51 protein-coding genes, 1 tRNA gene and 1 pseudogene are annotated in these 52,098 nt (G+C 43.8%); 41 read left to right on the forward strand and 12 right to left on the reverse strand.

Annotation, left to right across the window (positions count from 1 at the left end):
• The 17 genes from B3014_RS03410 to B3014_RS03490 form a co-directional block, all read left to right on the forward strand.
• Positions 1 to 571: acetamidase/formamidase family protein (locus B3014_RS03410; protein WP_289286908.1), on the forward strand; the 571-nt coding region annotated here is incomplete at its 5' end.
• Positions 572 to 591: 20 nt separating this feature from the next.
• Positions 592 to 942 carry an FmdB family zinc ribbon protein gene (locus B3014_RS03415; protein ID WP_286304840.1) on the forward strand — a complete coding sequence of 117 codons (351 nt, stop codon included), beginning with the start codon at positions 592 to 594 and terminating at the stop codon, positions 940 to 942.
• A gap of 36 nt (positions 943 to 978) precedes the next feature.
• On the forward strand, positions 979 to 2,232 hold the full coding sequence (gene urtA, locus B3014_RS03420; RefSeq protein ID WP_289244866.1) for an urea ABC transporter substrate-binding protein: 1,254 nt from the start codon (positions 979 to 981) through the stop codon (positions 2,230 to 2,232).
• A 94-nt stretch (positions 2,233 to 2,326) separates the two neighbouring features.
• The gene (gene urtB / locus B3014_RS03425) at positions 2,327 to 3,250 is read left to right on the forward strand and encodes an urea ABC transporter permease subunit UrtB (protein ID WP_286304838.1); all 924 of its coding nucleotides are present in this window, start codon (positions 2,327 to 2,329) and stop codon (positions 3,248 to 3,250) included.
• Positions 3,251 to 3,265: 15 nt separating this feature from the next.
• On the forward strand, positions 3,266 to 4,423 hold the full coding sequence (gene urtC, locus B3014_RS03430; protein ID WP_289244867.1) for an urea ABC transporter permease subunit UrtC: 1,158 nt from the start codon (positions 3,266 to 3,268) through the stop codon (positions 4,421 to 4,423).
• On the forward strand, positions 4,423 to 5,169 hold the full coding sequence (urtD, locus tag B3014_RS03435; RefSeq protein WP_289244868.1) for an urea ABC transporter ATP-binding protein UrtD: 747 nt from the start codon (positions 4,423 to 4,425) through the stop codon (positions 5,167 to 5,169). The genes urtC and urtD overlap by 1 nt, the downstream gene beginning before the upstream one ends.
• Before the next feature lie 23 nt (positions 5,170 to 5,192).
• Positions 5,193 to 5,882 (forward strand): urea ABC transporter ATP-binding subunit UrtE, encoded by a 690-nt coding sequence (gene urtE, locus B3014_RS03440; protein ID WP_286304835.1) that lies wholly within the window; start codon positions 5,193 to 5,195, stop codon positions 5,880 to 5,882.
• An 86-nt stretch (positions 5,883 to 5,968) separates the two neighbouring features.
• On the forward strand, positions 5,969 to 6,829 hold the full coding sequence (locus tag B3014_RS03445; RefSeq protein ID WP_289244869.1) for an urease accessory protein UreD: 861 nt from the start codon (positions 5,969 to 5,971) through the stop codon (positions 6,827 to 6,829).
• 19 nt (positions 6,830 to 6,848) lie between these two features.
• Complete coding sequence (locus B3014_RS03450; protein WP_284451955.1) at positions 6,849 to 7,151, forward strand: urease subunit gamma; 303 nt, start codon at positions 6,849 to 6,851, stop codon at positions 7,149 to 7,151.
• A gap of 10 nt (positions 7,152 to 7,161) precedes the next feature.
• Positions 7,162 to 7,470, forward strand: coding sequence for an urease subunit beta (locus B3014_RS03455; RefSeq protein WP_289244870.1), 309 nt, complete (start codon positions 7,162 to 7,164; stop codon positions 7,468 to 7,470).
• Complete coding sequence (gene ureC / locus B3014_RS03460) at positions 7,467 to 9,185, forward strand: urease subunit alpha (RefSeq protein WP_289244871.1); 1,719 nt, start codon at positions 7,467 to 7,469, stop codon at positions 9,183 to 9,185. The genes B3014_RS03455 and ureC overlap by 4 nt, the downstream gene beginning before the upstream one ends.
• Before the next feature lie 9 nt (positions 9,186 to 9,194).
• Positions 9,195 to 9,686, forward strand: a complete 492-nt coding sequence (gene ureE, locus B3014_RS03465; RefSeq protein WP_289244872.1) for an urease accessory protein UreE — start codon at positions 9,195 to 9,197, stop codon at positions 9,684 to 9,686.
• A gap of 2 nt (positions 9,687 to 9,688) precedes the next feature.
• Complete coding sequence (locus B3014_RS03470) at positions 9,689 to 10,372, forward strand: urease accessory protein UreF (RefSeq protein ID WP_289244873.1); 684 nt, start codon at positions 9,689 to 9,691, stop codon at positions 10,370 to 10,372.
• Between the two features lie 12 nt (positions 10,373 to 10,384).
• A complete protein-coding gene (gene ureG, locus B3014_RS03475; protein ID WP_286304828.1) occupies positions 10,385 to 10,993 on the forward strand; it encodes an urease accessory protein UreG in 609 nt (202 codons plus the stop codon).
• Between the two features lie 21 nt (positions 10,994 to 11,014).
• The gene (locus B3014_RS03480; protein ID WP_289244874.1) at positions 11,015 to 11,584 is read left to right on the forward strand and encodes a HupE/UreJ family protein; all 570 of its coding nucleotides are present in this window, start codon (positions 11,015 to 11,017) and stop codon (positions 11,582 to 11,584) included.
• Between the two features lie 178 nt (positions 11,585 to 11,762).
• The gene (locus tag B3014_RS03485; RefSeq protein WP_289244907.1) at positions 11,763 to 15,182 is read left to right on the forward strand and encodes a hybrid sensor histidine kinase/response regulator; all 3,420 of its coding nucleotides are present in this window, start codon (positions 11,763 to 11,765) and stop codon (positions 15,180 to 15,182) included.
• The gene (locus tag B3014_RS03490) at positions 15,175 to 16,116 is read left to right on the forward strand and encodes a DNA-binding response regulator (RefSeq protein WP_289244875.1); all 942 of its coding nucleotides are present in this window, start codon (positions 15,175 to 15,177) and stop codon (positions 16,114 to 16,116) included. The genes B3014_RS03485 and B3014_RS03490 overlap by 8 nt, the downstream gene beginning before the upstream one ends.
• Positions 16,117 to 16,210: 94 nt before the next feature.
• On the opposite strand, the gene B3014_RS03495 is transcribed toward B3014_RS03490, so the two are convergent.
• Positions 16,211 to 16,396, reverse strand: a complete 186-nt coding sequence (locus tag B3014_RS03495) for a hypothetical protein (protein WP_289244876.1) — start codon at positions 16,394 to 16,396, stop codon at positions 16,211 to 16,213.
• Positions 16,397 to 16,774: 378 nt separating this feature from the next.
• Between B3014_RS03495 and B3014_RS03500 the strand changes: the two genes are divergently transcribed.
• The gene (locus B3014_RS03500) at positions 16,775 to 17,851 is read left to right on the forward strand and encodes an NAD(P)-dependent alcohol dehydrogenase (RefSeq protein WP_289244877.1); all 1,077 of its coding nucleotides are present in this window, start codon (positions 16,775 to 16,777) and stop codon (positions 17,849 to 17,851) included.
• Between the two features lie 85 nt (positions 17,852 to 17,936).
• Positions 17,937 to 18,716 carry an RMD1 family protein gene (locus tag B3014_RS03505; protein WP_289244878.1) on the forward strand — a complete coding sequence of 260 codons (780 nt, stop codon included), beginning with the start codon at positions 17,937 to 17,939 and terminating at the stop codon, positions 18,714 to 18,716.
• Between the two features lie 43 nt (positions 18,717 to 18,759).
• On the opposite strand, the gene B3014_RS03510 is transcribed toward B3014_RS03505, so the two are convergent.
• Entirely contained in the window at positions 18,760 to 20,376 is a 1,617-nt protein-coding gene (locus tag B3014_RS03510; RefSeq protein ID WP_289244879.1) for a methyl-accepting chemotaxis protein, read from the reverse strand.
• A 156-nt stretch (positions 20,377 to 20,532) separates the two neighbouring features.
• On the opposite strand from B3014_RS03510, the gene ahr reads away from it, so the two are divergent.
• From ahr to fae, 3 genes and pseudogenes are all read left to right on the forward strand, one after another.
• Positions 20,533 to 21,558 carry an NADPH-dependent aldehyde reductase Ahr gene (gene ahr / locus B3014_RS03515; protein ID WP_289244880.1) on the forward strand — a complete coding sequence of 342 codons (1,026 nt, stop codon included), beginning with the start codon at positions 20,533 to 20,535 and terminating at the stop codon, positions 21,556 to 21,558.
• Positions 21,559 to 21,632: 74 nt separating this feature from the next.
• A pseudogene (locus B3014_RS15075) lies at positions 21,633 to 21,683 on the forward strand (AgrD family cyclic lactone autoinducer peptide); the annotation flags it as partial.
• 32 nt (positions 21,684 to 21,715) lie between these two features.
• Complete coding sequence (gene fae, locus B3014_RS03520) at positions 21,716 to 22,267, forward strand: formaldehyde-activating enzyme (protein ID WP_091714631.1); 552 nt, start codon at positions 21,716 to 21,718, stop codon at positions 22,265 to 22,267.
• Between the two features lie 67 nt (positions 22,268 to 22,334).
• Here fae and B3014_RS03525 read toward each other — a convergent pair whose 3' ends face one another.
• A complete protein-coding gene (locus B3014_RS03525) occupies positions 22,335 to 23,348 on the reverse strand; it encodes a catalase family peroxidase (protein WP_289244881.1) in 1,014 nt (337 codons plus the stop codon).
• A 146-nt stretch (positions 23,349 to 23,494) separates the two neighbouring features.
• Between B3014_RS03525 and B3014_RS03530 the strand changes: the two genes are divergently transcribed.
• The gene (locus B3014_RS03530; protein ID WP_289244882.1) at positions 23,495 to 24,802 is read left to right on the forward strand and encodes a PAS domain S-box protein; all 1,308 of its coding nucleotides are present in this window, start codon (positions 23,495 to 23,497) and stop codon (positions 24,800 to 24,802) included.
• 152 nt (positions 24,803 to 24,954) lie between these two features.
• Positions 24,955 to 25,917 carry a hypothetical protein gene (locus B3014_RS03535; protein WP_289244883.1) on the forward strand — a complete coding sequence of 321 codons (963 nt, stop codon included), beginning with the start codon at positions 24,955 to 24,957 and terminating at the stop codon, positions 25,915 to 25,917.
• A 31-nt stretch (positions 25,918 to 25,948) separates the two neighbouring features.
• Here B3014_RS03535 and B3014_RS03540 read toward each other — a convergent pair whose 3' ends face one another.
• Complete coding sequence (locus B3014_RS03540; protein WP_289244884.1) at positions 25,949 to 26,830, reverse strand: alpha/beta hydrolase; 882 nt, start codon at positions 26,828 to 26,830, stop codon at positions 25,949 to 25,951.
• Positions 26,831 to 26,898: 68 nt separating this feature from the next.
• On the opposite strand from B3014_RS03540, the gene B3014_RS03545 reads away from it, so the two are divergent.
• The 7 genes from B3014_RS03545 (at position 26,899) to fldB (ending at position 34,762) form a co-directional block, all read left to right on the forward strand.
• The gene (locus tag B3014_RS03545) at positions 26,899 to 27,237 is read left to right on the forward strand and encodes a hypothetical protein (protein WP_289244885.1); all 339 of its coding nucleotides are present in this window, start codon (positions 26,899 to 26,901) and stop codon (positions 27,235 to 27,237) included.
• Positions 27,238 to 27,293: 56 nt separating this feature from the next.
• The gene (locus tag B3014_RS03550; RefSeq protein WP_289244886.1) at positions 27,294 to 28,601 is read left to right on the forward strand and encodes a TolC family protein; all 1,308 of its coding nucleotides are present in this window, start codon (positions 27,294 to 27,296) and stop codon (positions 28,599 to 28,601) included.
• Entirely contained in the window at positions 28,594 to 29,532 is a 939-nt protein-coding gene (locus B3014_RS03555; protein WP_289244887.1) for an efflux RND transporter periplasmic adaptor subunit, read from the forward strand. Before B3014_RS03550 ends, B3014_RS03555 begins: the two co-directional genes overlap by 8 nt.
• Before the next feature lie 15 nt (positions 29,533 to 29,547).
• Positions 29,548 to 32,655 (forward strand): efflux RND transporter permease subunit, encoded by a 3,108-nt coding sequence (locus B3014_RS03560; protein WP_289244888.1) that lies wholly within the window; start codon positions 29,548 to 29,550, stop codon positions 32,653 to 32,655.
• A gap of 152 nt (positions 32,656 to 32,807) precedes the next feature.
• The gene (locus tag B3014_RS03565; RefSeq protein ID WP_289244889.1) at positions 32,808 to 33,254 is read left to right on the forward strand and encodes a cupin domain-containing protein; all 447 of its coding nucleotides are present in this window, start codon (positions 32,808 to 32,810) and stop codon (positions 33,252 to 33,254) included.
• 105 nt (positions 33,255 to 33,359) lie between these two features.
• The gene (locus B3014_RS03570) at positions 33,360 to 34,142 is read left to right on the forward strand and encodes a hypothetical protein (protein ID WP_289244890.1); all 783 of its coding nucleotides are present in this window, start codon (positions 33,360 to 33,362) and stop codon (positions 34,140 to 34,142) included.
• 104 nt (positions 34,143 to 34,246) lie between these two features.
• On the forward strand, positions 34,247 to 34,762 hold the full coding sequence (gene fldB / locus B3014_RS03575; protein WP_286304807.1) for a flavodoxin FldB: 516 nt from the start codon (positions 34,247 to 34,249) through the stop codon (positions 34,760 to 34,762).
• A gap of 47 nt (positions 34,763 to 34,809) precedes the next feature.
• Here the strand turns inward: fldB and B3014_RS03580 are convergent, their stop codons facing one another.
• On the reverse strand, positions 34,810 to 35,724 hold the full coding sequence (locus B3014_RS03580) for a LysR family transcriptional regulator (RefSeq protein ID WP_289244891.1): 915 nt from the start codon (positions 35,722 to 35,724) through the stop codon (positions 34,810 to 34,812).
• Between the two features lie 119 nt (positions 35,725 to 35,843).
• On the opposite strand from B3014_RS03580, the gene B3014_RS03585 reads away from it, so the two are divergent.
• From B3014_RS03585 to B3014_RS03600, 4 genes are read left to right on the forward strand one after another with little or no spacing between them, the layout of a single operon-like run.
• Positions 35,844 to 37,316 carry an efflux transporter outer membrane subunit gene (locus tag B3014_RS03585; RefSeq protein WP_289244892.1) on the forward strand — a complete coding sequence of 491 codons (1,473 nt, stop codon included), beginning with the start codon at positions 35,844 to 35,846 and terminating at the stop codon, positions 37,314 to 37,316.
• The gene (locus tag B3014_RS03590; protein WP_289244893.1) at positions 37,317 to 39,458 is read left to right on the forward strand and encodes an FUSC family protein; all 2,142 of its coding nucleotides are present in this window, start codon (positions 37,317 to 37,319) and stop codon (positions 39,456 to 39,458) included.
• Positions 39,455 to 39,664, forward strand: a complete 210-nt coding sequence (locus B3014_RS03595; protein ID WP_289244894.1) for a DUF1656 domain-containing protein — start codon at positions 39,455 to 39,457, stop codon at positions 39,662 to 39,664. Before B3014_RS03590 ends, B3014_RS03595 begins: the two co-directional genes overlap by 4 nt.
• Before the next feature lies 1 nt (position 39,665).
• Positions 39,666 to 40,565 (forward strand): HlyD family secretion protein, encoded by a 900-nt coding sequence (locus tag B3014_RS03600; RefSeq protein WP_289244895.1) that lies wholly within the window; start codon positions 39,666 to 39,668, stop codon positions 40,563 to 40,565.
• Position 40,566: 1 nt separating this feature from the next.
• On the opposite strand, the gene B3014_RS03605 is transcribed toward B3014_RS03600, so the two are convergent.
• Positions 40,567 to 40,842, reverse strand: coding sequence for an Lrp/AsnC family transcriptional regulator (locus B3014_RS03605; RefSeq protein ID WP_289244896.1), 276 nt, complete (start codon positions 40,840 to 40,842; stop codon positions 40,567 to 40,569).
• A 33-nt stretch (positions 40,843 to 40,875) separates the two neighbouring features.
• Entirely contained in the window at positions 40,876 to 42,285 is a 1,410-nt protein-coding gene (locus tag B3014_RS03610) for a phospholipase D-like domain-containing protein (RefSeq protein WP_289244897.1), read from the reverse strand.
• A gap of 210 nt (positions 42,286 to 42,495) precedes the next feature.
• Between B3014_RS03610 and B3014_RS03615 the strand changes: the two genes are divergently transcribed.
• From B3014_RS03615 to B3014_RS03640, 6 genes are all read left to right on the forward strand, one after another.
• Entirely contained in the window at positions 42,496 to 44,178 is a 1,683-nt protein-coding gene (locus tag B3014_RS03615) for a GAF domain-containing hybrid sensor histidine kinase/response regulator (protein ID WP_289244898.1), read from the forward strand.
• Positions 44,179 to 44,427: 249 nt separating this feature from the next.
• Complete coding sequence (locus tag B3014_RS03620) at positions 44,428 to 44,883, forward strand: hypothetical protein (RefSeq protein WP_286304801.1); 456 nt, start codon at positions 44,428 to 44,430, stop codon at positions 44,881 to 44,883.
• Positions 44,884 to 44,936: 53 nt separating this feature from the next.
• Complete coding sequence (locus B3014_RS03625) at positions 44,937 to 45,530, forward strand: TetR/AcrR family transcriptional regulator (protein ID WP_289244899.1); 594 nt, start codon at positions 44,937 to 44,939, stop codon at positions 45,528 to 45,530.
• Between the two features lie 62 nt (positions 45,531 to 45,592).
• Entirely contained in the window at positions 45,593 to 45,856 is a 264-nt protein-coding gene (locus B3014_RS03630) for a DUF4242 domain-containing protein (RefSeq protein ID WP_289244900.1), read from the forward strand.
• Between the two features lie 42 nt (positions 45,857 to 45,898).
• The gene (locus tag B3014_RS03635) at positions 45,899 to 46,840 is read left to right on the forward strand and encodes a quinoprotein relay system zinc metallohydrolase 2 (protein ID WP_289244901.1); all 942 of its coding nucleotides are present in this window, start codon (positions 45,899 to 45,901) and stop codon (positions 46,838 to 46,840) included.
• A 4-nt stretch (positions 46,841 to 46,844) separates the two neighbouring features.
• On the forward strand, positions 46,845 to 47,651 hold the full coding sequence (locus B3014_RS03640; RefSeq protein ID WP_289244902.1) for a quinoprotein dehydrogenase-associated SoxYZ-like carrier: 807 nt from the start codon (positions 46,845 to 46,847) through the stop codon (positions 47,649 to 47,651).
• Positions 47,652 to 47,678: 27 nt separating this feature from the next.
• On the opposite strand, the gene B3014_RS03645 is transcribed toward B3014_RS03640, so the two are convergent.
• From B3014_RS03645 to B3014_RS03665, 5 genes are all read right to left on the reverse strand, one after another.
• Positions 47,679 to 48,014: a hypothetical protein gene (locus B3014_RS03645; protein WP_289244903.1), complete on the reverse strand. Its 336-nt coding sequence runs from the start codon at positions 48,012 to 48,014 to the stop codon at positions 47,679 to 47,681.
• On the reverse strand, positions 48,015 to 50,090 hold the full coding sequence (locus tag B3014_RS03650) for an EAL domain-containing protein (RefSeq protein ID WP_289244904.1): 2,076 nt from the start codon (positions 50,088 to 50,090) through the stop codon (positions 48,015 to 48,017). It lies immediately after the preceding gene.
• Between the two features lie 130 nt (positions 50,091 to 50,220).
• Positions 50,221 to 51,123: a KPN_02809 family neutral zinc metallopeptidase gene (locus B3014_RS03655; RefSeq protein ID WP_289244905.1), complete on the reverse strand. Its 903-nt coding sequence runs from the start codon at positions 51,121 to 51,123 to the stop codon at positions 50,221 to 50,223.
• A 27-nt stretch (positions 51,124 to 51,150) separates the two neighbouring features.
• Positions 51,151 to 51,924: a nuclease-related domain-containing protein gene (locus tag B3014_RS03660; protein WP_289244906.1), complete on the reverse strand. Its 774-nt coding sequence runs from the start codon at positions 51,922 to 51,924 to the stop codon at positions 51,151 to 51,153.
• Positions 51,925 to 52,015: 91 nt separating this feature from the next.
• Positions 52,016 to 52,091: transfer RNA gene (locus B3014_RS03665), tRNA-Val, on the reverse strand.
• Positions 52,092 to 52,098: the final 7 nt, after the last annotated feature.

The following is a 52,098-nucleotide window of genomic DNA, read 5'->3' on the forward strand; positions in this document are numbered from 1 at the left end:
TGAGCACGGTGGTAACTGTGATATCAAAAACCTGACTAAAGGTTCACGTATTTATTTCCCTGTGTATGTGAAAGACGGTGGTCTTTCAATGGGTGACCTTCACTTCTCTCAAGGTGATGGTGAAATCACTTTCTGTGGTGCGATTGAGATGGCGGGTTACTTAGATATCCGTGTCAACTTAATCAAAGGCGGCGTTAAGAAATACGGCATCAAAAACCCACTGTTCAAACCAAGTGTGGTTGAGCCTAAGTACCGTGATTACCTGATTTTCGAAGGTATCTCAGTTGATGAACAAGGTAAACAACATTACCTGGACGTTAATGTGGCCTACAAACAAGCTTGTTTGAACGCCATTGAGTACATGAAGAAGTTTGGTTACAGCGGTCAGCAGGCCGTCTCCATTCTTGGTACAGCACCGGTTGAAGGTCATATCAGCGGTATTGTTGATGTACCAAATGCTTGTGCGACCTTGTGGTTACCCACCGAGATATTTGACTTCGACATCATGCCTAATCCAGACGGCCCGTTAGAGCTGGTGACCCCAGGCATTGATACTGCAAAAACATCTTAATTGACTAGAGGAAGAGTGCGATGCCTGTTTATGACTACCGATGTGCGCAATGTGGCGAATTTTCAGCACTACGCAAAATGAGCGAATCCAGCTTGCCCTGCACTTGTGAAAACTGTGGTGAGTTAGCGCCACGTATCATCACGGCCCCAAATCTGGCCCTGATGGATGGTGGCAGAAAGAAAGCGTTTGAGCGTAACGAAAAATCGGCACACGACCCCAGACAGGCTCGACGTTCCAGCTGTGGTTGTTCTGGCACGCACACTTGCTCGACATCAAACAAAGACACGTCATCTTCTAACGAAAATAAACAAGGAAACGGCCTATTGATGCAAACGAAGAAAACTGCAAGACCTTGGATGCTCGGTCACTGAGTAACCAAACATTGTTTTAAAACTGGAGATTAATCAATGAAACATTTTAGTCGAAGAAAATTCTTAGGTAAAACAGGCGCTTTGCTTGGCGCAATGATAGCCGCTGGCTTCATTAGTACATCAGCAATGGCAGAAGACTACCCAACAGCTGAAGTGAATACTACAGGTTTGGCTGTAACGGATGACACCGTGAAAGTGGGTATCCTGCATTCATTGACTGGCACCATGGCCATCAGTGAGACCGGTGCTCAGGAAGCAGAAAAACTGGCTATCAAACAAATCAATGAGTCTGGCGGTATCTTAGGTCGTCAAATCGAAATAATTCAGGAAGATGGCGCGAGTGACTGGCCAACCTTTGCTGAAAAGTCACGTAAATTATTGGTGAACGATAATGTAGCTGCTGTTTTCGGTTGCTGGACTTCTGCATCACGTAAAGCGGCGCTGCCTGTATTCGAACAGCAAAATGGTTTGCTTTACTACCCAACGTTCTATGAAGGTTTGGAACAATCACATAATGTGATTTACACCGGTCAAGAAGCGACTCAACAAATCCTGGCTGGTCTGGATTGGGTTGCGAAAGAAAAAGGTGCAAAAACGTATTATTTGATTGGCTCTGACTATATCTGGCCACGTACATCAATGAAAATTGCCCGTAAACATATCGAAAATGTTTTAGGAGGCAAAGTCGTAGGTGAAGAATACAAACCATTAGGTGACACTCAGTTTGGTTCAGTCATCAACAAAATCCGTCTGAAAAAACCTGACGTTATTTTCGCCGCTGTTGTAGGTGGTTCTAACGTTGCCTGGTTCAAGCAGTTAAATGCGGCTGGTATTACTGGTGCGAAACAAACATTGGTCACTATCTCGGTTACTGAAGACGAAGTCTTGGGTATTGGTGGTGAAAACCTGGTCGGTTTCTACTCAGTGATGAAGTATTTCCAAAGTCTGGATAATGACAATAACAAAGAATTCGTCAAAGCATTTAAAGAAATGCATGGTGATGACAGTGTTATTGGTGACGTAACTCAAGCCGCTTACCTTGGCCCTTGGTTATGGAAAGCCGCCGTCGAAAAAGCAGGCAGCTTTGATGTTGATAAAGTGGTTGCCGCTTCAGAAGAAGGTGACATTGAGTTAACAACTGCACCTGAAGGTTATGTGAAGCTTCATCCTAACCACCATCTGTGGAGCTACACTCGCGTAGCTGAATGGCAAAAAGACGGTCAAGCGAAAGTGATTTATCAATCACCTGAATTGATCGAACCAAATCCATTCCCAGAAGGTTATCAATAGACCGCAGTATCAAGATGGGCAGGCTGCATAAGCAGCTTGCCCTCTTTCAACCACGTTTCAATCACTCTTTTTAGATCACCTTCGGAGTAGCGTTATGGGCGATTATTCAATACAAGAATTGACATCAATTCTGGCCATGCAAGGGTTTGCAGGTTTGAGTTTATTCAGTGTGCTGCTGTTAATGGCACTGGGCCTTGCAATTATTTTCGGACAGATGGGCGTCATTAACATGGCCCATGGCGAGTTTATGGCAATCGGTGCGTATACCACCTATATGTTGTCAGTCATGACAGAAACTTATTTTCCTGAGTTTCTGAGTTATTACTTTTTCTTTGCCATCATTGCCTCATTCATCGTTGCAGGTGTGGTGGGCTATTTTATTGAATGGCTGCTGATCAGGCATCTCTATAAACGTCCTCTGGATACACTGTTAGCGACGTGGGGATTGAGTTTGATCATGCAACAGATTTTCCGTTCTCTGTTTGGCGCACGTGAAGTTAGTCCGACATTACCAGATTGGTTAATGGGCTCTTATATGCCGACAGATACGATTTTTATACCCATTAACGGTATGTTCGTTTTGGGATTAACCACCCTGGTTACCATTGGTGTGTTTATCCTGATGTATCGTTCTTCTTGGGGATTAAATGTGCGTGCAACCACACAAAACCGCGTGATGAGTGGTGCCGTCGGTATTAATACAACACGCGTTGATCGCATGACCTTTGCTTTAGGTTGCGGTATTGCCGGTGTGGCAGGCGCGGCTTTTACAACCATCGCCTCAACAGGCCCAACCTCAGGTTCTTTGTACATCGTAGATACCTTCATGGTCGTTGTCTTTGGTGGTGCTGCCAGCTTATTCGGCACGATCGCTTCCGCCTTCAGTATCGCTCAGGCTCAATCTATTCTTGAGTTCTTTATCAGCGGTTCCATGGCAAAAGTACTGACCTTGCTGACACTGGTCATCATTCTGATGATGCGTCCAGAAGGTTTGTTCTCTAGTAAAGTTCGTAAATAAGGCGAGGGGGTCATAATGAATTTCTTTGTAGAACGTTTTCTGGGTGGTAAGAATGGGGCTATTGGCTTAGCCATCCTTGCTACCTTAATTCTGATTATCCTGCCTTTATCATTGGATTTATTCCGCTTGAATCTGGTAGGTAAATATCTGACGTATGCGTTTGCCGCTGTTAGTCTGGTATTGCTGTGGGGATATGGTGGTATTTTAAGTCTAGGTCAGGGGGTGTTTTTTGGACTGGGCGGTTATGCCATGGCCATGTTCCTTAAACTTGAGGCTTCAGACCCTGAAAGTACGGCTATCCAATCAACACCAGGTATTCCGGACTTTATGGACTGGAATCAGTTAACGGAACTGCCATGGTTCTGGGTGCCATTTGAGCATTTCTGGGTCGCTTTACTGGCTATTATCATCGTGCCATCGGTATTTGCTTTCATCATTGGTTACTCCATGTTTAAGCGCCGTGTGGGTGGTGTTTACTTCGCTATCATCACACAGGTTATTGCGGTTATATTGACGGTACTGATTGTAGGACAACAAGGTTATACCGGCGGTATCAATGGTATTACTGACCTGAAAACATTGAATGGCTGGGATATCCGTTTAGATTCATCTAAGTATATTCTTTACTTCATTAATGCCTTTTTATTACTGGCGGTCATTTGCATAAGCCGCTTTATTTTGACCAGTAAATTTGGTCGCCTGTTATTGGCCATGAAAGATAAAGAAGACCGTGTACGTTTTTCAGGTTACGACGTATCAAACTTCAAAATCTTTATTTTCTGTGTATCTGCTGTGATTGCCGCTATCGGTGGCGCAATGTTCACCCTGCAAGTTGGCTTTATGTCACCATCCTTTGTGGGTATCGTGCCTTCAATCGAGATGGTCATCTTCGCCGCAGTGGGTGGTCGTATGTCATTGATTGGTGTGGTTTACGGCACCTTGTTAGTGAATGTGGGTAAAACCACATTTTCAGAAACCTTCCCTGAGCTTTGGTTATTCCTGATGGGCGGATTGTTTATCGCTGTGGTGATGTTCTTCCCGAATGGTTTAGCTGGCATCTATGAAAAATATGCGAGCAAAATTGGTTTCCTCAAACGCTTGCAAAGTAATGGTGACAAAGCGGCAGGAAAAACGGCGCTTGAACAAAAAGCTGAATTGGAAGGAGCTAAATAATGAGTACCTCTACTGATTTTCTGTTAGCGATTGAAGATTTGACCGTCTCATTTGATGGCTTCAAAGCAGTCGATACATTAAATATGTATATCGATAAGAATGAACTGCGTGTGATTATCGGCCCGAATGGGGCCGGTAAAACCACCTTGCTTGATTTGATTTGTGGTAAGACAAAAGCGAGTTCAGGATCGATTAAATTCAAAAATCATGAACTGACCAAACAGGCAGAGCATGAAATCGTCAGAACGGGAGTTGGGCGTAAATTCCAAACGCCTTCCATTTACGAAAACCTGACTGTCTATCAAAACCTGGAAGTATCTTATCCAGAAGGCAGAGGCGTCTTTGGGAGTTTGTTCTTTCAATCAACCGATAAAGTACGCGATACCGTTTTACAAATAGCAGAAGAAATTCAATTGTTAGGTGAATTGGATACGGAAGCCGCTGTGTTGAGTCATGGACAAAAGCAGTGGTTAGAAATCGGTATGTTACTTATGCAGGATCCAGAGCTACTTATGCTGGATGAGCCTGTGGCGGGTATGAGTGCGAAGGAGCGTGACGAAACAGCTGAGTTGCTTAACCGAATTTGTCAAAATCGGTCAGTCATCGTGATTGAGCATGATATGGAATTTGTGAAAAAAATCGCACGAAAAGTTACGGTATTACATCAAGGGAAAATTCTGGCTGAAGGCGCGATGGACAATGTACAAAATGATGAAAAAGTCATTGAAGTCTATCTGGGCCACTAATCAGGTATTGAGGAGATAAAAACATGTTCGAAGTTGAAAACCTGCAAGTCAGTTATGGCCAGAGTGAAGTCATTCATGAAATCAGTTTCAAGGCTGAAAAGAATGAAACCTTGGCGATTATGGGCCGAAATGGCATGGGTAAAACGACCTTATTCAAATCCTTGATGGGGATTTTGCCTAGTCAGTCGACAAAAGTGAATCTGGAAGGGCAAGATCTCAGTGGTATGGAAAGTTACAAACGTGTGGCGAATGGTCTTGCCTATGTGCCCCAAGGTCGAATGATTTTCCCTAATCTGACCGTTCAGGAAAATATTGAAACAGGTCTACAGGTATCAAAGCAGAAGTCGATACCGGAAGATATTTTTTCATTGTTTCCTGTGCTGCATGAAATGCGTCATCGTAAAGGCGGTAATCTATCGGGTGGTCAGCAGCAGCAATTAGCGATAGCGCGTGCGTTGGTGACTAATCCTAAAGTATTGTTATTGGATGAACCGACGGAAGGTATTCAGCCGTCTATCATTAAGGATATCGCCCGCGTTTTAAATGAAATTCGTCAAATGCGTGAGATCACTATTGTGGTATCTGAGCAGGTTTTAAGCTTTACTATGGATATCGCTGATCGCATCATGGTGATCGAAAAAGGTAATTTAATTCATGAAGATCTGCGTGAAAATGTGGATGCAGCTAAGATTAAACAATACCTGACAGTGTAACCGGCAGCCCCCATTCCCAAATGTTTTTTGCATAGGGAGTGGGGGTGTCATGTTATCTTTTATCGCATGAAACCAGGACAGAATGCGTGACGCAATTGATAGACAGAACCCAAGTAAATACTGCAATGACAGGCTGGGATGCTCGTCTTCAATTAAGTTTTATCGAACGAAATGGTAAGACGATTCTGGCAAAAAAGGCCCACTCTGGTCCTTTAACTATTCAAAAATGTCTCTATCCCGAAGGTCCTAATCCGGCACATGCATTAGTTATTCATCCTCCAGGTGGTGTTGCGGGTGGTGACCGTCTACAGCTTCTGTTTGAGCTGGCAACTTCTGCAAAGAGTTTGATCACGACGCCTGGTGCGACCAAGTGGTATAAGTCGGCTGGCCGACAAGCCAGTCAAACCGTGACTATTGAGCAGCACGATGACAGTCTTCTCGAGTGGTTTCCTCAGGAAAATATTGTGTTTGATGGTGCTGATGTCACGCTGAAAACACAGGTCGAATTGAGCCAAAATGCGCATTTTGCGGGATGGGATATCAGTTGTCTTGGACGGCAGGCTAGTGGCGAACAGTGGCAACAAGGGCGTTATCAACAAGTGTTGCAGATAAAGCGTGACGATCGCTTGATATGGCAAGAGAACGCGGTATTTAAGCCGGACAATCTTATGCTGACATCGCTAGCTGGATTACGCGGTTTTCCCGTGTTTGGTAGTTTTGTGGTTACCGCCGGTCATGTCCCGGATAGTGTGATGGAGCAATGCCGACACGTCACACTCAACTCTGTAGCGCAGTATGGGGTTTCCGCACTCCCTGAAGTCTTTACAGCACGCTATATCGGCAATTGTGCACAAGAAGCACGACAGTATTTTGAACAATTATGGTCTTATCTGCGGCCATGGTATGCAAACTCACACGCTGTACGCCCACGTATTTGGGCAACCTGATTAATTATAGGATGTGACAATGGATTTAACGCCAAGAGAAAAAGATAAGTTACTGATTTTTACAGCTGCATTATTAGCAGAACGTCGTAAAGACCGTGGTGTGAAATTAAATTATCCGGAAGCGGTGGCTTATATCACCGCAGCGATTATGGAAGGGGCCAGGGACGGACGAAGTGTCAGTGACCTGATGAGTTATGGTACGACTTTACTGACACGTGAAGATGTAATGGATGGCATTGCGGAAATGGTCACCGAAATACAAGTGGAAGCCACGTTCCCTGATGGCACTAAGTTAATTACTGTACACGACCCCATAGTGTGAGGTGACAAAGATGATTCCAGGTGAAATGCGTTTTGCAAATGGTGATATTGAGCTGAATGTTCAGCGTGAGACCAAACTCATTGATGTTTCCAATTCAGGTGATCGTCCAGTCCAGGTCGGTTCGCACTATCATTTTTATGAAGTCAATGATGCCTTGTTGTTTGACCGCGATCAGGCCTATGGCTTTCGTCTGAATATAACAGCTGGCACGGCTGTTCGGTTTGAACCAGGCCAAATGCGTAGTGTTGAGCTGGTTAAACTGGCAGGTGCCCAAACAGTATACGGGTTTGCGGGTAAAGTCATGGGAGCCTTGTCATGAGCGTTAAAATTTCTCGTCAGGCCTATGCTGAAATGTTCGGTCCAACGGTGGGTGACAAAATTCGTCTTGCCGATACCGAGCTGTGGATCGAGGTTGAAAAAGATCTCACTACCTACGGCGAAGAAGTGAAATTCGGTGGTGGTAAAGTGATTCGTGATGGCATGGGGCAATCACAACTGTCTGCAGCCGAAGTGGCTGACACGGTCATTACTAATGCACTGATTATCGATGCTGTAACTGGCATTATCAAAGCAGATGTAGGGTTAAAAGATGGCCATATCTGGCAAATTGGTAAAGCGGGTAATCCAGATATTCAACCGAACGTGACTATTCCTATTGGTGCCGGTACTGAGGTTATTGCCGGTGAAGGTATGATTCTCACGGCAGGTGGCATTGACAGTCATATTCATTGGATCTGTCCACAACAAATTGAAGAAGCACTCACCTCAGGTGTCACCACGATGTTAGGTGGCGGCACCGGACCAGCCACAGGCACGTTTGCCACAACCTGCACGCCAGGACCTTGGCATATTCATCGAATGCTGGAAGCGGCCGAAGCGTTTCCAATGAATATGGGCTTTTTCGGTAAAGGTAATGTCTCTTTACCTGAACCAGCGCGTGAACAAGTCGAAGCTGGCGTGATTGGTCTGAAGTTGCATGAGGACTGGGGTACGACGCCAGCCGCCATTGATAACTGTTTAAGTGTGGCAGAAGAAATGGATGTCCAGGTAGCGATTCATAGTGACACCTTGAACGAGTCAGGTTTTGTTGAAACGACGTTAGCGGCATTTAAAGATCGCACTATCCATACGTTTCATACTGAGGGTGCCGGTGGTGGTCATGCACCGGATATCATTAAAGCCATCAGTTCACAAAATGTCTTACCGTCATCCACAAATCCCACCCGACCTTTCACGGTGAATACGTTGGATGAGCATTTGGATATGTTGATGGTATGTCATCATCTTGACCCTGCGATTGCTGAAGATGTGGCGTTTGCTGAGTCGAGAATTCGCCGTGAAACTATTGCTGCTGAAGATATTCTCCATGACACCGGCGCCTTTGCGATGATGTCATCTGATTCACAGGCGATGGGGCGGGTTGGTGAAGTGATCATGCGTACCTGGCAAACAGCCCATAAAATGAAAGTCCAGCGTGGCAGCTTGCCTGAAGATACCAAAGATGGCGCTGAGAATACTGATAACTTTCGCGTCAAACGTTATATCGCTAAGTACACCATCAATCCGGCCATTACTCACGGTATTTCCCATATTGTTGGCTCAATAGAACCGGGCAAGTTTGCTGATCTCGTTTTATGGCGACCTGCTTTTTTTGGGGTAAAACCGACTTTGATCTTAAAAGGTGGCAGTATTGCCTCAGCCGTTATGGGCGATCCCAATGCCTCTATTCCGACACCGCAACCTGTTCATTATCGCCCCATGTTTGCCAGTTTTGGTAAAGGCCTGAAAAGCTCATTGACCTTTGTCTCTCAGGCCGCGATGGATAATCCTGAGGTGAAAAAACTGAATTTATCCAAACCACTTGTTGCCGTGAAGAACTGCCGTCAAGTGACCAAAAAAGATATGGTGCTAAACGATGCCACACCGGAAATCAGTGTCGATCCTGAAACGTATCAAGTGCTGGCTGATGGTGAATTACTGATTTGTGATCCGGCTACGGAACTCCCTATGGCACAACGCTATTTCCTTTTTTAGAGTAAGACTATGCTTGAAATACACACAAAATTAAGCAATAACGGCATCAGCGAGTTTGATGACATGGTATCGATGAGTTTTGATTTACGTCAAAAAAGTCGTATCCGGGTCAATCTGGCTTCAGGTCGTGAGGCGGCGATATTTATGCCACGTGGAGAAATCTTACGCGGCGGTGATATTTTGCAGGCGGATGATGGCTCTATTATTCAGGTACAAGCGGCTGATCAAAAAGTCATGATTGTCACCACCCATTCTGCACATGATTTGATGCGGGCAGCCTATCATTTAGGTAATCGCCATGTGCCATTAGAAATTGGTGATGGCTGGCTGAAGCTGGAAAGTGATTATGTGTTAAAAGACATGTTGTTAGGTTTACATGTGACTGTGGAAGAGACTGACGCGCCGTTTGAACCCGAGGCCGGCGCTTATGGCGGTGGACATCACCATCATCATGACGATGATCACGACCATGATCATCATTCACATCATCACCATCATTAACCATGAAAACCACAGCCGCATTTTCACGCTTATTACAACTGGCCAGCCCAGCTTTACCTATTGGTGCCTACAGTTATTCTCAAGGCTTTGAATGGGCCATTGAATCGGGCGATGTGACGGATAAACCAACCGCACAGCGTTGGATATCTGATGTATTGCTGACCTATTATGCGCAATTTGAATTGCCAGTGATGAAACGTTTGTTTGAGGCATGGCAAAACATGGATGAATCAGCCATTCAACATTGGGATAGCTTCTATAAGGCGGGTCGAGACAGTGCTGAAACCTGGCTTGAATCCAGACAAATGGGCTATTCCTTATTACGTCTGCAACAGGATTTAGATGCCTGGCCGCAAGCAAAATTAGAGGTGATCACTGTCATTGATGAGCCCAGTTTTCCTACTGTGTATGCGGGCACGGCGGTGAACTGGCAAATATCATTGGCGGAAACGTTGCATGTTTATGCCTGGTCATGGATTGAAAATCAGGTCAGTGCGGCAATGAAAACGATTCCATTAGGACAAGTGGCAGGTCAACAAATTTTGGTTGCCGTTAGTGAAAATATTACGGCCGTCATTGAACAGGCTATGCAATGTGCTGATGATGAAATGAGTAATTTCTGTCCTGCATTGAGCATAGCCAGCTGTCGGCATGAAACACAATATTCGAGATTATTCCGTTCTTAAAGTGAGGTATAAATGAAAGAACCATTACGGGTGGGGATCGGCGGGCCAGTCGGCTCAGGTAAAACGGCATTAACATTAGCTTTATGTAAACGTCTGCGTGATACCTATAATATTGCCGTTGTCACTAATGATATTTATACCAAAGAAGATGCACAGTTCCTAACCCGAAATGAAGCCCTGTCAGCAGACCGGATTATTGGTGTGGAAACCGGTGGTTGTCCGCATACAGCGATCCGTGAAGATGCGTCGATGAATCTGGAAGCCGTGGCACAGTTGAGTAAACGTTTCGAGCCATTAGATATCGTCTTTATTGAAAGCGGTGGTGATAATTTAGCCGCCACATTTAGTCCAGAGCTTTCCGACTTGACCTTATATGTCATTGACGTATCAGCCGGTGAAAAAATACCGCGTAAAGGTGGCCCAGGTATTACCAAATCTGATTTGCTGATTATTAATAAAACAGACTTGGCGCCACTGGTAGGTGCTTCCTTAGACGTGATGGATGAAGATGCCAAACGTATGCGTGGGGAACGTCCGTTCTTTTTTACCAACCTGAAAGATGAGCAAGGTCTGGATGACATTATCCTGTTTATTGAAAAACAAGGCTTAATGCTGCACTAATTTTTAGATGAGGAATTGATAATGAAAAAAAGCCTTTTAATTTTAATGGCATTAGTCGGATTTCCGTTGACGGCGATGGCACACCCAGGCCATGACGCAGTCGGGTTTATGAGTGGGTTTTTGCATCCGTTAACCGGTTTGGATCATTTATTAGTGATGTTGGCAATCGGGTTCTGGGCAGCACGTGCACCCACTGAAAATCGCTTTCAAATACCGACCTTATTTATCATCTTTTTATTGATCGGCCTGACTATGGGGGCCTTCATGACTGCGTCTAGTATGGTTGAGCTAGGTATAGCTGTGAGTGTGCTGGCAATGGGGCTCATTCTCTTCTTGAGTGCCAGAATCAGTGCGTTATGGCAACTGATGCTGACAAGCATGTTTGGTCTGATGCATGGTTTTGTACATGGTCAAGAATTAATTCTGGCCGAACATGGCTTTATGGCGATTCTGGGATTAACACTGACAACAGCCGGTTTGCTGGCTGTGGGGTTCTTGTTGGGCCGTCAGAAAGATCGTATAGGCCAGTATCTACAAAGCCTGCTAATATCTGTATTAGCCGTGGCAGGCGCCTTTTTCCTAATAGCTTAAAACACGCCTGTTGATATTGACCATAAAAATGTCCTGACATTGTCAGGACGTTTTTTTACCTACGTAGAATTACGTAGATAAAATGACTATGAGCATCAGTTAAGATGTTGAATCGTTTGTTGTACCAAGTTGCTGTTTGTTTAACGGACAGGCAAAAGCATCTTCCCAACGTCAGGATATGAATTTGACACCGAATGATGCCATCACTCCTTCTGCTGAGAATGAAGCACCACAACGTATTGTTAAAATACGACGTGATTACAATACCTGGGTAGCTAACGAGACTCTGGAAGATTATGCCTTAAGGTTTACGCCAAATTCGTTCCGAAAATGGCCCATTTTTCGTGTCTCAAATACCGCGTTGGGTGCGATATCGTTTCTGGTTCTAGAAGCTATCGGCGGTACTATTGCCGTCAACTATGGCTTTACCAATGCCTTTTGGGCAATCTTAACCGTTAGTTTAATTATTTTCTTAACCAGCTTGCCGATCAGTCATTACGCCGCTAAATATGGTCTGGATATGGACTTGCTGACGCGCGGCGCTGGTTTTGGGTATATCGGTTCGACGATTTCATCTTTTGTCTATGCCACCTTCACCTTCATCTTATTTGCACTCGAAGCGGTGATCATGGCCTATGCCTTGAGTTTGTATTTCACCATCCCACTCTATGTCAGTTATCTCATCTGTGCTGTGGTCGTGATCCCCCTTGTCACACATGGCGTCACTTTAATCAGTCGTATCCAAATGCTCACTCAGCCTTTATGGCTGTTTATGATGATTTTGCCGTTGGTATTTATCTTTATAAAGCAACCTGACGCCTTTTCTGGTTTGATGAACTTTGCCGGTGAATCCGGCTATGACAGTGACTTTAATATTTACATGTTTGGTACCGCTGTCGCTATTGGTATGGCATTAATTCCACAAGTCGGGGAGCAGGTCGACTTCTTGCGGTTTATGCCGGAACGGACAAAAAAAAATTCCTTCCAATGGCATCTGGGTGTGTTAATGGCAGGCCCAGGCTGGATTTCAATGGGCATGGCCAAAATGTTTATTGGCGCCTTATTGGCCTATCTCGCCCTCATGGCAGGGATGAGTATCGAAGAAGCCATTAATCCCACCCATATGTACTACGTGGGGTTTAGCTATGTGTTTGCTAATACCGATGTGTTATTGGCGGTCACCGTCTTTTTTGTGGTGCTGTCACAAATTAAAATTAATATTACCAATGCCTATGCCGGCTCTTTGGCTTGGTCAAATTTCTTTGCCCGCCTGACACATAGTCACCCCGGTCGGGTTGTCTGGCTATTATTCAATGTACTGATAGCTACTATGCTCATGTTGCTTGATGTGTTTCAGGCGCTCGAGCAAATTCTGGGGTTGTATTCCAATATAGCAATTTCGTGGATTACAGCAGTGGTAGCCGATCTGGTGATTAATAAACCTTTAGGATTGAGTCCCAAGGGCGTTGAATTCCGTCGAGCCTATTTATACGACATTAATCCTGTTGGTGTAGGGGCGATGGGTATAGCATCACTGATCTCCGTCACTGCCTTTTTGGGTGTGTTTGGTTTAGAGGCGCAGGCATTTTCATCCTTTATTGCTATGTTCACGGCTTTAGTCGCATCACCTTTAATTGCTTGGTATACCAAGGGTAAATACTATCTTGCCCGCCAACCTTTTACCTTTCACCCGAGTAAAACCAAGGAAACATGCAGTATTTGTGGGCGTGACTATGAAATACAAGATGTGGCCTATTGCCCAGCCTATCAGGGGCCAATCTGTTCTTTATGCTGCTGTTTGGATGCCCGATGTAATGATGCTTGTAAACCACACGGGCGGTTGACCTCACAGTGGGAAAACATCATCAGCAAAGTGTTACCACAAGCCTTATCAGGCAATATTCATAGTGGTGTTGGACATTATCTATTGCTGATGTCTCTGACAGTGTTGATTTTGGCATCTATTTTCGGCCTTATCTATGTGCATATTTCTTTGACAGTGACCGAGTATTCAGCACATATCATGCCGGCCATACAACTTGGCTTTATCAAAGCCTTTTCAGCACTCGTCCTGGTAAGTGGCATTATTGTTTGGTGGCTGGTATTGACCTCACAAAGTCGAAATGTCGCTCAACAGGAATCGAACAATCAAAATAATTTACTGCAGCGTGAAATCATTCTGCATAAACAGACAGATGCTGAATTACAACAAGCGCGAGTGGTAGCAGAGCAGGCGAATCAGGCGAAGAGCCGTTATATTACCGGCATTAGTCATGAGTTACGCACACCACTCAATAGCATTCTTGGTTATGCTCAGTTACTGGATAATAATGACGATATCGTTGGCAATAATAAACATGCCACTAAAGTGATTTTACGCAGTGGTGAACACTTATTGTCATTAATTGAGGGCACCTTGGATATTGCCCGAATTGAAAGTGGTAAGTTGCAGTTTGATATTAAATCCTTACGCTTTCCCGAATATATTCAGCAAATCGTCAGTATGTTTGAAATTCAGGCTAAGAATAAAGGCTTACGATTTCATTACAGCATACCTGATGACTTACCTCCGGTTGTGCGAGCCGACCATAAACGCCTCAGCCAGATTCTGATTAATATCATTGGTAATGCCGTCAAATATACTCGCGAAGGCGGTATCGATATTCACTTCAGTTATGCTCGTGAATTCTTATCCATTGAGGTGGCAGATACAGGGCCCGGGATTGATGAAAAAGACATTGAAAATATTTTTCAGCCCTTTGTCAGAGGCAATACCGCAACGGGGGTTGGTGGCACTGGTCTGGGCCTGACCATTTGTAAATTACTGACCCAATTGATGGGCGGTGTATTGGATTTGGAAAGCAAAGTGGGTGAGGGGACCACCTTTTACATTCGCTTATTTTTACCTACTGTGCGTCTTGATGAAGCATTACCTTCGCTGGCAATGCGTATGCCTGTTGGTTACAAAGGGCCACGTCGTAAATTACTGGTTGTTGATAATGAACCCATCGACAGAGAGTTGTTGATGAATGTATTGACGCCATTAGGCTTTGAAGTCAAAGAGGCCGCGTCAGGCCCCGAGTGTTTACGTATCTACCCTGATTTTAAACCCGATATCATTTTCATGGATCTGGCCATGCCTGAAATGGATGGTTGGGAAACCTGTCATCTGATTCGAAATGTACATCAGTCTGATGTACATATCTGTATTATTTCTGCCAATGCGTTTGACCGGAACCTGGAAAATTCATCGGGTATCTTACCGAGTGATTTTGTCCTTAAACCTGTCAATTTGATGGAGCTGATTAATTGGATTGGTGAGAGGCTCCATTTAGAATGGATTCAGGCCGACGAAACAGTGCCTGAAACAGATGAATCTATTGATAGTGAGCAGATAATCCCTGAAACACATGTATTAGAATCACTGCTTGAAATGCTGGATTTGGGCTACATTATGGGGGTGAGAGAAATCATTGATGAGCTCGAATCACAAGGGATGGCGAGTCAAACGTTTATTAATGAAATGCGTCAAATGGCAGAATCATTTCAATTGGAGAATATGAAACAATTTATTAAAGAGAAACTGCAAAATGACTGAAGCGAATCAAAATGCTGTGGTGCTAGTGGTCGATGATGCGCCTGAAACATTAGCACTTTTACATGCTTCTCTTGTCGAGTCGGGTTACACCGTACTGGTGGCAAATAATGGCAATGATGCGATTCGTATTTGTAATGAAGCCTATCCGGATATTGTGTTACTAGATGCGGTGATGCCTGAGCTGGGTGGATTTGATGTGTGTCGTCGCTTGAAACAGGATATTAATACACGTCATATACCAGTAATCTTTATGACTGGATTAACAGAGTCGGAAGATGTGGTTGCCGGATTTTCTGCCGGCGGTATTGATTACGTCACCAAACCATTAAGCCCGATAGAAGTCATTGTCCGCTTAAATACCCATCTCAAAAATTCAAGAATGATGAGTCATACCCAAGGTGCGCTGGATGCTTTTGGCCAAGCGGCAATTGCGGTACTGCCCGGCACCGATAAAATCATCTGGCAAACCCCACTCGCTCGTGATTTGGTCGATAAATACCTCAATGATAAAAGTGATGAAGGTAAACATGCTGAACAACTTCAACAATGGATTCAGCAACTAAGTGAGGGGGGCAAAAAGCGTTTAAGACCACTGATGATTAATCATCCTACCGGACGCTTAATTTTTACGCCGGCAGATATCCGTAATGAGGAACAATGGCTTATTTTGTTACGTGAAGAGTCTGAAGCGGCGCAGGTTGAAGCTCTAAAAGCGGTGTTTAATCTGACCAAACGTGAAGCAGAAGTGTTGCATTGGGTCATATTGGGTAAAACCGATAAAAGTATTGGTGAAATCTTGGGTACCAGCCCTCGTACAGTGAATAAACATATGGAACATGTGTTTGTGAAGCTCGGTGTTGAAACCCGAACCGCTGCAGCGTCACTGGCCGTGTCGAAACTGCATACATTAAGTGGTCACGGTGTTGATGCATAAATAAGACAGGCTAAAAAAACGCTAATTTTCAGCGAGAGAAAAATCGACGCATACTGTGCACTCACGTGCGAATGAGACAAATAAATATCTCATGCTACTGGCTTATCATCTCGTCTGACAGTTTGTCGCTCATGGTCAACATACCACGACCATTGTAGCTCGCTCTGGCACTGGTACCTGAAGTCCCTTTCCGGCTATACACATAAAACTCATCTGCATAGGTGATTAACCATGTTTTCTTCTGTGCAACAGAGGTAACAGAGCCACTTTTATAGAGCATGTACTTACCGACAATCGAGTCAGGAAGAACTGGTTTTTTGGATAAGTTATTTTGTGCTAGCGCTGGCTGATTAAGCACAATACTAAAGAAGACAAAGCCAATGATCTGTCACGTGTTTATGTTATTAAGTCCTTTTTATTCATAACCTTAGATGCCGTAACGTAATTATTGCTTAGCGTCACTATTGAGGCTTTTCTATGTAGACCTATTCTAAAACAGGATAGAGATTCACATTGATGTAGGTCAGTCAGGTGCTTTATTGAGACGGTTTACGCGAACATTCATTCGCTTGATCCAGGTCATAACACGTTGTTGATGATAGTGATACTGTCATAACTCATAGCTAAGCTTAGAACAACTTATGTGAGGAGCGTCGATATGTCTGGCAACATGAAAGCAGCCGCCTTTATTGAAAAAGGACGAATTGAAATCGTTGAAAAGCCGATACCAGATATTGGTGATAACGATGCTTTGATACGTATAACCACCACCACAATTTGTGGTACGGACGTCCATATTCTTAAAGGTGAATATCCAGTTGAACAAGGCTTAACGATTGGCCATGAACCGGTCGGCACAATCGAAAAGCTGGGCAAAAATGTACAAGGTTATGAAGAAGGGCAGCGCGTAATTGCAGGGGCAATATGTCCAAGCTTTTATTCTTATGCCTGCCAGGATGGCCTGCCAGCACAGGATGGTGGATGTTCTCATCATGGTTATAAGCCCATGGGCGGTTGGCGGTTTGGCAATACGATAGATGGTGCACAGGCTGAGTTTTTAGTCGTACCGGATGCTCAAGCCAATCTGGCTCCAGTACCAAATGGCTTGAGTGACGAACAAGTATTAATGTGCCCCGACATTATGTCTACCGGTTTTGCTGGGGCTGAATCAGCCAATATTAAGATTGGTGATATTGTGGCCATATTTGCTCAAGGGCCGATTGGCTTATGTGCGACAGCTGGCGCCAGATTAAAAGGGGCCAGTCTGATTATTGCCATTGATGGCATTGATGAACGTCTGGCCTATGCTAGACAGTTAGGTGCAGATATCACACTCGATTACCGTCAAGTGGATGTTATCCAGGAAATCATGAAAATCACGGGTGGTCGTGGTGTGGATGCGGTGATTGAAGCATTGGGAACACAGCAAACCTTTGAGTCGGCGTTACGGGTTTTAAAACCTGGTGGCACATTATCTAGCTTAGGTGTGTATTCAAGCGACTTAACTATTCCACTTGATGCCTTTAGTGCCGGTCTTGGGGATCACAAAATTATCACCAGTTTATGTCCGGGGGGCAAAGAACGTATGCGTCGCTTAATGAGTGTCATTGAGTCCAGTCGAGTCAATCTGCAGGACATGGTGACACATCGTTATAAATTGGACGATATCGTTGAAGCTTATGATTTATTTTCACATCAACGTGATGGGGTGTTGAAGGTCGCTATCACTATGTAAATTTTTATGTCTTTGAACACAGTTTTTACTACCCAAATCAATCGTTTCGGCGTAGAGTACGCCAACACTTTTTGAGGGGTACAACATGACACAATTTGCCACAGCATCGATTGAATCGCTAGCGATTGGACGCTCATTTGTATTGCCCGATTTAGAGCATTTTCTCAAAGAGAATTATCGCTTCATACGCATGCACGATGCCATGCAACTGGAACTCGACTCCGGTGAGGCCTTTCTGTTCGATTATGGCGTTGTCGTTTTCTGGGGTGTGACTGAAAATACCAAACAATCCTTGCTGACTAAAATTCAAACATTTGTTTTAGATAGCAAAACAGTGCCAGACTTTGAACAGTATGCGTTTGATAGCCATACCGATACCATCAAAATGCATGCTGATAAAATCAGCTTTGCCAATCAGGACAGCATGGAGAGGTTAGCGGTGTCTCATGCCTTAGCACAATCCGTGAAGCTGGCCGAATTTGAACGACTGGCACAGGAAGTGATTCAGGCTCATGCTCATATTCCTGTCTCATTAGCCAAAACAGGAAAAGTGGCCATGAGCAGAAAAGCTATAGCGAAATCGCGGGGCGTGTTGTTTGGTGCACGTGGTGATATTTTGCTGAACTATAGTCTGCTGGATACGCCTGAGTTTTTTTGGGATTATCCTGAGCTTGAACCTTTGTATACCATCGTTTCACGCTATCTGGATGTGGTGGCACGGATTAATGTGTTGAATAAGAAGCTGGAAAGTATTCATGAGCTTTTGGATATGCTGGCTAATGAACAGAACCACAAACATTCTTCTACGCTGGAATGGATTATCATTATCCTGATTGCACTGGAAATTGTCTTATTTCTGCATTAAAAAAGAACCAGATCATGATGATCTGGTTCTTTTTTGTGTGGTCTTACACTTTGAAACGGCCCATCAAGTTCATCATGTTTTCTGAGAAATTGGTGATTTTTTTCGAAATCTCATCACCTGTTTTAGACACTTGTTGAGCTGATTCAGTCTGCTGGTTCAAACCATGCAGGTTTTTACTGATATCTTCAGCTACAGCCGTTTGCTCTTCTGTAGCAGCAGCTGTTTGAATCGCCATATCGTTTACTCGTCGTGATGATGCTCTGATTTCATCAAACACGGAAGAGGCTTCCTGGAACGTATTGGCTGTTTTATCGACGTCGGTTTTACCCTGAGTAATCGCCGTTGAAGATTGACTGACAGAGCTTTGTAGTTGACTGATAATCTGGCTGATATCATCTGTGCTCTGCTGCGTTCTGGTAGCTAATGAACGAACTTCATCAGCAACGACGGCAAAACCGCGACCATGATCTCCTGCACGGGCGGCTTCAATAGCAGCATTCAGTGCCAATAGATTGGTCTGTTCTGCCACTGAACTGATGACTTCCAGCACCGAGAGAATACTGGTGGAGTTTTGCTCCAACTGCTCTGAACAGTTGAGAACGGTATCCATATCTTTAATCAGTTCTGAGATACATTTATTGGATTCTTCAACAACATGTATGCCTTTTGCGGCGAGTTGTGAAGTTTGATCAGCTTCTGAGGCTGAGTTGGTGGCCACATTCGACATTTCTTTATTCGCCAATGTCATTTCATGTACGGCACTGACAATCGACTCAGTTGATAAATTTAAGGTTTCATTGATACTTTTTGTTTTATTTGACGAATCAGCTAATTGCACTGTCAGAGAGCTGAGCCCTTTAACATTATCTAAGGTTGATTTAATTAAGTCCTGTAACTTCTCAACAAATCGGTTGAAGGATTGGGCCAGCTCACCAAACTCATCTTTTGAATTGACATCAAGTCTGGCTGTAAGGTCGCCATCACCAGAGGCAATCATATCAATGCGTTTGATAAGATCGTTGATATCCGAAGTGAGTTTTTTCGGCACGGTGTAACTGAAGTAGAGCGCGACAATAATAATCGCTAACACAACGATGATGGTTATGCTCATACTGCGTTTTAACTCGCTTTTCAGCTGAGCATCTAAAGCGTCAAATTTATTGAGTAAGACCTCACCCTTATTATCTAAAATAGAGCGTAGGCTTTGGAATGTTTCTTCTTCTTGCTGAGCGAGCTGACGTTCGTTAGATGAATTGGTGTCATTCACCATTTTTTCAGCCGCTATCATCCATTGATTGTAGGCTGCTTCAAATGCGTCTCTACCTGCCGCCACATCGGGATAAATTTGCACATAGCTCAGAAACTGTTCGTAGCGTTCATACGCCTGTTTGGCATTTTCCTGCCATACCGCGACCTCTTCATCACGATTACCACGATTGGCCATCACATTTATCGCAGCGATTTTAGCCTGATGTAAGTCTCTATCTGCATTTAATATCTTTTCATTGGCAGGCATGAATAATTCAGTTTGTAGTTCAATGGCGTGGTTTTGTTTCGCCATCATCCATAAAAATAGGGCAATCACGACAATAATCGTGAGTCCCATAACCACCACGGGTATAGAGCTTTTTGTTCTGATGCTTTGCAGGTTTATATTCATTGTTTTTTTACCTAATTTCTGTCCGAGCTATAAAGACTATCGGCTCAGTTTTGTGTAGGTTTAATCTAAGTTAAAGAAAACTTGATAGCCCATAAAATATTGCCATTCTGAGATAAGTTCTTCCCCATATATTTTTAGAATATAAAGCTGTTTTTTATGACGTTTTTAGTAAAGGATCCATTGATGATTAATGCTTATGCTGCAATGAACCCCGGTGAGAAGCTCACTCCATATACCTTCGAGCCAGGTGCATTAGGCGAGAACGAAGTTGAAATTACGGTGAAGTATTGTGGTATTTGTCACAGCGATATCAGCATGATTGATAATGATTGGGGTATGTCTTCCTATCCATTAGTAGCTGGACATGAAGTGGTGGGGGTTATTAATCAAATCGGTAAAGAGGTTACCCAGTTTCACGTTGGTCAAGTCGTGGGCTTAGGTTGGTATGCGGATTACTGTGAGTCTTGTGAGCAGTGTCATAACGGCGATGAAAACCTGTGTTCTGACCTCACTGGCACCATTGTCAGCCATCATGGTGGCTTTGCAGATAAAGTCAGAGCTAATGCGAATAGTGTCATTGCATTACCTGAAAACATAGATCTGGAATCAGTCGGACCATTATTGTGTGGTGGTGTTACCGTCTTTAATCCACTGGTTCAATTTGATATCAAACCGACAGATAAAGTGGCTGTTATAGGGATCGGCGGGCTGGGTCATATTGCCTTGCAGTTTCTCAATGCCTGGGGTTGTGAAGTTACCGCGTTCACCAGCAAGAATAAATTGCAGGAAGCACTGGATATGGGCGCACATTTCAGTGTGGATTCACGTGATGACACAGCAATGGCTTTACTACCCAGAAAATTCGATATGATTTTATCGACAGTGAATGTGAAATTAGACTGGAATTTATATCTCAGTAAATTAAAACCCAAAGGTCGGCTACATTTTGTGGGTGCCACACTCGAACCATTGGATTTGAGAGTGTTTAATCTCACTGAAGCGCAGCGTAGTGTTTCAGGCTCGGATACTGGCAGTATGCAAACCAGCAATATGATGCTGGAATTTGCCCAACGACATGGTGTGAAACCGGTCATTGAGCGTTATCCGTTTGAACAAATCAATGAAGCCATCGACAAGCTTCGGAAAGGCGATGTGCGTTATCGGATTGTATTGGAATATTAACTCAGTCGCATGATTCATCGCTGTTGCAACAAGCCTGTTCAGCATGTTTTTGAACAGGCTTATTTTATTAAGTAACTCAAGCCGTAAAAAACGCTTGTGGCTTGTTCTGGCATCAGCCTAAAATGGCGCACAAATTATCATCAACGGAGTTAACAACATGTCAGAACCAGTATGGTTTAAAACCGCAGAAGCCACCGTTTTCGCTAGTGAAGATCAAGGTACCGATGCGATGCCTGAAATTTTGATTGGTAGCGTCAAAGGACCAGCAGGTCATGCCTTTGCTAATTTAATGGGGCAAACAGAAGGGCACACGCGCATGTTTGCGATTCGTGCGACCAATCAACAAGTTAAACCAGCGACCATGATTGTGCCGAAAGTCACTATCAAATCCAGTGCATATGTTGAGCTGTTTGGTGGCCCGGTTCAATCAGCGGTAGCCGATGCGGTGTTAGATAGCGTGATTGAAGGTGTGATTCCTAAAGAGCATGCAGAAGAGTTATGTATTGTCGCCATGATCTGGATTGCACCTGATGCTGCAGCCAATCCAGATGTAGATCGTAAAGATTTATACCGCACCAACTATGAAGCGATGAAGTTAGCGATTAAACGTGCGATGTCAGGTTCACCGACAATTGATGAACTGATTGCTAACCGCAACAGCATTCATCATGAAATGTATGACCCAGAAACGGGTGAGTCTCAGTGGTAAGCACCCGAGTCCATAATAAGAAAGCCAGAGTTATGTCTGGCTTTTTTGTTTTCATCACCGTTCCTTTTTATTGACCAGAAATTCGACGACCAAAGCTAATCGCATAGGCTGACGGCCGGGCAAGCAAAATAGGGTCATCACTGGCTTCAATACCCTCGGTCAGAGCGAGAGGATTAAACATGGTTTGTTTAGCGAACTGCTCACCATTAGGATCAACAATATCCAGGCTTATCGTTCCTAATTTAATGATTTGGCGAGTTTCCGGCCAAACTATAGTCGGATCATTCAAGACATCGCCTTTATCCGCTATCTGTAGTCCTAGTGTGAATTCTACCTGACTTTGTTGCAGACGTTTGGGTAATTCTTCAAACAGATAATCTTTGCCAGCCGCAGCGCGTTGTTCATCAGTGAGATACTCTGGACCATTCACAGGAATAATTTGATAACGACCATATCTAACATCACCTTCTTTATTAGTAAATTTAAACGCGTTCACGCCATAAAATGGTTGCGTTGCAAAACTCACTGGGGCGGGTTTTGGTGTTTCAACAAATGTTTTAGCGTCAGGGTGGCTGGCTAGAAATTGCGTGATGGGTTTAGGTGAGGAGGCATCAGGTCCAGAAGTAGCTACTGCATTTAATAGACCTAAAAAGTCTTCGGGGGTGGCAGCGGGGAAGCGATTAACGGAGATACTGACGATGTCGGTATACGTGTCATCCGGAAGATGAAAGCGTATGGCAATCCCTTTTGGAAATGAGCCGGGATTATTATCAGCAATATCGGGAATGCCGGTGGTATTTGAAAAACGAACTGTCACAGGTGTGGCAGAAGCTTCAAAATGGACTGCCTTAGACACCGTTGCAGCATCAGAACCAGGGGTGAATTCACCTGAGACAACAATGCCTTTCGCATGATTTTTTCGAATACCTGGGTGTGGTCCCGCAATGCTGCTTAAGGTATCGACCAACTGTTCAACGACAGGCTTGTTAGATTCGCTGTCAGCCATCGCTGAGGACAAAGAAAACAAAGCCAAACTGGATAACAAGGCACACTGTTTTAGAACGTTTGATGATAATGCCATGACGTGATCCTCTGAATTCGTTAAGTGAAAAAATGGATAAAGTGAACATTCTTTGATTGGCTTATTCAAGAAAAATTCGAATAAGCGTAGATATCGCGTACGTATAAGTCATAGAATAGAGAACAGACAACCATGGATTTACGCCTGTGACACAAAAACGTCAAGATCTCAATATCGGTTTATTTAAAGAAAGTATTTATCAATCCATTGTTAATTCAAGTTTTGATGCCATTGTTTGTAAAACCCTAGATGGCATTGTGTTGAATTGGAATCCGGCAGCGGAAAAGATTTTCGGTTACAGCGCTGATGAAATGATCGGTGAAAGTATGCTCAAAATTTTTCCAGATAATAAAAAACAAGAAGAGGCGGATATTCTGGAAAAAATACGTCGAGGCGAAGTGGTTAACCATTTTCAGACGGTTCGTAAGCATAAATCTGGTCGCCTGATAGATGTATCAGTGACTATCTCACCTGTTTATGATGCCGATGGTCATATTGTTGCAGCATCAAAAATTGCCCGCGATATTACAGAGCAAGTTAAGGCTATCCGTTTAAGTCAAGAATACCAGGCGATTATTGAGTCATCTGAAGATGCCATATTCAGCTTGTCACTGGATGGTACAGTAACAAGCTGGAATGCCGGTGCTGAGCATATTTTCGGTTTTAGTACAGGTGAAATTCTTGGACAACCAGTTTCAGCACTCTATGATGAAGAGAATCCGCAATCTGATGATATTCTCAAAGCCATTAATAACGGTGAAAGTCTGGAGCACTACAAAACGACTAGAAAAAATAAAGATGGCTTCGTGATGAATACGTCGGAAACCGTTTCACCCTTGCAAGATCAGAATGGCAAGCTCATCGGCGGTTCCATTATTGCCAGAAATATCACACATGATATGGCAGCACAGCAGCTTATCTGGAAACAAGCCAATTACGATAATCTCACAGGGCTGGCCAACAGAGATTTATTTTTAAAATCACTCACACATGAAATGGAAATGGTTCAAGACTCCATCTCACGTGACAACCTAGTGTTGTTATTCCTCGACTTGGATAATTTCAAAGACTTCAATGATAATTATGGCCATGACTTTGGTGACGAAGTATTGCGCCATGCTGCGGATGTACTGACAAAAACATGTCGTAATGCGGATCTCATTGCTCGCTATGCAGGCGATGAGTTTATTATTCTGCTGTCTGGTGAGTTTCCCAAAAATGATTTGAAACGCTTTGTTGACAGATTAATCAGTAAACTCAATGTGCCTTATCCTATTAATGGTATGGATTGCCGATTGTCTGCCAGTATAGGCATTGTGCAGTATCCTTCTGATGCTTCGACAGCATCAGACTTACTCAAAAAAGCAGATAAGGCTATGTATGCGGCTAAAGCGGCTGGACGCAATCAGTATTGTTACTATGCAGATGGTACCTCTACGAATGCAGTAATTTGATCACATTAGGTTACACACACTATATGGTGTCTCAAGCGCAGTACTTCGACTTCAGTCTAGACAAAGTTCTAGACGACACAAGGCCGCAATACCATTTCTAACGGTGCCTTGACTGGCATCATCACCATTCACATTTCATCTTAAGGACTTTAATGAAACAAAAACATCTTATCCTTGGCAGCCTGGTCGGGCTGGCTGTTGTGTCAGGTTATTTTTTTGCGGATTATAAAAAACATGAAGTAATCAAAGAACGCATTGATATGGAACTGATGCAGTTTGATGGCACAAGCACCATTAAATACGGCACGCTGGACACATCACTTTTTTCTAATGCGGTAACATTAAAGAATGTCAGTATCGATACATCGGGTCTTTCAGGTATGACTCAAACACCCACACCTAAAATGATCAGTATTGAGTCGGTGACGGTGGATAGCAAAGCAGGGTTAAGCTCGCTGAACAATTCTCAGTTACCTCCTCATCTTGAAGTTACCTTACACCGCATAGCCACAGAAGTTGATTTTAAACTGCTAGGTCAGCAAAGTTACAAACCCGTTGAAAAAGCATTTTATCAAGTGGTGGATCAGGTTACTGAAGGTAAACCCACCACCGATTTTTACCTGGAATATGATTATGAACCAGCCAAAGAGAATACGCTTTCATTTATCGATATCACGCTGAAATCGGAACTGAATAAAGTGGCAAAGCTGGAAGTCAAAGCGGAAATAGAGAATATGCCACTGGATCCCGTGGTATTGATGTTGGGTGGTATGCAAAGAGCACTTATTCATCATTTCCAGCTTGAAATTAAAGAACAAGACAATACCTTTGATCTGATGATGAAAAACACCGCCAAGCAGATGAATGTCACTGAAAAGGCGTATCAAGCCCAGCTGACGGAGCAGCTTAAGAAAAGAGCTGAGACCTCTCGTCAACCTGCAGAGCAAATGTTTTATGAGGCTATGGAGGACTTTGTGGAAGACCCTCATAAGTTCAAGATAGACATGACGCCTAAACAGCCTATGACTTTAATCGATATCCAAAAGCTTGCCGCGTTTGCTAAAGATAGCGATGAGCTTGAAGAGCAACTCAAGCTGAAAATTAAAGGTAAATAAGCTTTCTCCACCAACAACGCAGTGAATAGGGCTACGGTGTTGGTGGGTTTTTCTTATCTGAGTGAATCAATCTATTTTTGATCTCAGGGTGGAGAGCTGACATATAGTTCTCTATCGTTTGAGTGTAGGTATTATTTAAACCTATATCTTCAAGTGTCTCATCATGTGTCAGATCTAATTGCAGTAGTTCAGCTTGACTACCGACCTGATGAAGTGTGTTTACAAAACGCGCAGAACTGTCACAGGCGTATTCACGTTGAAGAGAACAGACAACAAACATCGGGATTTCATTACCATTCACATAATTAATCGGGGATGCCTGCTGCCAGTAATGTTCTTGTTTACCAAAGGCCTTATCATAGAATTCCACATGTTTTTGCTGCATTAGAGTGACTAAATCCAAAGCCTGGCTATCAATAATAAAACTGGCTAACCAAGGCCTTATATTGACCTCTTGCATCAGTGTTTGATGACTGGTTAATAAAGCGAGCAAATGCGCACCTGCGGAGTGACCCAGTATCATCATTTTGTCAGCATCACCTTGCCACTGCTCGGCCTGGGTTTGTATGGTGTAAATGGCAGCGGCAATATCTTTAGCCTGTGTGATGGGATCCACTTCCGGAACCAAACGGTAATTAGCCGAAACAAGAATAAATCCTTTCTTTACCCAGCGATTCACTTTGTTTTTGATTAAGCCTGTGCTGCGTTTATCACCAAATTGCCAGGCACCACCGTGGATTAATAACAGAATAGGGGCATCTTTCGCATTTGCGGGTAGATAGACATCCATGGTCTGTAAGGGCGAACTACCATAGGCCAGATCACGTATCATCTTGATATTGTCTTCAGCAGCCAGCACCGGTTTAATCATCAAAAATAGGCAAACAGTCAGGACTATCTTGAATGTCATCATCTCATCCTTTGGTTAGGTGTCAGCTAAGCTATTTCATCTGAACGTGAGTTTACGTTATCCTATCAGTCATGATGAACATCAAATGTTTTCTATACAGCTTGATTCTGATGATGGTGCTGCAAACTGGCATTGTCGCGGCTGATGTACATCATATTATTTTTGATGAGCAAGATAATCACAGTCTCATCGATCCTATCGCTGATGATAGTCCAGACTCCATCCATATGGATACCGATCAACATCAATGTGGCCACAGTCATTGTGTTCATTTTGTTGCTGTACCGCATGTGGTGAGCTTACCGCTGTCTTTATTTAAAGACACTTTTTTTCAGTCCATACCAATACACACCTGCGTCGGGTTCTGTCAGCTCGATGTACCGCCCACCGAAAGCCTGATTCTGATTTAACACCTTCGCTCGTCACGTATTCGTGATGAAAGAGTATTTATTTCAGGACTTCTATCATGAAACTCATTTGTTTAGATGGGCAAACGCTATTACTGCGTGTCTGCCTTTATTGTGCTTTCAGTCTGTTTACTGTGTCTTTTCAGGCCTATGCCTCTACAAACATTACATTGACATTAGCTGAAGCTATTAAAAAAACGTTAAATCAAAATCCATCACTCAACGTCTTTCCTCTCCGTGAACAAGGCCTGCAGGCTGAACGTGAAACTGCTCAGCTATCACCAGCCTATCGCGTAGGGGCTGAACTGGAGAACGTGGCTGGTACAGGTCAGCTAAGTGGCACGAAATCAGCTGAACTCACGGTGTCTTTATCTTCTGTGCTGGAGCTAGGTGGGAAAAAACAAGCCAGGGTTGATGTGGTTGATCAAAAGCTGGCATTGACGCAAATAAAAAAACAGATTACTTCGCTTGATTTACTCAGTACGGTCACCAAAAACTATATTCAGTTATTGATTGATAAACAGCGAATACAGCTTGCTAAGGAAGAAGTCTCTCTTGCTCAAGCCACGGCTGATGAAGTCAATAAACGTGTCAGGGCTGCGATTGCGCCTAAAGCTGATTATGCCCGTGCAGTGGCCGCCGTTGAGCAGGCCAGATTAAATGTCTCACGTGTCGAACAGCGAATGCATGCCCATAAAATGGCTCTGGCTAATCTATGGGGTGAGATGCAGCCACAATTCAATAACGTAGCTGGATCACTGTTTGATTACGGGAGTAGTAGATCGTTTGAGTCACTGTTCGAACGGGTCAAAAATAATCCGTCGCTGGCATTTTTTGCTGCTGAAACACGTTTAAAAGAATCTGAAATTCGTCTGGCAAAAACCCAACAGCAGGCCGATATCGATTGGTCTGTGGGTATTCGGCGCAGTGCTGATATTGATGAATCTGCCTTGGTAGCAGGGTTTTCTGTGCCGTTATTTGCAGAAAAACGTGCTGAGTCAGCGGTGAAATCAGCATTGGCAGCAAGAAATGAAATAACGTTTCGCCAACAAGACTTTCTGCTGCGTATACATACACAACTGTATCAGGCATACACAGCACGAGAGCAGGCAGTTACCTCGGCCACAACCTTGCGGCAATCCATCATCCCACAGTTGACCGACGCCTTAACTCAAACCAAAACAGCTTATCAGCGTGGCCTATATAGCTACCTTGATTTCCTGACAGCAAGACAAGAGCTGCTTAATGCCAAGCGTGCTCTGATAGAGGCGTCAGCTGATGCCTTACTGCTGGCGGCAGAAATTGAACAGCTGACAGCAGAACCGTTATTAATCGAACAAAATAATGTGGGTATAAGTAATGATTAAGCGATATCAAACCCTTCCTTACTTTTTAATGTTAATCGTGTTTTTTATGTGGGCGTTGTTATCTGTAAAGACCGCTTTTGCCGATGAAGATAAGCATGAACATGAACACGCTGGTCATCATGATGAAGAAGTCAGTCATATTGACGAGGACATGGCTTCATTAAATGCCATCTCGACAGCCATTGTCAGTGGTGGTGATATTAGTAAAACACTCACCCTATACGGTATCGTGACCCTGTCTCCTGAGCATACCAGCCATGTGACGGCCCGATTCGCCGGACGAATAACGCGTGTGTATGTTGAGTATGGCGATACGGTGAAAAAAGGGCAGGTATTAGCCACCGTCGAATCGAATAGCAGCTTGCAGACCTACAATGTCACCGCGCCATTATCAGGCAGCGTGATAGCCAAACATGCCAATGCCGGTGAAGTCGTCTCTGAGCAGACGTTGTTTACGATTACGGATACATCGACCTTATGGGCCGAACTCAAGATGTTTCCTTCCCAGGCGAGTCAGGTTAAAGCAAAGCAAATAGTGGTTTTACAGAGTGATGATATGCAAACCCATTCTGTTATTTCCCAGCTTCTGCCAAATACTGATGGTGAGCCATTTAGAATCGCCAGAGTGAAATTCAAAAATCCTGATGATGACTGGTTTCCTGGTTTGCTGGTGGGTGGGCAGGTCCTTATTGATAAACGCGAAGTTAAAGTCCGTGTCCCATTATCTGCCTTGCAGCAATATGAAAACAAAACAGTCGTTTTCATCAAGGAGAGTGACGCTTATACACCACAGCCAGTTGCGCTGGGTATTCAGGACGCACAGTACGCAGAAGTGCTGTCAGGCCTCAATGCCGGTCAGCAAATAGTGACTGAAAACAGTTATCTGATAAAAGCCGATCTTGAAAAAGACGGCGCTGAGCACAGCCACTAAACTCAAGGAGACGTTATGATTACTTCACTATTACGTTTCTCCATTGAGCGACGTGGTCTTATCTTGTCATTCATTATCTTACTGATAGCCGCCGGTGCCTGGAGCTATCAGCATTTACCGATTGATGCGGTACCGGATATCACTAATGTACAGGTACAGATTAATACCAAAGCTGAGGGATATTCGCCGCTAGAAACTGAGCAGCGTATTACCTATCCGGTTGAACGTGCTTTGGCAGGTATTCCTCAATTGTCGTACACACGATCGATTTCTCGTTATGGTTTATCTCAGGTCACCGTCGTATTCAAAGAAGGCACGGATTTATATTTTGCCCGTAATCTGCTGAACAACCGCCTAGCTAGCATCAAAAATGAACTACCTGATGAGCTGGAACCAGAAATGGGGCCGATTGCTTCCGGACTCGGTGAGATTTTTGTTTATACCGTTTCGGCCGATCCAGAAGCCCGACAGGAAAATGGACAGCCGTATGATTTGACCGCATTACGTGAAATACAGGACTGGATAATCCAACCCCGTCTAACACGTGTGCCTGGGATTACCGAGGTCAATACGGTAGGCGGCTATGCCAAGCAGTATCACATCCAGCCTGAACCACAAAAAATGCTGGAGTTTGGTATTAGTTTTGGCGACATCCAGCAGGCATTAAAGGCAAATAATAGTAATCGTGGTGCTGGTTATATCGAGCGTTACGGGCAGCAATTGCTGGTGCGTTCTCCTGGCCAGTTAAAAACCATCGACGATATTCAACAGGTCGTGGTGAAGCAGATGACAGGCACACCCATCAAGATCATGGATATCGCTGATGTTGCCATTGGTAAAACCCTGAGAACCGGTGCCGCCACCCAGAATGGTCAGGAAACGGTCATGGGCACGGCAATGATGTTGATAGGGGAGAACTCACGTGAGGTTGCCAAACGGGTTGCTGCGGAGTTAAGTAAGATTCAGGCGACCTTACCTGACGGCGTTATTGCTGAAGCGGTCTATGACAGAACCACCTTGGTGGATAAAGCCATTGCTACTGTGCAGAAAAACTTGCTGGAAGGCGCATTATTAGTCGTTGTAGTGTTGTTTTTATTACTGGGTAATATTCGCGCTGCATTAATCACTGCAGCTGTGATACCACTTGCCATGTTGGCAACCATCACCGGCATGGTTCAGGCCGGAATTTCAGCAAACCTGATGAGTCTTGGCGCATTGGATTTTGGTCTGATTGTCGATGGTGCCGTGATCATCGTGGAAAACAGTGTACGGCGTTTATCACTGGCTCAGTCTGGACGCGCTACAGCATTACCATTGAATGAACGGCTAGCTGTGGTATTTGATGCCACCAATGAGGTGATTCGGCCCAGCCTGTTTGGGGTATTGATTATTACCTTGGTGTACATCCCCTTATTCACCTTGACTGGGGTGGAGGGCAAGATGTTTGAACCGATGGCATCAACAGTGGTGCTGGCCTTACTGGCAGCAATGGTAATGTCACTGACTATCGTACCTGCAGCCGTGGCTGTGTTGATGAAAGGCAAAGTCAAAGAGAGCGAAAGTCTGATTATTTCAGCCACTAAGTCGATTTATAGACCAGTATTGATATGGAGTCTGAAGTTACGTTGGTTGGTGGTGTTTGCTGCGCTCGTTTTGGTGGTCTTTTCACTGACACTAGCATCGAAAATGGGCACAGAGTTTATTCCTCAGCTCAATGAAGGGGATATTGCCTTACATGCCTTACGCACTACGGGGACCAGTCTGCAGCAATCGATAGAGATGCAGGAAGTGCTCGAACAACGGCTGAAACAGTTTCCACAGGTAGACAGCGTCTTTGCCAAAATCGGCACGCCAGAAGTGGCGACCGATCCGATGCCGCCGAATGTGGCTGATACATTTCTGATATTAAAGCCAAGAAAAGACTGGCCCAACCCGGCATTGCCAAAGTCTGAACTCATCAAACAAATCGAGGCAGCTGCAAAGGCCTTACCTGGCAATAACTATGAATTCACCCAGCCGATCGAGATGCGCTTTAATGAGCTTATCTCAGGAGTCAGGGCGGATGTGGCCATTAAAGTCTTTGGTGATGATCTGGAGAAACTCAAAACATCAGCTCAATCCATTTTAACTATTATCAGAGATATACCCGGCCAAGCGGATGCCAGACTGGAACAAGTCAGTGGTTTACCGATGGTATCAGTGGAACCCAAACGTTTGGCACTATCCCGTTATGGCCTCAGTGTGGATAGCTTGCAGACGATGTTATCGACAGCTATTGGTGGCCAGGAGGCAGGGTTAATTTATGAAGGTGATCGACGTTTTAAACTAGTAATAAGACTTGATGATGAACAGCGTCAGAATATCGCGTCATTAGGTGAGCTACCGATTGCATTACCATCCGGTAGTTATGTGCCTTTATCCGAGGTGGCAACGATTAAACTGGTTGATGTGCCGAGCCAGATCTCGCGCGAAAACGCGAAACGCCGTGTTGTCGTCACAGCCAATGTCAGAGATCGTGATTTGGGATCCTTTGTGCAGGAAGCTCAGCAGAAGCTCGATCAACAGCTGACATTACCTGAGGGTTACTGGCTGGAGTTCGGGGGGACCTTTGAACAGTTAGCCTCAGCCAGTCAGCGGTTAGCGATTGTAGTCCCGGTAACGTTATTTGGTATTTTGTTATTACTGGTCACCATGCTGGGTTCTCTGAAGGATGCAGCGATTATCTTTACCGGTGTGCCATTGGCATTAACGGGTGGCATGATGGCTTTACTACTCAGGGATATGCCGCTGTCGATTTCAGCGGCTGTTGGTTTTATTGCACTGTCTGGTATTGCTGTATTGAATGGTTTGGTGATGTTGTCATTTATTCGTGATCATTGGCAGCAAAATGGCGATCTCTATAAAGCAATTTTGGATGGGGCGATATTACGATTACGTCCGGTAATGATGACCGCTTTAGTGGCCAGCCTTGGTTTTGTTCCTATGGCACTCAATACGGGTACCGGCGCAGAAATACAACGGCCCTTAGCGACGGTGGTTATCGGCGGTATTGTGTCATCCACCTTACTTACCCTTATCGTGCTACCGGCTTTATACCACTTAGTACATCATCGTAACCGTTAGATAAAAATACAATCAGGGCTGAATGGTTAGCCCTGATTGTATTATGGGTAAAAGTCCTGCTTTTACGCAGGCAAATATCGCTGGCGTAGCATGTATTCTCATCTTTAGAGTTGATGTATGTCACTGACATATAATTAGAAAAGGAGAGAGAAATGCAGCTACACCAATTTAATGATCAAAACATCCACTGGCAACGACTTGAGGTGTTCGACAATTTTCAATATTCGGTGTTGGATGTTGACCGGGACAACAAAGTGGTGGAAGTGCTATTTAAATTCGCAGCCAATGATCCTATCGTGTTACATCGCCACTGTGCTGTTAACCACACCTTTGTTATTCAAGGTGAGCACTGTTTGTATGATGCCAATGGTAAGTTAAAAGAAAAACGTCCAACCGGCTCATATACCATAAGCCAACCTGATACTGAGCCACACAGAGAATGTGGTGGCGATGAAGATACGGTGGTTTTATTCAGTATTCGTGGCACAGAAGGACCGATGTATGAAATCCTCGATGATGAGCAAAATATCCTGGCTGTATTTACGATGAATGAATTTGAAGGACTCTATCAGGCACAACAATCTGCCTTATCCGCGTAACGTTTTATACCTCAATGAGGATTATGATAAAAGGGATATTGTCATTGTCGATAAATTGTTTTATATCGTCAGCCCAGATTTATCCATCCCATTGAGGAACAGAATATGAAAACGTTTATCCCCTATTTTGCAGCTATATTGTTTAGCTGTTCTGCATTGGCAGATGATGTGGATATGGCCGGCCTGCAGCTTGGCATGAGCATTGACGAAGCTAAAGGTGCTTTACTGGATTACGGTGTTAATGCCAGTGTGATTGAGGAAGAAAAGCAATATTACACCTACAGTGATGGCGCAAAAACATATAAAACGCCAAGTTTTATTCATAGCCTTTCAGCCCATATTGAAGAAACCGAGCAAGGTCAGAGCAAGGCAGATAGTTTTAAACTGATATTCACGCCATTACCCAAAGCAGGCCGCTTAGTCGCCATTTATCGCGTCAGACAAAACGATGTTGATCCGCTTAGCGTGGCTGACTATCGCCAGTCTTTGATAAACCAATATGGTCAACCCTTTGATAATGCCGGACCTCTGGACTGGATTTTCCCACATGGCAAAATCAATTGTTTAGGGGCGTCCAGTACACAAATTACGCCACCCCGCACATTAAATGCAGATACCATCATGGGGCTGGTATTCAACAAAGAGGGAAGTCGTTATCAAGTGAATGATTTCCGTAACCCGGAAGTAAAAAGTCTGGATGAGTGTGCGAATTGGATGAGCTTTCAGTTTGGCAGCATGGATGAACAGCCCGCTAGCCATATGACGGCCACCATGGTGGATGTACCCACTTGGGTCAATGCTTATGAAGCAGCTATGGAATGGGTCGGTGAGCTAAAACAAGAAGCCATTGAAGCGCGACAAGCAGGTACAAGAAGCCCGCAATTGTAGTAGGGCAATACTCGCTGATTTATTCCCAGGACGATTGCCTATTGAATTATTAAATAATAATGAATATCATTTGCATGTGCTAATTCAATGCAAGTAGGTGAGTAATGATTGCAGTTATTTATGGTTCAACCACAGGTAATACCTCAGATGCGGCCGTGAAAATAGCGAAAATTCTAGGTGAAGATCAGGTTGAACTCTTTGATGTGAAAGACGTCGGGCTGGCGGCGCTGGAGTTTTTTGACCATATCATTTTTGCCATTCCAACCTGGGATTACGGTGAGGTTCAGGCAGATTGGCAGGATGTCTGGGATGAAATTGATGATACTGACTTTTCCAGTAAAACAGTGGCGTTTTTGGGGATGGGCGATCAATTTGCCTATGCCGAATGGTTTCAGGATGCCATGGGCATGTTGCATGACAAAGTGGTGGCCAAAGGCGCCAAAGTTATCGGGCATTGGCCAGTTGAGGGGTATGAGTTTGATGCCTCAAAAGCCTTAACCGCAGATAAGCAGTTTTTTGTCGGTTTGGCTCTGGATGAAGACTGCCAACCTGAGTTGACCGAAGGTAGACTTGAACAATGGTGCGAACAACTCAAATCGAGCTTGTTAAAAGCAGCATAAACTTGTTTCAGGACGGCTCTGGATAAGAGCCGTCATTTAATTTGCCTTCAGTTCACATCCCTGGCGAGGGCATCAGGCAAATTGTCACGTAAAAAGTCGACCCAGCTACTGGTTTTTGCATCAAGATAAGCGCGTGATGGATAAAGGGCATAAACATTAAAGAGCGTGCCACGGTAATCAGGTAATACTCGTATCAATGAGCCTGATGCAAGTTCATTCGTTACATTGAATATAGGCACCATACCTATTCCCATCCCATGCAGGATGGCTTCTTTCACGGTACTGCTGACATTGACCTGAAACGGTGAGTTTTTGATCTCAATAATGGCATCCCCATGGTCTGAGGTCATCTCCCAGTGATCTAATGGCAGTACGGTAGATGCCATCTTTATACATTGGTGTGCTTCGACCTCTGTGGGGGTTGTTGGCATACCATATTCCGCCAGGTAATCGGGCGATACACATAAAATACTATAGGTCTGACCTATGATCTTTGATATCAGACTGGAGTCAGACAGTTGTGGTGCCATGATGATCGAGACATCAATACCTTCCTCAATCAAATCAGGAATACGGTTTGCCAGTGTGATATCAAACGAAACTGCTGGGTAAAGCTCTCTGTAGGCGGTGACGGCTTTAACAATATATTTGTTTGCCAATGCTGGCATCGTGTGAAGTCTGAGCCGACCTACCGGATTCATCTGAGCATCACGTGCTTCCGCTTCCGCTTCTTCCACATTCGCTAATATCTGTTCACAACGCAGCAGGTAGCGTTGACCCGCTTCAGTTAATGCTATCCGGCGTGTGGTTCTGTGTAATAAACGGGTGCTAAGGTGTTGTTCTAATGCTGATATTGCACGTGACACATTGGCTGAACTGGTTTCTAATCTTTCTGCTGCTTTAGTAAAGCTGCCACTTTCAATGACCTGTAAAAAGGTTTTCATTGAGTCAATCGTATCCATCTGTCACCTATTGTTACGAGTTTTGTAACAATTATTAACATTAATTGCTGTTTATTGATAGATTGAACGCAAATAAAATAGCCTGCCATTTAACTTATAAAGACTGTTTTGAACAGACTGTGAAAACGTTATTACTCCTCTTTCCTTATCTAGCATTGTTGCTATTGTCAGCATGCATCAGCTCTGAAGGCATAGTGCCGCAGAGTGATGTGCCTGCAGATAGCTCGTATCAATTAAGTGAACATGTGCAAGACATACAAGAAGATGCGGCGTGGCCAACAGATCAGTGGTGGCAGTGTTTTCAGGATGAACAACTGAATCAATTAATGCAGCTTGCTGTCAGCCAGAGCCCATCGGTACAGGAAGCACAGTCAAGGATTAGGCTGGCTACATCATTAGCGGCACAGACCGATGCTGCTTTATCGCCAACAATCGATGCTGAGGGGCAAATTAATCGTAAACGCTGGCCGACAGATTATTTCTATGGGCCAGGTGAATTAGGCGGTACAAGCAGTTGGAATAATACGGGCTTGCTCAGCCTGCACTATGATCCGGATATCTGGCATAAAAACGCCATGCAGAGTGAAGTGGCATTAAGTGAGATTAAAAAACAAACAGCAAAAAGTCAGATAGCAAAACTGAATATCGAATCGGCACTCATCTCAGCGTATATTCAACTGTCTCTGAATAACGCCGAGCTGGAGCTGGCGAAACAGGCTGTAAACAGCTATCAAGAGAAACTTGATGTAATTAAAACCCAATTAACCATGGGCCTGAATACAGAAGTGGCTGTATATCAGGCTGAAACTCAGCTTGCCGATGCTGAAGCTAAATTCGAAGCTGTTAAGGATCATATCGTAACAGCGAGACATACTATTGCAGCCTTATTAGGTAAAGATCCGGCTTTCGCTGACAGCATTAACACACCACACTTACAGCTAATAGATGAGGTGTCATTACCTAGTCATATTCCAGCTGAATTACTTGGGCATCGCCCAGATGTGGTAGCGAGCCGTTGGTTAGTATTCAGTGCCAATAAACACATTGATATCGCTCATACGGCTTTTTACCCGAATATTAACCTGTCCGCTGCTATTGGTTTTATGGCCGTTAACGGTGGCATGTTCAGTGTCTTTAGTCATGACAAACTGACCTATGAAGCAGGTCCAGCGATATCACTACCGATTTTTGACGCAGGCAGAATTCGTGGTCAGTTATCGGCGGCGACAGCCAATTATGATATGGCAGTGGCTTTATACAGAAAAACCTTAAGTGATGCGATGCAGCAAATTTCAGACAGTGCCGTTTCACTTAAAAGTGCGATATCGCAATCAACGACTCTGGCGTCTGCTATCAAGGCATCACATCAAGCCTATATCCACGCGAATGATGCCTATAACGTTGGGCTGACTGATTATTTACCTGTATTGGATGCCAGATTGGCCTGGTTACAACAACAGTTTTTCTCACAACAGATTAATGCTCAGGCGCTGCAATACCGAGCTGATCTCATCATTGCATTGGGTGGTGGTCTGACAGTAGCTAATGATAGCCCACAGCAGGCTGCACTTCAGTACCAGGTGCCACGGTAAATGGCTTCCAACCTAACGCTGAGTCTAAAGCAGGCTGCAAAGCAATGGCTGAATGCGGATGGCCTGACCTGGAATTTTATTATTCAAGGTCTGGTCGCTGTGTTTCTGACTTTATGGCTTGCCATGCGCCTGGAATTGCCCCAACCGGCCGTAGCCTCTATCACGGTGATTATTGTCATGCAGCCACAGAGTGGGCAGGTGTTGGTCAAAGGTTTATTCCGCTTTCTCGGCACCTTGATTGGCTGTGTGGTGATGCTTATTTTGGTCGCATTAGTTGCTCAGGAACGTGTGTTGTTTCTGTTAGCAGCAGCTGTTTGGATTGGTCTTTGTGCTGCTGGGGCGATGGCATTTCGGGATTATCGTTCCTATGCTTTTGTCCTTGCGGGATATACAGCCACATTGATAGGCATACCTGCTATACAAAATCCCGATATGGCATTTATGTTAGCGGTATGGCGAGTACTGGAAATTAGTCTTGGTATCTTCATTGCGACGGTGATCAGTGCCACCTTATTTCCACAAACATCGGGTCAGGCGATTCAAAAAGCGGTCAGTCAACGCTTTGGTGATTTTGCTGATTTCATCATTAACAGTCTGGATAACCCCGATCAGCAAACACACTATGAAACGAAAATGATGACGTTTGCCACCCAGTCTGTTTATCTGGAAAACCTTAGTTATGTCAGTGGTATAGAAGATTATTCTACTAAAATACGTAAACAAAGGCTGGCACGGTTAAACCAGGAGTTTATGCAGCTAACGACACGTTATGCTGGTTTACATACGTTATTAGGTCGTGTCAGACAGGATGCACCGACTTCTGTCATGGTGGCGATTGAACGCTGTTTAAAGACTGTTAAACAGACATTGGCACCTGTGCGTCAGGCAACACTGACTTCACAACAGGCTTTAGATCTAGCAAAGCAGATTGACTACGCACAAACACAATTAAGACAGAAGATTCGTGAGGAGCGTGAGTTTCTACCCGGCCATATCAGCGAAGCTACTAAGCTTGATTTTGATACTGCTTGTGAGTTGATTTTTCGTCTGTTTGATGAAATGCGTGTGTATTGTGAAACACAGTCAACTCTGGCTGCTGAACAACACCATTATGAACGACAACGTATTACATTCAGCACTAAAATGAATCCGATTGGGGCGTTGATAACCGGATTAAGAACCAGTCTTATCGTACTGTTATTTGGTACATTTTGGATCGAAACGGCCTGGCCTAGTGGCAATACCTTTGCCATGGTCGCTATTGCGATTTCTGCGATTGTGACAACAACACCGAATCCGGCCAGATCAGCAAAACAAATTACCGTTGGAACTGTCGCAGCTGCCTTGGCTGGCTTTGTTGTTAATCTTTTGCTTCTGCCACATTTGGATGGCTTTGCCTTATTATGTTTTGCCCTGGCTCTCCCTCTAACTGTAGGGCTCTATCTTTCCACAAAGCCCAAATACGCAGGTTATGGTATGGGCTTGCTTATCTTCTTTTGCTTGGGCGCTATTCCATTAAATCAAGCGGTTTACAATTCGGCAGCGACATTAAATAACTATATCGCCTTGATATTGGCACAGAGTATGGTGGTCGTTATTTTGACCGTGATTATTCCTGCTGATAATCGTTTTGTCTGGCAACGTCTTAATACGGAAATGCGTCATCAGATAAGTACTTTATTCAGTCGTCAGCATTCTCAGCGCCGTCATCAGTTTGAGAGTCAGACCCGGGACTTATTAAGTCAGTCCTATGGTTTTGCTGGTGATTCACCCCAGCAATATAAAAAACTATTAAAAACCTGCTTCTCAGTTCAGATTGTCGGACATGCATTGATGGAGATTGATGATGTTGAACAGCGACTTTCAGCAGCAGCTGGTCTCAATGATGATTGGAAATGGTACAAACAAAATTTGAATAAGGCATTGATTAGCGTGTTTGAGACACCGACTGCCCAACATAGAGTGAGTGCATTAGGGCAGCTGGATAAAATGATAGGGTGGTTACAGCCTTATACCTCAGACATCGTGCATTTTGATGAATCCATTCCTAAGCAGATATTGAGTTATCTACACTTTATTCGAAATGTCTTGCTGGATAAAAAACTGTTTGCCGAGCCATTGGTTGCTGGAGTGAAGTCATGATGGATGTGATGCGTGAGTGGACAGTATCTGGTGTCACCTTTCCTGCCATAACTGGTCTGTTTGTTTTATGTTTAATCGTGATGTGGTTACTGGATATATTGTTTGGACGACTCGGTGTGTACCGTTATGTTTGGCACCCGGCATTGTTTAAATTGAGTGTGTTTGTCTGTTTATTTTGTTTCACTGCTTTTATGGTCTATCAATAGCATGAAGAAGTTTATAAGTTACCTCATCACCTTGTGTTTTTTTCTGGCTGCCGGTTTGCTCGCATATACCTTATGGCAGAAATATATGCATTCACCCTGGACACGGGACGGCCGCGTACGAGCCGAGATTATTAATGTTGCACCAGACGTATCAGGTATCGTTACTGAAGTCGCTGTCAAAGATAATCAGCAAGTGAAAAAAGGGGATTTGCTGATGGCAGTCGATGCGGAGCGTTATGCCTTAGCGGTCAAACATGCAGAAGCTGTGGTGGCCAACAAAAAGACACTTCTGGAAATGTATCAAGCACAGGCCAAACGCCGACAAGCTATGGATAAACGTACTGTCTCCAGGGAAAGTAAGATTGATGCGGATCATCAATCCGCTGCAGCACTGGCGGATTATCATTCGGCTCTGGCTAAGTTAAATGCTGCCAAACTGGATTTGGAAAGAACGAAAGTATATGCGAAAACAGATGGTTATATAACAAACTTAAATGTCTATGTAGGTGATTATGCGCATACTGGACAGGCGATGATGGCCTTGATCGACAAACATTCTTTCTGGGTATATGGCTACTTTGAAGAGACAAAGCTGACTTTGCTAAAAGTAAACGATCCTGTCGATATTGAATTGATGAATGGTCAAATACTGACGGGGCATGTTGAGAGTATTGCCAGAGGCATCTATGACAGCGATAACCCGGAGAGTCGTGATTTAGTGGCGGATGTAAACCCGACTTTTAACTGGGTTCGTCTGGAGCAGCGTATACCGGTGCGAATTGCTTTAGATGAGGTTCCCGAACAGACGCTGCTGGCTGCCGGCATGACTTGCACGGTGATTGTGAAAAAAAATAATGCTAAAAAAGAGCCTGTCGCCACAGGCTCTATGTCGGCGAGTTGACTCAGAGACCGATAGAAAACATCGAATCGAGATCATGTTTGCTATAAACACGAAATGCCAGCATGGTTTCTGTTTTTGTAATCGCTTCGATATCCACAATTTTACTGGTTACCAGAGTAGCCAGTTCATCATTGTCTTTGACGCGGGCAATCGCAACGAGATCATAATTGCCGCTCACAGAATACACTTCACTGATACCGTCAACATCGGCTAAGGTTTCAGCCACGTCAGTGATTTTTGTACGTTCAGTTTGAATCAAAATAAATGAGGTAATCATTTGGTTCTCCGGACAGTTGCACGAGGCTATTTTTTATAAATAAGGGGATAACAAGCTCATAAATGAGTCACGTAGTCTAACAGGCACACTGCGGTTTGCCAGATCCTTATCACTGATGGCTTCACTTTTAGCAATAATCTCATCAAAGTGCTGTGTGAGTTCTTTATTAACCGTATGCGAGAATATCTCAACCCCTAACTCATAATTCAGTCTGAGGCTTCGTGGGTCAATATTGGCAGAGCCAACCAATGCGTAATGATCATCAATACACAGTAATTTGCTATGGCAAAAAGGGGCTGGTTGATAAAATATTTCCACATTCCATAAAAGTAGCTCGGTCAACATGTTTCGGTTGGCCCAATGGATATAAACAAGATTATTTTTAGCGGGTAAAACAATCCGCACGCGCACTCCACGCATAGATGCTGACTGCAGTGAGGCAATCATTTCCCGACTCGGGATAAAGTAGGGCGTCATGATATCTACGGTGTTTTTCGCTGCAGAAATCACGCTTTGCAATGTTAACGATAAAGCGTCCATTGCTTCATCTGGATCTTCTGGAATAACCCGGCAGTGGTAGCCGTCCGGTTGAGGTTCGGCAGCTGGAAATGGGCAGTCCATTTTGCTTTGACTGGCGATGAGCCAGTCATCATAAAAAATACCGATTAAATCTTTTACTATCGGACCGTTGAAGCTGAAGTGAATATCTGTAATACGGCGCGGCTGCATAGGCATTTGTCGGTGGTCATCACTAATATTCATGCCTCCGGCAAAGGCTGTGGTGTTATCGATGATCATCAATTTACGGTGATTACGCATATTGATATAGATATTAGGTGGCAGAATCCTGGGCGGCGTAAATTTAGCCACTTCTATACCGAGTGCTCTCAGACGTTTAGACGGTTTCTTCCAGGAGTACCATTCACCAATGCCATCAATGATAACTTTTACTTCAATGCCCCGTTTGACGGCTTCACTCAGTGCATCAATAAATTCATTACCCGTATTGTCTGTTTTAAGAATATAGGTGATTAATAGAATGCGCTTTTTAGCTGATTTGATTGCCTCAAGCATGGCTGGGTAAGCTTCATCACCATTATGAAAAATACTGACGTCATTACCGGGAGTGAGTTTAGTTCCTGTAATCCGTTCACCAATACTATCTAGGCCATAACTATTGATGTGCTGTATTGAACGTTTGGCATAACCGGATTCAAAGGGAATTTTGAATAAACGTCGTTTAATACTGGTAGCGCGACTTCTTACCCGGTTCACACCAAAGAAAAAGTACGCGATAGGGCCACCATAGGGAATAAACAGACAGGACATGATCCAGCCGAGTGCTGCTCGGCTATCACGTTTGTAAAGTAAGATGTGGAAAACACTATAGGCGGCGGGTCCAGCGTGCAGCAAAACTAACAAAAATATATAGACGATATCCATATTCACAACCTGATTGATAAGCACCCATAGTAACGAACTCTTGCAGATAAAACGATGTAAGCGTGATATGGCTCTCGCATCATCACGGCTGAGCCATATCTATAGTGTTTTAGTCGGTGTCATGTGTGTAACCATGCAATGAGTTTTTTCTATTTATTTGATTTTGTTATAGTAAATATCTGACACATTGACATGGATGGGTGGTCAAAAATGGAAGCACCTGCAATACCGAAAGATGAGCAAGAACGCCTCAATGCTTTGTACAATCTGGAAATTCTAGACTCTGAGCCCGAGGCTGTTTTTGATAATTTGACAGAGCTGGTCGCAGATATTTTTTCTGTGCCTATTGTGGCTATTTCCTTGATTGATGAATCACGACAATGGTTCAAGTCAATTCAGGGGCTGGAAGTGTGTGAAACCGGCAGAGATATTTCTTTTTGTGGTCATGCGATCTTTCATCAACAAGCGTTTATTGTAGAAAACGCACATGAGGATGACCGCTTTAAGGATAATCCTCTCGTGACAGGACCACCGCATATTGTCTTTTACGCAGGCATTCCGCTCCGATATAAACATAATCAACATCATCATCTATTAGGCACGCTATGCATTATTGACCGTCAGCCACGAACACTGAGCGAACAGCAAAAACAACAACTTCAGCTATTCGCTCATCAGGTGGAATCATTAATTGAGATGCGTTTAACAGGCCAACGTCTGCAGCAGGCTAACCAGGCAAAATCAGCATTTATGGCAAATATGACTCATGAACTGCGTAGTCCAATCGCGGGCGTGATCGGTATGCTGGATATTCTGCAAGGGAGTGAGTTAACGACTGAACAACAGCGTCATATGGATTTAGCCAGCAAAAGTGCCAGACTGCTACTCAATATTATCAATGATATTCTCGACTTTTCTAAACTGGAAGCCAATAAAGTTCATATCCGTCATGATGCCTTTAACCTGACCAAACTATTCGAAGACGTATTTGAAAGTGTTCGACTACGGGGCAAGAAAACCGATAAAAGTTACCATCTATCTCTCGACTGGAATGATGATTTATTCGTCGATGGTGATGCCACACGACTAGAGCAAATCTTATTAAACTTGCTTAGCAATGCTGATAAATTCACCCAGCATGGGCATATTCAACTAAAAGCCAGTCTTATTGAGCAGTCTGATGACGATATCACCTTGTCATGTCATGTTATCGATAGTGGTATCGGCATAAGTTCTACACAACAGTCCCGTTTATTTGAACCTTTTGAGCAGTTAGATAACAGCTCATCAAAAAGCTTCGGTGGCACCGGTTTAGGTTTAGTGATTTCAAAAAAACTATGCGAATTAATGGGTGGAAGTATTACCGTTGAAAGTGAGGTCGGTAAAGGTTCTTGCTTTAGTTTCACTATAAAGCTTAAACGCATCAGCAAATCAGAGTATAAACAAACTCACACCGATGCAAATAAACAACCAACCTACCAACCCAGTCTGTCTGACATACATGTCTTAATTGTGGATGATGACCTCACTAACCGCTCAGTTTTAGAGTTTTTCCTGACACATTTAAATGTCCATTTCACGACTGCTGAGAATGGCGTGCAGGCCAGTCAACTGTTAACGGAGCTCGATAGTTATGAGCCAATAAAAATGATTCTGATGGATTGCCAGATGCCCGTCATGGATGGCTACACCACCACTCAACATATCCGAGATGGTAAGTTGGGTGAACAATATCAGGATATTCCCATCATCGCCTTAACAGCGAATGCCATGAAAGGTGATGAAGAAAAATGCTTATTAGCGGGAATGAGTGACTATATGGCTAAGCCTATTAAACTCGACTTGTTGCTGGAAAAAATGGTGTATTGGTCAACGCGTACACACCCTCGCTAAATTTATAGATAGGGCTGCTGCCCTCATAAAATCGTTTTGATCGACAGTGCTGGTGAAAGAATAGGGTAGAAGCAATCTCCTTATCTCTGTTTTTTTTAGCCACAATATTCATCTAGTGTGCTCTTTGTGAGTCTGTTCGTGATTGCATCTCAAAATAAACAATATGGCTTATGGCAATGTGTAAGCAATTTGTCATAAATGACTGTTTTGTGATAACACAGTACTGTGTTTTAACGCGGAGCGAATAGCATGAGCAGAGAAACTGAAAAAAGTATGATTGTTCTCGCACGGCATCGTCTGAAATGGTTAAAAGTCGCCTTAGCGGGTAGGAATGCAGATTTAAATCTTGTTCAAAACACATTTCATCAACTAACAGGCCTAACCAGTCTCAGGTTTGTTCAAGATAATGGTTTAAGTGAAGAAACCATTCGAGAACTGGCCATCATCGATAATCTCGCCACCCTAAATGTGCAGCAGCAACACCCTGAAGTACTGGACAAACTATCAAAAGAAGCTCAGGAGTTATCTAAATATCTCGATATGCCTGCGCGTGAATTGTTAGATTTACTCTTCAAACAAGGGGCGCGCTTTCATAATCAGGATGCCATCTCAGTGGCACTTCATCGAGGCCTGATCAGTGATATTCATCATGAAGCTGAAGCCTATGCACGCCTGCAAGCAAGGGAGTGTCGTGATAAAGCATAGGAATAACAATATAAAGTTTGACACTTAAAGACGACCGGTCATATTATTGCTCCATGACATTACAAAAACACATCAAAAAAGAACAAATTCTTAACCATGGCATTCAGTTACTGATGAAACATGGTTATCACGGCACAGGTATCAAACTGATACTCGATACTGTTAAGGTGCCAAAAGGATCGTTCTATAGCTATTTCGATAGTAAAGAAAATTTCACATCTGAGGCGATAGCGCATTACATCGCGCCTTTTATTTCCAGATTACAAGGCTTTTTGGATAATCCCGACTTAAATGGCCATCAGGCTATAAAAGCCTATTTCGACTCTTTGATAACTGACCTGGAACAATCGGATTTTAGCGGTGGTTGTTTACTGGGCGATATGATGGGAGAGATCAGTACCTCAAGTGAGTTATGTCGACAGACATTACTCGTGGCGATCACGGATTATTGTCAGCGCATAAGTCAGGGGCTCAGTGATGGTCAGGCATTAGGTATTGTTCGTGATGATATGTCTGCAGATAACATGGCAATGCTGCTGTTCGATCAATGGCAGGGTGCGTTACTGCATATGAAAGTGGAAAAATCGACAGCCCCGTTATCACGGTGTTTATCGCAATTACTGGACGACTATTTTCTTCAACGTTAAATGACGTTGATTTTTTTTAGCTGGTTGTAAAGACGACCGGTCATTTTTAGTGAGGTGACAAGATGAATAAATATATTATCGAGCGAGAAATTGCAGGTGCAGGTGATTTGACCAATAATGATCTGGACCAGATAACGGACAAATCCTGTTCAATTTTAAGAGAGATGGGACCAGAAATTGAGTGGGTAGAAAGTTATGTGACAGATAATAAAATCTATTGTGTATACAAAGCTGAAAGTAAGGATTTAATCTTACGTCATGCAGAGCAAGGTGGTTTTCCTGCCAACGCTATCTCAGAAGTCAAAAATATGATTAAACCAAAATAAATACTGAGAGAAAACACACCCTACATAGAAAAGGGGAGAGAGATGAAAAATAAAACAAAAGTCACGTTAAGCACCGTGACTATAGCCATCAGCACCTTGTTGATGCTGAAAGCCAATGCGGAAGAATACCCAGTAAAACAAGTAAGTGAGGGTATTTATTATCACCAGGGTGTTCAGGAAGATGCCAATCGGGACAATAAAGGTGAAATAGCCAATACTGGTTTTATCATCGGAGAAAAGTGTATCGCCGTTGTTGATACCGGTGGCAGTTATCTTGAAGGGAAATCGCTTTTGGCAGCAATACGCGACAAAAGTGATTTACCGATTTGTTATGTCATCAATACACATGCTCATCCGGATCATTTTTTAGGCAATGCAGCATTCAAAGAGACTGAAGCAACCTTTATTGGCAACGATAAAATGCCAGCTGCAATCGAAGCCCGAAAATCGTTTTATGAAACCCGTTTCAGTGACATTCTGGGGTCTCACTTTAAAGGCACAGAGTTTATTGAGCCCACCCAATTAGTGAGTGTGGATAACCCCATCACCATTGACTTGGGTGAGCGTGAACTGGTTCTGACCAGCTATCCCACCTCACACACAGATAATGATCTGACGGTGCTGGATAAAAAAACCAAGACCTTATGGACCGGCGACTTACTCTTTGTAAAACGGATCCCAGCACTGGATGGCAGTATTAATGGCTGGCTAAGCACAATTGAAGCACTTAAATCCATGAAATTAAATACGGTGATTCCCGGCCATGGACCTGCTCAACATGAAGAGTGGCAACAAGCCTTTGATGATGAAGCGCATTATTTCAGTACGATTCGAGAGCAAATCAGAGCCATTATTTATGATATGGGCACTATCAACGAAGCAACCGAATCTGTCGGTCTGAGTGAGAAGGGCAAGTGGTTGTTATTTGATGATTATCATAAACGCAATATCACCGCTGCTTTTACCGAACTGGAATGGGAATAGAACAATGAAAATATTATTAAAACATTTCGGCTTTGCTGCTTTATTGAGCTTAGTCTTAGTGCCATGGTTGAGCATGGCTGATTATGAACCTGAAGAACAATGGCAAACCCTGAAAGAAATCTACTTTGAAGATAAAACTATTCTTGAAGATGCGGATGACTGGTTAATTATCGAGGCACCGAAAAGAGCAGAAGACGCAGCGATTGTGCCCATTCATCTTCTTTCCAAGAAACCACAGACGGCCAGTTCGTATATCAAAAATCTGCATGTATTTATTGATAATAATCCGATGCCATATTCGGCTAACTTCCATTTATCACCGGCATTAGAAACGGTGGATATCTCCACACGCATGCGTGTCGACCAATATACCTATATTCGTGCTATCGCTGAGATGAATGACGGCAGCCTGCATATGGTGAAACGTTTTGTTAAGGCGTCTGGTGGTTGCAGTGCTCCTGCAGCGAAAGACCAGGTAGCAGCATTGGCCAGACTTGGCAAAATGCAGATTCGCTATCGTGATGGGGATACGGAGCAAGCCAAACCGGTTCAGGTTGTGATCAGCCACCCTAACAACAGTGGTTTACAGATGGATTTAAAAACCCGTGGTTACATACCCGCTCATTATGTCGAGAAAATGCTGATAACACTGGATGATGAAGTGTTAATGACCATCGATACAGGCATTTCTATTAGCGAAGATCCCAGCATGCGTTTTGTGTTACCGGCGGGCAAAGAAGGGCATGGTGTGCTGAAAGCAGAAGTAACAGATAATAAAAAACAAGTTTATACAATAGAAAAACAAATTTAATGACGTAATTAATGACTGACAGGGAAGTCAGTCGTTAAATGGAAATTTCCAGTTGATCTGTTCAGCAGGCATCATCTGATTCACGCTCAGTCGAATCATGCCGGTAGGATCGCTGGCTTGGCCTATCACAACATAACGTTTACCTGACTCGGTATAGCCTATGCCTTGGGCTTGATTAAACTCTTTAATAGGACTGCTATTGCGTAATGTAAAAGGCAGTAACTCATCTTCCTCATCCACTGGCTTGAATGGCGGCACGGTTTCTGGCCGTTGACGTAAACCCACAAAGATTTCCTCACCACTGGGAAGAATGAGTATATTCCAGTTATATAAGGTCATGACTGTATTGGCAGCGCTTGTCATTTACTGAGCACCTTCAAGACGGTGAGATAAAAAATACATCGGGCAATCTTCAGGTTTCAACGGGGGACTATGATAATAGCCTTGGAATATATCACAGCCCATTTCCAGTAAGGCTTCTCTTTGTTCTAATGTTTCCACATATTCAGCTACAACGGAGACGTTTTGGGATTTACCCAATGCACTGATAGTTCGAATAATATCGGCATTGGTTGAGTTTGTTAGTACATCTCGGGTAATCGACCCATCAATTTTAATCGCATTTACTGTAAAGCGACGCATATGTAAAAGCGATGAGTAGCCCATACCAAAATCATCCATAGCCAGGTGAATACCGAGATCACTGATTTCCTGCAAGATCTTCTCTACCTGTTTCGAGTCAGAAATTTCCGATGACTCTGTGATTTCTAATTCAATTTCATCCGGACTGAGTCCGTATTGTTGAATACAGCGTGTGAGAAATGCAGGCAAGGTATTATCACTGAGTTGGAGCGGTGAAATATTTATTGCCATCGTCAGGTCATAGTGGCCTTCTTTATTCCACTTGGCTTTAGTGATACAGCATTGCTCAAATACCCAGTTACCTAGTTTATTGATATCACCACTGTCTTCTGCCAGCATGACGAGCATGGCAGGGGATACAAAGCCGTAGCGTGGATGTGTCCAACGCACCAGTGCTTCAACGCCCACAATGTGACCAGCACGATGATGCTTAGGTTGGTAAACAACCGTTAATTCATTGCGGTAAATAGCCTGACGCAGGTCATACACCAGATCTCTGGCAATCATGCCGACTTTGTCTTGGCGGCTAATAATTTGTAGCTTGGTCTGACCGTTATGAATAATTGTATTAGTGGCTTCTTCAAAAGCCAGTTGCTCTTGTTGATGCCTGTATATTTCAGCTTTACGAACAAAAGGGAGATAGAGCAGCGTGCTGATGATAATGCTCAGCAATTGCAACGCGACGCCGCGCCACGATTCAGTCAGTAGCCAGGCCGATAACACAGGCGGTGTTGTCCATGTCACTTTGGATTGATTTACCACATCAACCCAACCGGATTGAAAGGCCAGCAATGACATCGCCATCAATAACAATGGCACAGCGAAAAAGGGGATTAAATAGAGAGGGTTGAGAACAATAGGGAGGCCATAGATCAAGATATCGTTAATATTAAACAGACTCGGGATAATTGAAATTTTGGCGACCTTATTTTGAACACCTGTGCGTGTGGCCACTAATATGGCGATAACCAATCCCATGGTTGCGCCTGAGCCACCTATTAAAACGAAGCTTTCGTAAACAGACCGTGTTACCCAATCAGTACTGATGGCAACAACATCATTAATAAAAAATGCCCCTTGCTGGTATGACTCAATAGTAATTCCACCATGAATACCAACAAACCATAAGCCCTGGTTCACCAGTACGGTGAGAGTGCTGAGTATCCATGCACCGAACCCCGTTTCCTGTGCCGCTTGTGTAATGGTGTTGTACGCATCTGGGAAATCAGGCAGCACAGCAATAAATGCGGCTAGCAGAAAAAAGAAAACCCCGACCAAAACAATAGTGGGGGTTAAACGCATGGCATTATAAAATGCCGTATCCGATTCAACAGAGAGATGTAATAAGTCCAGCAATCGTTTGTGCGTTAACCAGGAGACTAACTCTGCCGTTGCTACACCTAAAATAATAGCCAGTGCCATCGCTTCCATACTGAAGTCAATGGGTGAATAACCAAGTAATGAGATGAATATAATAAAGTTGATAGCCGCACTGATGGCCACCATCAATGGGGTCGGCATGTCACCTTCAGCAGCGTTACTGCTATTTAGTCGGTAGACCAACTGCACAGAAATAATCGCAGTTAAAGCCAGCGCAAAAAAACTAAATGTGGCTTCACTTATCTGGGCTAGAGGTAATTTCCAGTTATCACCCAGCCAGTCAGTCATGAAGTTTTGATAAAACGTGTTTGGGAAATAAACCAATAGATCCAATGTGACACGTAGAAATGTCAGGGGAAGTAATGAAACAAAACTATTACGTGTTGCTACTATCCATAACAGCATTCGTTGTTTCAATCTCTTTCTCCCTAAAGCTTTTATAAAAGTTTTTTTCAATTGAAACATAAACACAATAAAAAAGCTGTTTAATTTCTCATAAATTTATAAAAATCATTACTTAAGCAAGAAAACTTAATCTGCTTTATCTTTACTTAAATGTATCACATGTCTCAACATGACCGTTCTTATAACCGGTTTTAAACCATGTCACACGTTGAGCCGAACTACCATGAGTGAATGAGTCGGGTCTCACGACGCCCGTGGCATTTTTTTGTAATGTATCATCACCAATGGCACTGGCTGCTGTTAATCCTTCTTCCAGATCGCCCACTTCTAATAATTGTCTTGTTTTATTCGCATGATGTGCCCAGATACCAGCAAAACAATCTGCCTGTAATTCTTGCTTAACAGATAACTTATTCCATTCAACCTGGCTTACGCTATTTCGGGCCGCATTCACTTGTTGTGATATGCCCAATAAAGTCTGAATATGATGCCCCACTTCGTGAGCGATGACATAAGCCTGAGCGAAGTCACCCGGCGCATTTAATTGATTCTGTAACTGATCATAAAAACTGAGATCGATATAAACACGCTGATCACCTGGACAATAAAAGGGGCCCATGGCCGATTGAGCTGTACCACACGCTGAATTCACCACACCACGAAATAAAACTAGTTTGGGCGGACTATAACGATGGCCATTTTCCCTAAAGATGGTTGACCAGGTTTCTTCAGTATCAGCAAGAATGACGGAGACAAAGTCGACACGTTCTTTTTCTTCGGCAGTTTCCTGCAGGGGCTCAGAGGATGTGACGGTAGGGGCGGAAGAGGGGATGCCGAACAAAGATAATAATGCCGGTAAGTTACCTGTGAATGTCGCCAACAACACAACACCTATCAGTAGAATGGCTGTGCCTTTAAAACCCAGTAATCGAAAGATAGCTGGTAGCAAACGGATAATACCGCCAGAGCCACCACGAACACCTGAAACGCGTTGACTACGACGATCTTCAATATTGCTGCTTTTTTGTCTACCACGCCATTTCATTGTGTGTCCTTTAGTAAATGGGAGATACTAAACAGGTCTGATATTACGGCATTTCGGATACTGACTACAGCCCCAGAAAAACTGACCTGCATTGTCACCTTTTTTGCTTTGGCGTTTAACCATTTTATGGCCACAGCGAGCACATAGTGGTTCGTCCGTTTGATGACGCTCAACTAATTGCTTTACATGTGCCACATGTTCTCTGTTTGTTTTCAAACTGCGTGAAAGGCGACCAGATTCAATTTGAGCAATGATGGCGTCCTTTTCTGCCGGCGTCAGCACAGGATTTGTTTTTGATTTGATATAGCGAGCATAGCCCAAGCCATAAGTCACATTATCTGGCATCGGTGTTTTAAAGTGGCTGTCACCAATAAAAACAATGACGGAAAAAACGTGTTCGTCGCTTAAGTCAAGCAAGCTTTGAAGTGTTTTGAGGTGTTTATGATTTTGATGAAGTGGATTTTGAAAACGGTATTTATGCTTATAAAGTTGCTGAGTCCAATTCTTCTGAGAAGCACTGCCAAATATCCAGCCTCGAATATTTTTGGTTTCTACGACAAAAACGCCATAAACAGACACAATAATGTGATCAATCTGAGTCGTGCCATCTTCTGTCGGTAGAGTCACGTTTTTGATTAAATGATAATGCTGTTTATCCAATTGCCATCGGGCAATTACGTTGACCATAAACTCACCCAACATGCCTTTGAACCAGGCTGAGCGAATAACGGCCAGACAGATAAATAACGGAATGAAATACCAGAGAGACAATAATGAAGCGAATATCGGAGTGAAGTCCATTTCAGCACCTTGGGGTTAATGTTCCAAGGTCATACAATGCACAAAAAAGGAGGGATAGACAAGCGGGCTGGAATAGAAGAGGAGATTTTCTTGGTGGGTGCTGAGGGGATCGAACCCCCGACCTTCGCCTTGTAAGGGCGACGCTCTCCCAGCTGAGCTAAGCACCCCAAGAAA

This window comes from Methylophaga sp. UBA678 (assembly GCF_002299105.1).
GTDB lineage: Bacteria > Pseudomonadota > Gammaproteobacteria > Nitrosococcales > Methylophagaceae > Methylophaga > Methylophaga marina.

Coding starts and splice junctions, on each gene's coding strand:
- ureG (WP_286304828.1), top strand. CDS start 10,385: ATGAAAGAACCATTACGGGTGGGGATCGGCGGGCCAGTCGGCTCAGGT.
- B3014_RS03505 (WP_289244878.1), top strand. CDS start 17,937: ATGACACAATTTGCCACAGCATCGATTGAATCGCTAGCGATTGGACGC.
- B3014_RS03510 (WP_289244879.1), bottom strand. CDS start 20,376: ATGAATATAAACCTGCAAAGCATCAGAACAAAAAGCTCTATACCCGTG.
- B3014_RS03630 (WP_289244900.1), top strand. CDS start 45,593: ATGAATAAATATATTATCGAGCGAGAAATTGCAGGTGCAGGTGATTTG.
- B3014_RS03625 (WP_289244899.1), top strand. CDS start 44,937: ATGACATTACAAAAACACATCAAAAAAGAACAAATTCTTAACCATGGC.
- B3014_RS03485 (WP_289244907.1), top strand. CDS start 11,763: ATGAATTTGACACCGAATGATGCCATCACTCCTTCTGCTGAGAATGAA.
- B3014_RS03450 (WP_284451955.1), top strand. CDS start 6,849: ATGGATTTAACGCCAAGAGAAAAAGATAAGTTACTGATTTTTACAGCT.
- B3014_RS03415 (WP_286304840.1), top strand. CDS start 592: ATGCCTGTTTATGACTACCGATGTGCGCAATGTGGCGAATTTTCAGCA.
- B3014_RS03455 (WP_289244870.1), top strand. CDS start 7,162: ATGATTCCAGGTGAAATGCGTTTTGCAAATGGTGATATTGAGCTGAAT.
- B3014_RS03525 (WP_289244881.1), bottom strand. CDS start 23,348: ATGGCATTATCATCAAACGTTCTAAAACAGTGTGCCTTGTTATCCAGT.
- ureE (WP_289244872.1), top strand. CDS start 9,195: ATGCTTGAAATACACACAAAATTAAGCAATAACGGCATCAGCGAGTTT.
- B3014_RS03570 (WP_289244890.1), top strand. CDS start 33,360: ATGAAAACGTTTATCCCCTATTTTGCAGCTATATTGTTTAGCTGTTCT.
- B3014_RS03610 (WP_289244897.1), bottom strand. CDS start 42,285: ATGGATATCGTCTATATATTTTTGTTAGTTTTGCTGCACGCTGGACCC.
- B3014_RS03620 (WP_286304801.1), top strand. CDS start 44,428: ATGAGCAGAGAAACTGAAAAAAGTATGATTGTTCTCGCACGGCATCGT.
- fae (WP_091714631.1), top strand. CDS start 21,716: ATGTCAGAACCAGTATGGTTTAAAACCGCAGAAGCCACCGTTTTCGCT.
- urtD (WP_289244868.1), top strand. CDS start 4,423: ATGAGTACCTCTACTGATTTTCTGTTAGCGATTGAAGATTTGACCGTC.
- B3014_RS03635 (WP_289244901.1), top strand. CDS start 45,899: ATGAAAAATAAAACAAAAGTCACGTTAAGCACCGTGACTATAGCCATC.
- B3014_RS03480 (WP_289244874.1), top strand. CDS start 11,015: ATGAAAAAAAGCCTTTTAATTTTAATGGCATTAGTCGGATTTCCGTTG.
- ahr (WP_289244880.1), top strand. CDS start 20,533: ATGACGTTTTTAGTAAAGGATCCATTGATGATTAATGCTTATGCTGCA.
- B3014_RS03605 (WP_289244896.1), bottom strand. CDS start 40,842: ATGATTACCTCATTTATTTTGATTCAAACTGAACGTACAAAAATCACT.
- B3014_RS03655 (WP_289244905.1), bottom strand. CDS start 51,123: ATGAAATGGCGTGGTAGACAAAAAAGCAGCAATATTGAAGATCGTCGT.
- B3014_RS03540 (WP_289244884.1), bottom strand. CDS start 26,830: ATGATGACATTCAAGATAGTCCTGACTGTTTGCCTATTTTTGATGATT.
- urtE (WP_286304835.1), top strand. CDS start 5,193: ATGTTCGAAGTTGAAAACCTGCAAGTCAGTTATGGCCAGAGTGAAGTC.
- B3014_RS03550 (WP_289244886.1), top strand. CDS start 27,294: ATGAAACTCATTTGTTTAGATGGGCAAACGCTATTACTGCGTGTCTGC.
- urtA (WP_289244866.1), top strand. CDS start 979: ATGAAACATTTTAGTCGAAGAAAATTCTTAGGTAAAACAGGCGCTTTG.
- fldB (WP_286304807.1), top strand. CDS start 34,247: ATGATTGCAGTTATTTATGGTTCAACCACAGGTAATACCTCAGATGCG.
- B3014_RS03660 (WP_289244906.1), bottom strand. CDS start 51,924: ATGGACTTCACTCCGATATTCGCTTCATTATTGTCTCTCTGGTATTTC.
- urtB (WP_286304838.1), top strand. CDS start 2,327: ATGGGCGATTATTCAATACAAGAATTGACATCAATTCTGGCCATGCAA.
- B3014_RS03560 (WP_289244888.1), top strand. CDS start 29,548: ATGATTACTTCACTATTACGTTTCTCCATTGAGCGACGTGGTCTTATC.
- urtC (WP_289244867.1), top strand. CDS start 3,266: ATGAATTTCTTTGTAGAACGTTTTCTGGGTGGTAAGAATGGGGCTATT.
- B3014_RS03555 (WP_289244887.1), top strand. CDS start 28,594: ATGATTAAGCGATATCAAACCCTTCCTTACTTTTTAATGTTAATCGTG.
- B3014_RS03600 (WP_289244895.1), top strand. CDS start 39,666: ATGAAGAAGTTTATAAGTTACCTCATCACCTTGTGTTTTTTTCTGGCT.
- B3014_RS03595 (WP_289244894.1), top strand. CDS start 39,455: ATGATGGATGTGATGCGTGAGTGGACAGTATCTGGTGTCACCTTTCCT.
- B3014_RS03490 (WP_289244875.1), top strand. CDS start 15,175: ATGACTGAAGCGAATCAAAATGCTGTGGTGCTAGTGGTCGATGATGCG.
- B3014_RS03500 (WP_289244877.1), top strand. CDS start 16,775: ATGTCTGGCAACATGAAAGCAGCCGCCTTTATTGAAAAAGGACGAATT.
- B3014_RS03495 (WP_289244876.1), bottom strand. CDS start 16,396: ATGCTCTATAAAAGTGGCTCTGTTACCTCTGTTGCACAGAAGAAAACA.
- B3014_RS03535 (WP_289244883.1), top strand. CDS start 24,955: ATGAAACAAAAACATCTTATCCTTGGCAGCCTGGTCGGGCTGGCTGTT.
- B3014_RS03470 (WP_289244873.1), top strand. CDS start 9,689: ATGAAAACCACAGCCGCATTTTCACGCTTATTACAACTGGCCAGCCCA.
- B3014_RS03565 (WP_289244889.1), top strand. CDS start 32,808: ATGCAGCTACACCAATTTAATGATCAAAACATCCACTGGCAACGACTT.
- B3014_RS03590 (WP_289244893.1), top strand. CDS start 37,317: ATGGCTTCCAACCTAACGCTGAGTCTAAAGCAGGCTGCAAAGCAATGG.
- ureC (WP_289244871.1), top strand. CDS start 7,467: ATGAGCGTTAAAATTTCTCGTCAGGCCTATGCTGAAATGTTCGGTCCA.
- B3014_RS03645 (WP_289244903.1), bottom strand. CDS start 48,014: ATGACAAGCGCTGCCAATACAGTCATGACCTTATATAACTGGAATATA.
- B3014_RS03580 (WP_289244891.1), bottom strand. CDS start 35,724: ATGGATACGATTGACTCAATGAAAACCTTTTTACAGGTCATTGAAAGT.
- B3014_RS03640 (WP_289244902.1), top strand. CDS start 46,845: ATGAAAATATTATTAAAACATTTCGGCTTTGCTGCTTTATTGAGCTTA.
- B3014_RS03545 (WP_289244885.1), top strand. CDS start 26,899: ATGATGAACATCAAATGTTTTCTATACAGCTTGATTCTGATGATGGTG.
- B3014_RS03615 (WP_289244898.1), top strand. CDS start 42,496: ATGGAAGCACCTGCAATACCGAAAGATGAGCAAGAACGCCTCAATGCT.